Origin of the sequence: uncultured Reyranella sp. (assembly GCF_945957355.1) — a bacterium.
Lineage (GTDB): Bacteria > Pseudomonadota > Alphaproteobacteria > Reyranellales > Reyranellaceae > Reyranella.
The window spans coordinates 444,396-499,409 of record NZ_CAMFKM010000002.1 but is presented as its reverse complement, the minus strand read 5'-3'; the positions used below and the strand labels follow the sequence as shown (position 1 = coordinate 499,409).

Genomic DNA, 55,014 nt, shown 5'->3' with positions numbered 1-55,014 from the left:
GGAGCGGCGCGATCAACAGGAAGACCGCGATCGCGAGGCAGGCGACGGAGATCGGCCGCACGACGAAGATCTCGAACGATCCCTGGCTCAGGATCAGCGACTTGCGCAGGTTGTTCTCGAGCATCGGCCCGAGCACGAAGGCCAGCACCAGCGGCGCCGCCTCGTAGCCGAACTTGCGCATGAGATAGCCCAGCAGGCCGGTGCCGATCATGACGAACACGTCGAACACGGCGTTGCCCGAGGCGAAGACGCCGACGATGCAGAACATTAGGATCAGCGGGAACAGGATCCTGTAAGGCGCCTTCAGGACCTGAACCCACATGCCGATCAACGGCATGTTCAGCACCAGCAGCATGATGTTGCCGACATACATGCTGGCGACGATGCCCCAGAAGACCTTGGGGTTCTGGCTCATCATCAGTGGTCCGGGCTGCAGCCCGTGGATGACGAAGGCCCCCAGCAGCAGCGCCATGATGACGTTGGGCGGGATGCCGAGCGTCATCAGCGGGATGAAGGCGCCGCCCGCCGCCGCATTGTTGGCGGCCTCGGGTCCCGCGACGCCCTCGATCGCGCCCTTGCCGAAGCGCTCGGGCGTGCGCGACAGCTTCTTCTCCATGGCATAGGACGCGAAGGAGGCGATCACCGCGCCGCCGCCCGGCAGCACGCCCAGCAGGAAGCCGAGCAGCGTGCCGCGGCCGACCGGGCCGGCGCTCGCCTTCAGGTCCTCGCGCGAGGGCCACAGGCTGCCGATCCGCGATTGCACGATGTCGCGGCGGATCTGCTGCTCGATGTTCGCCAGGATCTCGGCCACGCCGAACAGGCCCATCACGACCGGCACCAGGCCGATTCCGTCGACCAGTTCGAGACGGTCGAAGGTGAGGCGCGGCATGGCGGTGATCTGATCGAGGCCGATCAGGCCGACCACGACGCCGACCGCCGCCATCAACAGCGCCTTGGCCATCGAGCCCTGCGTGAGGAACGACAGGATGGTGAGGCCAAGGACCATCAGGCTGAAATATTCCGGCGGGCCGAAGGCCACGGCGACCTGGGCCAGCATCGGCGCCACCAGCATCAGGGCGACGATCGCGAAGGTGCCGGCGACGAACGATCCCAGCGCGGAGATGCCGAGCGCCGGGCCGGCCCGGCCGCGCTTGGCCATCTCGTGCCCGTCGATGCAGGTGACGACCGAAGCGGCCTCGCCCGGGATGTTCACCAGCACCGCGGTGGTCGAGCCGCCATACATCGAGCCGTAGTAGATGCCGGCCATCATGATGATGCCCGACTCGGGCGAGCCGGAGAGCGTGACCGGCAGCAGGAGCGACATGGCCGAGATCGGTCCGATGCCCGGCAGCACGCCGACCAGCGTGCCGATGAACACGCCGATGAAGCAGTAGAGGAGATTGACCGGGTCGAAGGCGACCGCGAATCCCTGGTAGAGACCGGAAAGCACGTCCATCGCGTCAGCCTGCCAGCCAGGAGAGATAGGGAACGTCTTCGAGCCAGCTTCCCTTGGGGAGCTGCACCAGCAGGACCTTTTCCAGCACGTACCAGACGCCGACCGATGCGGCCAAGGAGATCGGAATCGAGAGCTTGGGCTCGACCGGATCGACGAAGGTCATCAGGAAGAGCAGCAGCGCCAGGCTGCAGAGCACGAAGCCCAGCTTCTGGAACAGGATGCCAAAGACGATCAGCGCGACGATCACCATCACGACGTTGCGCCACCGCGCCCCGCGCCAGAGATCCGCCAGCAGCGGCCCCTCGCCCCGCGCGCCGGCGACGGTGATCGACAGCGACAGGGCCGACATGAAGAGACCGAGCCAGAAGAAGACGAAGCCCGAGCCCGGCTCATGCAGGGTGCCCAGTTCGAGCAGCCAGCCCTGCCAGGTGACGAACACGCCGACACCCAGCCAGAAAAGGCCTCCCCAGAATTCAGCGCGACGCAGCATGCTCAGCTCTTCTTGGCGAGCCCGAGCTGGTCCACGACCTCGCGCTGCTCGTCATATTGCTGCTTGGCGAACCGGGCGTAGTCCGCCGTGTTCATGTAGCGCTTGGGATAGTCGTACTTGGCCATCAGTTCGACCACCTTGGGATCGTCGAGCGCGGCCTTGAAGGCGTCGTGCAGCTTCTGCACCACGGCCGGATCCATGCCCTTCGGACCGGCGAGCCCGAACGGCGAGTCGAGCGTGAGATTGTAGCCCAGCTCCTTCAAGGTCGGCGCGTCGGGCCAGCGCGGGCTGCGCTCCTGCGTCCAGATGCAGAGCAGGCGGAACTTGCCGGCATCGACCAGTGGCGCCCAGCCGGTTGCGTCGGCGTCGGCCATGACATGGCCGCCTTCCAGCGCCGCCCAGCCCTCGGGCCCGCCCTTGAAGGGCACATGGGTGAACTTCACGCCGGCCTTGTGGGCGATCTGCTCCATGCCGACGTGCAGCGAGCTGCCGGCGCCCGGTGTCGCATAGGTGAACTTGCCCGGGTTGGCCTTGGCGAAGGCGATGACGTCCTGGAAGGTCTTGAATTGCGAGTCCGCCCGCACGACCACGCCGAACGTGTAGGCCGAGGTGTGGAGGATCCAGGTGAAATCCTTCATCGGATCGTACGGCGTCTTCTGCATGTGCGGCAGACGGAAGATCGTCACCGGCATCTGCGCGATCGTGTAGCCATCCGGCTTGGCGGTCGCGGCCATGCTGGCGGGGCCGCTGGTTCCCGAGCCGCCGGTGCGGTTGTCGATCACCACCGGCTGGCCGAGGATCTTGGCCGCGGCGTCGCCCAGGGCGCGATGCCAGACGTCGACGCCGCTGCCGGCCGGCCACGGCATGATCAGCGTGATCGGCTTGTTGGGAAAATCCTTGGCCCCCTGGGCATACCCGATCGCGGGCGCAAGAGCGGCGGACGCAACCGCCCCCGACGCCGCGATGAACGAACGACGACGCATGAACTCCTCCCTCTTCAGTCCGGCCACGGTTGTCCCGGGCGTATTAGCTCTTGGCGGCGAGGCCGAGCTTCTCCAGCGCCGCCTTCTCCTCGGCGTAGAGCTGGCGGGCGAACTTGTCGTAGGCGGCGGCCGGCATGTAGCGCGGCGACATGTCGTACTTCTCCAGGGTCGCGATGACGTCCTTGTCCTCGAGCGCGACCTTGAACGCCTCATCGAGCTTCTTCACCACCGCCGGGTCCATGCCCTTCGGTCCGCCCATGCCGAACGGCGAGTCGAACACCATGTCGAAGCCCAGATCCTTCAGCGTCGGCACGTCGGGCCAGTTCTTGGTGCGCTTCTCGGTCCACACGCAGAGCAGGCGGAGCTGGCCTGCGTCGACCAGCGGCTTCCAGCCCGTGGAGTCGGCCTGCAGGGTCGTGTGCTTGCCGAGTACGGCGGCGTTGGTTTCCGCACCGCCCTTGAACGGCACCTGCGTCCACTTGATTCCGGCCTGGGCGGCGATGCGCTCCATGCCGATGTGCAGCGAGGTGCCGGCGCCCGGCGTGCCATAGGTCACCTTGCCGGGATTGGCCTTGGCGTATTCGATCACGTCCTTGAAGGTCTTGTAGGGCTGGTCGGCCGCCGTCGTGACGCCGAACGTGTAGCCGCTGAGATGCGAGACGTAGGTAAAGTCCTTCAACGGATCGAACGCCGTCTTCTGCATCACCGGCAGACGGAACACGGAGATCGGCAGCTGGGACAGCGTGTAGCCGTCGGGCCGCGCGGTGGCGGCCATCGTGGCCGGCCCCAGCGTGCCGGAGGCGCCGCCCTTGTTGTCGATCTGGAAGGGCTGGCCCAGCACCTTGCCGGCCCGCTCGCACATGGCGCGCAGCGTGATGTCGCTCGATCCGCCGGCGGGCCACGGGACGATGAAGGTGATCGGCTTGCTGGGATAGGTCTGGGCGCGGGCCGCCGGCAGGTACAGCGGCATGCCGACGCCGGCAGCGATCACGGTTCCCAGACCACGCTTCACGAGACCACGACGACGGATCGTCATCTTGTTTCCTCCCTTTGATTGGCGAGGAAATTGGCCGATGGTTCAGTCGATGTAAAGCAATTGCATCGGCTGCGTCATCACAGCATGCGCCTCATCCATCGTGCCGTCGACTGCGCGTCCTGGTTGTCGCTTTCTTCGAGTTTTTCGATCACGCGCTGCCGGTCCTCGACGTCGCGGTTTTGGCTCAGCTTGATCTTGGTCTGCAGGCGCGCGATCGGCATGCGCAAGGCGACGATGCCTCGGGTCTGGGCCTCGGCATTACCCGGCGGCAGGCGATCCAGTCCCCAGGACGACGCATCCGTCCCTTCATAGGCGGCCGCGAGCTTCGCGAGCACGTCGAGCGCGCCCTCAGTGTCCTCGACGATCTGCGGGCGGCCGTAGGCATGCACGGTGACGTAGTTCCAGGTCGGCACCTTGGGGCCCGGCGTGTACCAGGTCGGCGAGACATAGGCATGCGGTCCCCAGAACAGGGCCAGCGACTCCGCCGGCCGCTCGAACAGCTTCCAGTGCGGATTGGCGCGCGCGATATGGCCGATCAGCGAACCGTGTTCGCTGCCGTCGTCCTGCCAGAGCAGCGACAGGTGGGTGGCGAAGGGCGCGCCGGCCTCGTCGGTCGTCATGAGCAACGCCCAGCTATGGGCCTGCATGACCTCGCGGCCGACGGTTTCATCGCCTGCGAAATGCTTCGGAAGATACATGGTGCAGATTCCTTGAACGGCGCGGGCTTACCATGGTCCAATACCGTTCACACAGGGAGGATTATTCATGGGCGAAGATATCCGTCTTAAGTCTGCCGCCGGCGAGATCGGCGCTTACCTCGCCACCCCGGCCGGCACGCCGAAGGGCGGCATCGTGGTCATCCAGGAGATTTTCGGCGTCAACCACCACATCCGCGGCGTGACCGACAAGTTCGCAGCCGAGGGCTACCTCGCCCTGGCGCCGTGCTTCTTCGACCACATCAAGCCCGGCATCGAGCTCGGCTATACGCCGGACACGATCGCCGAGGGCCGCGGCTACGTCATGACGCCGGGCTTCACCGACAAGGCCGTGCAGGACGTCCAGGCGGCGATGGACGAGCTGAAGAAGCGCGGCGTGAAGAAGGTCGGCGTGACCGGCTATTGCTGGGGCGGCACGATCAGCTGGCTGGCCGCGACCCGGCTCAAGCCGGATGCGGTGTCCGCCTACTACGGCGGCGGCATCCATGGCGCCAGGAACGAGAAGCCGACCGTGCCGACCCAGATGCATTTCGGCGACAAGGACATGCATATCCCGATGGCGCATGTGAACGAGCTGCGCGCGCTGCATCCCACCGTCGAGATCTTCGACTATCCGGCCGATCACGGGTTCCATTGCGACGAGCGTGGCAGCTGGGACGCCGCCGCCTCGAAGAAGGCGATGGAGCGCACGCTCGAATTCATGGCCAAGCACGTCGGCTGACGCACGAGGCCGTTCCCGCCACCATTGTCATCCCGAGCGCCAGCGAGGGACCTTTCAGGGCATCGCCAAGGGTCCCTCGCTGCGCTCGGGATGACAGGATTTTCGTTACCGAGAAATGCCCGCCAAACGTCCCTCCAAGAAATCATTCACCCCCGACGCGCGCGGCCCCCTGAACGGGGTCCGCGTCGTCGACCTGTCGCGACTGGTGGCCGGCAACGTGCTGACCCTGCAGCTTGCGGACTTCGGGGCCGAGGTCATCAAGATCGAGCCGCCCGAGGGCGACACGTTGCGTTCGTGGCGCGTCAAGGGCGTCGAGACCGCCTGGAAGGTTTACAGCCGCAACAAGAAGAGCGTGGCGCTCGACCTGCGCTCCGATGCCGGCCGCACCATCGTGCGCGAGCTGGCGAAGACCGCCGCCATCCTGGTCGAGAGCTTCCGGCCGGGCGTCATGGAAGACATGGGCCTGTCGCCCGCCGAGCTGCACGCGATCAATCCGAAGCTGGTGATCGTGCGCATTTCCGGCTGGGGCCAGGACGGACGCTATCGCCACAAGCCGGGCTTCGGCACGCTGATCGAGGGCTATAGCGGCTTCGCCTCGATGAACGGTTTCGCCGACCGCGAGCCGGTGCTGCCGCCCATGTACCTCGCCGACTGCATGGCCGCCCTGAACGGCTACGGTGCCGTGATGGTGGCGTTGCGCGAGGTCGAGATGAACGGCGGCAACGGCCAGGTGCTCGACCTGCCGCTGTTCGATCCGCTGTTCTCGATGCTGGGTCCGCAGGCGGCCAACCACAGGCTGACCGGCGAGGTGAAGGTGCGCACCGGCAGCCGCTCGACCAATGCGGCGCCCCGCAACGTCTACCAGACGAAGGACGGAAGCTGGGTCTGCCTCTCGGCCTCGACGCAGGGCATGGCGATGCGCGTGCTCGCCAAGATCGGCCGGCCGGAGCTGATGGAGGATCCGCGCTTCTCGACCAACATCGAGCGCGTACGCAACGGGGTCGAGCTCGACCGCATCATCGGCGAGTTCATCGGCGCGCGCGATCTCGACGAGAACCTGCGCTATTTCGACGAGGCCGGCGTCACCATCGGCCCGGTCTACGACATCTCGCAGATCGTACAGGACGACTATGTGCTGGAACGCGAATCGCTGATCGAGATCGACGACGCGGACATGGGCGAAATCCCGACCCATCCGGTCGTGCCGCGCATGTCCGGCACACCGGGCGCGCTGAAGAGCGCGGCGCCCCGGGTCGGCGAGCACAACGAGGCCCTGCTGAAGCCGATGCTGGGCGCGGCGGAGTACGACAAGCTGTGCGCGTCGGGCGCGATCTCCGACGGCACGAACCCGGGAAAGAAGAAGAAGTGAACCGACCTGTTCCGCCCGTCTGGCGCTCGATCCTCTACGTTCCCGGCAACGTCCCGAAGTTCATCGACAAGGCCCACGAGCGGGGCGCCGACTGCGTTCTGGTCGACCTGGAGGACAGCGTGCAGCCGGCGCAGAAGCCGGACGCCCGCGCGATGCTGCCGGAGACCATGAAGAAGGTGGCGCGCGGCGGCGCCGACGTCGCCGTGCGCATCAACCGGCCACTGCGCCTGGCGATCCCCGACATCGAGGCGGCGGTGCGGCCTGGCCTCTCTGCGCTGTTCGTCACCAAGACCGAGGGCGTGCAGCATCTGCGCCTGCTCGACGAGGTGGTGACGGAGTTCGAGCGGGAGCGCGGCATGCCGGTGGGAAGCGTGGGCTTCGCCGCCATGATCGAGCATCCCCGCGCCCTCACCGAACTGAACGACATCGCCGAGCGCGGCCCCCGCGTCATCGCCATGATGCTCGGCGGTGAGGATTTCGCGCTGGAGACCGGCTCGGTGCCCGGGGACGAGACGCTGGAACTGCCCAAGCGCATGGTGGCCTTCGCGGCCCAGGCGCATGGGGTGTCGGCGTTCGGCATCCTGGGAACCGTCGCCGACTATTCCGACCCCGCTGCCTACAGGAAGAGCGCCGAGCGGGCGCGGCGCTTCGGCTTCTCCGGCGGCACCTGCATCCATCCCGGCCTGGTCGCCGCGCTCAACGAGCGCCTTCACGCCGACGGCGGACGACGTCGCCTATGCGCGGAAGCTGATCGCGGCCGACGAAAAAGCCGCGGCTGAGGGCCGCGGCTCGTTCTCGGTGGATGGCAAGATGATCGACATCCCGGTGATCGATCGCGCCCGCCGTCTGATCCAGCGATACGACGCGATCGAACGGCGTCTCAAGCGATAGAGTCTTTCCGTCTCGGCTTGACCCATTCCCCCTCATCCTGAGGAGCGCCGCGAAGCGGCGCGTCTCGAAGGATGGGCAACAGACGCGGTGCTCGTGCCCATGCTTCGAGACGCGCTCCTGCGGAGCGCTCCTCAGCATGAGGTTGGTGTTTGGATGGGCGACTGATCTAGCGCCGGAAGGCAGGGGGTCTTTCCGACCTAGATCGGGCCGGTCGCCCCCCATTGCTTCCCCATTCATATGGGGAAGTGCCCCGTCATACGGGGCGATGGGGTCATGGGCTTCGCAACGCCATGACCCCTCCGTCGGCGATTACGTCACCGCCTCCCCATTTGAATGGGGAGGAAGTGGCTCTAACGCTTTTGCGTCAGTGCTTGTCGGCCCAGACCGTGCGCTTCACGGCGTACATCAGGCCGGCCAGCGCCAGGAGGAACAGGATGACCCGCACGCCGGTGCGCTTGCGGTCTTCCATGTGCGGCTCGGACGCCCAGGCCAGAAACTCGACGACGTCGGAGGCTTCCTGGTCGAGCGTGGCCTTGGTGCCGTCGGCGAAGGTCACCTTGTCGTCGCTGAGCGGCGGCGCCATGGCGATCTTGTGGCCCGGGAAGTACTTGTTGAAGTTGTCGTCCTTCTTGACGTCGAACTCCTTGATCTGCTCCGGCGTCAGCTTGTCGTACGGCACGTAGCCCGTGAGGATGCCGTAGATGTAGTCGGGACCGAACTCGCGGGCCTTGACGATGACGCTGAGGTCGGGCGGCGCCTTGCCGTTGTTGGCGGCGGCCGCGGCGGCCTCGTTCGGGAACGGCTTCTTGAAGCGGTCGGACGGGCGGGCGGGCCGGTCGACCGGCGCGCCGTCGTCGTTGAGATCGGAGACGGAGATGTCCTTGATCAGGCCCTTCACCTGGTTCTCGGTCAGGCCGAGTTCGGTCAGGTTGCGATAGGACATCAGCGACAGCGAATGGCAGGCGGCGCAGACTTCCTGATAAACTTGGAAGCCACGCTGGGCGGCGGCGCGATCGAACGTGCCGAACGGTCCCTGGAAGTGCCAGTGCTTGTGCGGCGGATGCTCGCCGCCGGCCGCGATGGCGACGGTGCCGGTGGCGAGGGCCGCGAGCGCGATGGCGCCGGAGACCAGGAGATTGCGGGCGAAAGGCTTGCGCATGGCTCTTAGACCGCCTTCTTCTTGAGCACCGAGTCGGCGATGCTGGCAGGCAATGGCAACGGCCGTTCGATCTTGCCCAGGATCGGCAGCAGGACGAGGAAGTGGGCGAAGTAGTACAGCGTCGCGAGCTGCGACAGCGGCACCCAGAAGCCTTCCGGCGGCTTGGAACCGCAGATGCCCAGGACGATCACGTCGACCACCAGGAACATCATGAACCACTTGTAGATCGGCCGGAACGTGCAGGACCGGACACGCGAGGTGTCGAGCCACGGCAGGATGAACAGCACCGCGATGGCGCCGAACATCGCCAGCACGCCGCCGAGCTTGTCGGGGATGGCGCGCAGGATCGCGTAGAACGGCAGGAAGTACCATTCCGGCACGATGTGGGCCGGCGTGACCAGCGGGTTGGCCGGGATGTAGTTGTCCGGATGACCCATGTAGTCGGGCGCGAAGAAGACGAACACGGCGTAGACGATCAGGAAGCAGATGACGCCGAAACCGTCCTTCATCGTGTAGTACGGATGGAAGGGAACGGTGTCCTGCGGGCCCTTCGGATCGATGCCGGTCGGGTTGTTCGAGCCGTGGATGTGCAGCGCGACGACGTGCAGCGCCACGACCGCCACGATGACGAACGGCAGCAGGTAGTGCAGGGCGAAGAAGCGGTTGAGCGTCGGGTTGTCGACGGCGAAGCCGCCCCACAGCCAGGTGACGATCGATTCGCCGACCACCGGAAGCGCCGAGAACAGGTTGGTGATGACGGTGGCGCCCCAGAAGCTCATCTGGCCCCACGGCAGCACGTAGCCCATGAACGCCGTCGCCATCATCAGCAGGAAGATGACCACGCCCAGGATCCACAGCAGTTCGCGCGGCGCCTTGTAGGAGCCGTAGTACATGCCGCGGAAGATGTGGATGTAGACGGCGATGAAGAAGAACGAGGCGCCGTTCATGTGCAGGTCGCGGATCAGCCAGCCCTGCGGCACGTCGCGGTCGATGCGCTCGACCGAGTCGAAGGCCATCAGCACGTGCGGCGTGTAGTTGGTCGCGAGCACGATGCCGGTGGCGATCATGAGGACCAGCATCACCGTGGCGATCGCGCCGAAGTTCCAGAAGTAGTTGAAATTCCGAGGCGTCGGGAACGTGTGATATTCCTTCTCGATGTACGAGAAGATCGGCAGGCGGTAATCGATCCAGGCGATCACCTTGTTATTGAAGACCGGCGGCGTGCCGTGTGACGAGGCCATTCTGGAACTCCAGCGAGATCTGAGGCGGACGACCTGGGTCGATCAGCCGATGCGAACGAGCGAGTCGGAAGTGAACAGGTAGTCCGGGATCACGAGATTCTTCGGCGCCGGTCCTTTGCGGATGCGGCCCGACGTATCGTAGCTCGAGCCGTGGCAGGGGCAGAACCAGCCGCCGAACTCGCCCTTCGGGTCGCCCGGCTTGTTGCCGAGCGGCACGCAACCCAGATGGGTGCAGACGCCGATCATGATCAGCCATTCCGGCCGTACCTTCTTGGCGGTGTCGGTGACACGCGCATTGTCGGTCTGCGGATCGGGCAGCTGTGACATCGGCACAGCCTCGGCTTCCTTGATCTCGGCCTCGGTGCGGTGGCGGATGAACACCGGCTTGCCGCGCCACTTCACGGTGACCGCCTGGCCGACCGCGATCGGCGTGACGTTCACCTCGATGGTCGACAGGGCCAGCGTATCCGCGGCGGGATTGAGATTGTTGATGAAGGGCCACGCGACGGCCGCCGCGCCGACGGCGCCAAGAGCCCCCGTCGCGACCATCAGGAAGTCGCGCCGAGTCGGTTCGCCGTGCCCGTGTACCGGTGTGCTTGAAGCAGCCATGATTACTCTCTTCCGTCCCCCCGAGGAGAAGGGCGGTATATAGCCGGGAAAGCCCCTTTTGTTTCAAGGCTCTGTTGGTCGCAGGGCCGATGCGCGGCATTGTGTGACCGCGTGCCGCAGAAGGAGCGTTCCGCGTCGCGGACGGGAGAGGTCAAGTTCATGCGTCTGGCCCTTTTTGAGCCTGATATCCCTCAAAATCTAGGGGCTTTCATCCGCCTTTCCGCCGGTTTGGGCATTCCGCTGGACGTCATCGAGCCCTGTGGCTTCCCGGTGGACGACAAGCGGATCCGCCGGGCGGCCATGGATTATTACGACCTGGCCACCCTCGTCCGGCACGCCTCATGGGCGGCGTTCTGCCGGGATCGGCCGCCGGGACGCCTGGTTCTGCTGACCACGACCGGGGCCGAACGGCTGCCGGACGCGACGTTCCAGCCCGACGACATCCTCCTGCTAGGCCGGGAAAGCGCGGGGGTGCCGGAGGAGATCCACGCGGCGGCCGGCCTCCGGGTCCGGATTCCGCTGCAGGCTGGGGCAAGGTCACTCAATGTCGCCCTGGCGGCCGCGATGGTATTGAGCGAGGCCCTTCGCCAGACCTCGGGATTCGAAAAGCTCGCATGAACGCCAAGCCCACCCGCACCGCCACCGGTCCCAACGGCCCCTCGCCCCTGCCCGACGAGGCGAGCCTTGCCCGCCGCAAGGAAGAGGCCGCTTCCTGGTTCGCCGGCCTGCGCGACCGGATCTGCGCCGAGTTCGAGCGGATCGAGGACGAACTGGCGGGCACCCACCGCGACCGCGCACCGGGCCGCTTCGAGCGCAAGGACTGGGAGCGCGAGAAAGGCCCGAACGGCGAGGATCGCGGCGGCGGGACCATGTCGCTGATGCGCGGCCGGGTGTTCGAGAAGGTCGGCGTCAACATCTCGACCGTGTTCGGCGAGTTCAGCCCCGAGTTCCGCAGCCAGATTCCCGGCGCCGCGCAGGACCCGCGCTTCTTCGCCTCCGGCATCTCGCTGGTGGCGCACATGCAGTCGCCCAAGGTGCCGGCGGTGCACATGAACACGCGCTACATCGTGACCACGCGCAGCTGGTTCGGCGGCGGCGCCGACCTGACGCCGATGGTACGGCACGAGCCCGACACGCGCGACTTCCATGCCGCCTTCCGCACCACCTGCGACGCCCACGATCCGGCCTACCACCCGAACTTCAAGGAATGGTGCGACGAGTACTTCTTCCTGCCCCATCGCGGCGAGCCGCGCGGCATCGGCGGCATCTTCTACGACTATCTCGACAGCGGCGACCATGGGCGCGACTTCGCCTTCACGCGGGCCGTCGGCGAGACCTTCCTCGACATCTATCCGAAGCTGGTGCGGCGCCACATGAACGAGCCCTGGACCGAAGCCGAGCGTGCCCACCAGCTCACGCGCCGCGGCCGCTACGTCGAATTCAACCTGCTGCACGACCGCGGCACCCGGTTCGGGCTGATGACCGGCGGCAACGTCGAGGCTATACTGATGTCGTTGCCGCCCGAGGTGCGCTGGCCCTGACGGACTGCACGGAGCGCGCATCTAGGCAAGCAAACGAAACATTCGAAACGAGAGTCGCACCCCCTGACGAATCAGGCCCGCCAGTCCTTTTGGAAAACCCATCCAACAGGCTGGCAAAGTAATTCCGTCGTCTCTCCACTCCGCACCTTCGATGCTCCGGTCGAGACGACGGGAATTATCGATTTGGCCAGTTCCAGATCGGCCGATCTTCGTCCTGGGCGATCGTCTCGCCCAGTTGCTTCGCCAGGGTGATCCGTCGCCCGCCGGCCTTGGTGAGCGCGGCGACGAGGCGTTCGGCGTGGGAGACCACGATGATCTGCGATCGCGTGGCCGCATCGGCGATCAGCCTGGCAAGCGGCGCCAGCAGGTCGGGGTGGAGGCTGGTTTCGGGCTCATTGAGGATCATGAGCGACGGCGGCCGCGGTGACAGCAGTGCGGCCACCAGCAACAGGTATCGCAACGTCCCGTCCGACAGTTCCGTAGCCTTCAACGGCCGCAGCAGCCCGTGCTGCAGCATCTCGACTTCGAAGTAACCGTCGCTCACCGCGACGTCGACCGAGCCGCCGGGGAAGGCGTCGGCGACGGCGGCCTCGAGCTGACCCTCGATGCCGATCTCCTGGATGGTGGCGATGGCGGCGGCGAGATCGGCACCGTCGCCCGCCAGCACGGGGGTGCGCGTGCCGACCTGGCGGCGGCGGGCGGGCGCCTCGCTGTCGGTGCGGAAGTGATCGTAGAAGCGCCAGTCGCGCAGCTGCTCGCGCAACGACAGGAGTTCCGCACCATCCTCGGGATTGGCGCAGTGCGTCAGCATGCTGTCGAACGGCTGAAGATGCGTATGGGCCTGCCTCCGCTGGCCGCTGCGGTCGCGCAGCGTCACCGAAGGACCGAGCCTTTCGGCGAAGGCGTTGGCACGCTGCAGGACCAGCCCGGTCCACAGCGACTCGGTCTTGATCACCGGATCGCGGCCGAACAGCCCGCCGGGGATCGGCAGGCCGAGATCGATCGCGTAGCCGTAGGAGTCCGAGGAGAACCCGAGCTTCAGGCTGACCGGCGCCTTGCGCACCGTGCCCTGCACCGCCTGCTCGCCGCGCTTCATGCCGCGCGAGAACTGCTCGGGGCCGGCCCACAACACCGACGAGATGCCGCCTTCCATTGCCAGTGACTGGATGATCCGCCCCTGCGCGACATCGGCCAGCAGCCGCAGGGCGCGGTAGAGGCTCGACTTGCCGCTGCCATTGGCCCCCGTGACGACGGTGAGCGGCTCGACCTCGAGCCTGACGTCGCGCAGGGAGCGATAGCCCGAGATGCAGAGCCGGGAAACGATGCTCACCGTGGGCTCACGACCGCCGCTTCGCCAGCGCCCAGCCCGCCAGCAGCGGCGCCGCGAACAGCACGAGCACCAGCAGCGGATAGGGTGCGCCCCACCAGAAGCCGAGACGATCGAAGAAGGCTTCGGCGCCTTCCTCGTAGGTCACGCGGGCATAGGTGAAGCCCGCCAGCATCGTCGAGGTCGGCCACAGCAGCGCCGCCAGCAGGGCCGCCTCGAACCACTGGCTGCCCGTGGTGCGCCGTGCGTGGATGATCGCCACCATCACGACGTAGGGAATCGGCACCAGCGTCTTGTACCATTCGACCGCGCGCACCGAGAGGGTGGCGGCGATCCAGGTGTCGCCCACCAGGTCGTTCATCACGACGACGGCGGCAATCGCGCACCACAGCGCGAAGACGAGTCCCGGCCGGATCACGCGGCGCGGACCCGCTTTTCCAGTTCGGCGAGACAGGCCGCACGATCCGCCGCGAAGTCGCCGTCGATCCACCAGCGCTCCACCGCCTCGATCAAGGCGCCGACCGCGGGACCGGGCTTCAGCCCGAGCTTCAGCGCATCGCCGCCGCCCACCGGCAGTTCCGGCGGCGTCCAGTCACGCGCCATGGCGAGCGCGGCCCGCCAGTCGCCCGGCGCTTCGGTCGCGAGCAGCAGGCGATCGGCGTAGAGGTTGCCACCCAGCGCATAGATCTGTTCACGCCACGCCTTCGGACCGCCGGCCACGTCGATGACCGGTTCGGCCGCCAGCATGACCTCGAGCCGCAGGGCTTCCTGCGTCGACAGCCTCAGCCGCTTGCCGATCACCGTGGCGTCCGCATCGGCCGGCAGGATCGATGCCAGGCGACGGACCGGATCGGGCCTGTCCTCGCGCGCGATCAGCGCCCGCAGCCGCGCCGTGCCGTCGCATTCGGGCAGCCAGTGATCGAGGATGGCGGCTTCGCGCATCGCGGCGATCGTATCGGCGGGAGCCGGCGCCTGGAGCAGACGCAGCAGTTCCTTGCGCACCCTCTCGCCTGAGAGGCCGCGCAGGCTGCCGGCATTGCGGCGGCAGGCCTCGAAGCCCGCCGGATCGAAGGGCGGCCGCCCGTACCAGGCATGGAAGCGGAAGAAGCGCAGGATGCGCAGCCGGTCCTCGGCGATGCGCTGGTCGGGATCGCCAATGAAGCGCACGCGCGCCTCGGCGAGATCGGCGCGGCCGTCGAACGGATCGTAGAGCGTGCCGTCGAGGTCGGCATAGAGCGCATTGAAGGTGAAATCGCGCCGGCTCGCATCCTCCAGCCAGTCGTCGGTGAAGGCCACGACCGCGTGCCGGCCGTCGGTCTCGACGTCGCGGCGCAGGGTCGTGAGCTCCAGGGGCCGACCGTCGATGACCGCCGTGACCGTGCCGTGCTTCAGGCCCGTCGGCACCGCTTTGATCCGGGCCGACTTGAGCGCCAGCATCACGGTCTCGGGCGACTTGTCGACGGCGAGGTCCGCATCCTTGCTTTGCAAGCGCAGGCCAAGCACCGTATCGCGCACCCAGCCGCCAACGAAGCGCGCCGAGATGCCCGCACGACCGAGCGCATCGAACAACGTCCCGATCGCCGCATCGTCCGACCAGGGCGGCACCTCCAGGCGACCGACGGGCTTCATGGCGCGAACAGGCCGCCGTAGCCCTGATCCTGGGTGAAGAACATGACGATGAAGCCCACGATGGCGCAGGCGAAGCCCGCAATGCCGAGCCAGGTCATCGGCATGTCCTGCCACGATGGCAACGTGCCGGCGACCTTGCGCTCCTCCTTGATCTTCACCGCCCAGGCCCAGAGGAAGAAGGCGCAGAACGGCACCATCACGAAGACCAGGATCAGGAGGACGGCGCGCATGAAAACTCCCGGCCAGCGTCAGGCGCTGGTGGTCAGGATGAAGTGGAGGTTCTTCAGCATACCCGCCGTTGCGCCCCAGATGTAGCGCTCGCCATAGGGCATGGCGTAGTAGCGCCGCTCACGTCCCTGCCAGACCCTGCTGTCGATGCGGTGATTGCGTTCGTCGAGAAAATGGTCGAGCGGCACTTCGAAGACGTCGGCGACCTCGCGCGGATCTGCACGCGTCGTGAAGCCGGGTGTGACGATGCCCAGGATCGGGGTGATCTGGTAGCCCGTGCCCGTCCGGTAGAGGTCGAGCGACCCCACGACGTCGATGAAGTCGCGTGTCAGGCCGACCTCTTCCTCGGTCTCGCGCAGCGCCGTCGCCGTCGCGTCGATGTCCTCGGCCTGCCGGCGACCGCCGGGAAAGGCGATCTGACCGGCGTGACTGGGCATATCCTCGGTCCGCTGGGTCAGCAGGACCGTGATTCCCGTCTCGCGTTTGATCAATGGCATGAGCACGGACGCGGGACGCCACACTTCGGGCATCGCCCCGACACCGTTCAGTGAGAAGTCGCTGCCGATCGGCGGCGACGCCACGGGCAATCCGGATGCCAAACGCCTGCTGCGCTCGGCCACCCTCCGCACAATTTCGTCAACCGTCATGCCCTTGTTCCGGCCTCATTTCTGGGCTTCCCTCAATCATATTCCCTCGACGACAGGAGCGCCCTGGTGGCCCCCGATACATCGACTGCAACCGACGCCGACGCCCAGGCTGCCCTCGCCGACATCGAGAGGCTGGGCGGACAGCTTCGTGCCGCCCGTGCCTCCATCGGCAAGGTCATTTATGGCCAGCAGGACGTGATCGATCAAACACTGGTTGCCCTCCTGTCGGGCGGCCATCTTCTCCTGATCGGCGTTCCGGGCCTCGCCAAGACCAAGCTGGTCGATACGCTGGGCGTCGTGCTCGGCATGGAAGCCAAGCGTATCCAGTTCACGCCCGACCTGATGCCGGCCGACATCCTGGGCTCGGAGGTGCTCGAGGAGAGCGACAGCGGCCGCCGCACCTTCCGCTTCCTGCAGGGTCCGGTCTTCGCCCAGCTGTTGATGGCCGACGAAATCAACCGCGCCAGTCCGCGCACCCAGTCCGCGCTGCTGCAGTCGATGCAGGAACGGCACGTGACCGTGGCCGGCAAGCGCTATGACCTGCCGACGCCCTTCCACGTGCTGGCGACGCAGAACCCGCTGGAACAGGAAGGCACCTATCCGCTGCCAGAAGCGCAGCTCGACCGTTTCCTGCTGCAGGTCGATGTCGGCTATCCCGATGAAGCGGCCGAGCGCCAGATCATGATCGGCACCACCGGCGCCGAGCAGGCCGTCGCCACGCAGGCCCTTTCCCCGGGCGACCTGATCGCCGCCCAGGCCCTGGTGCGCCGCCTGCCGATCGGCGAGAGCGTGGTCGATGCCATCCTGAAGCTGGTGCGCGCCGGGCGCCCCGAGCACACCGATCTCGACGTCGTGCGCCAGAGGGTCGCCTGGGGTCCCGGCCCGCGCGCCAGCCAGGCCTTCATGCTGGCCTGCCGCGCCCGCGCCATCATCCAGGGCCGCCTCGCCCCATCGGTCGACGATGTCGTGGCGCTCGCGGGTCCGATCCTGCGCCATCGCATGGCCGTCAATTTCTCCGCCCGCGCCGAAGGCGTAACCGTCGAGTCCGTCATCGCCCAGATGTGTGCCCGCCTCGGGTAATCTTCTGGCCTGGGCATTGCACTGCGGGAATTAATGGCTTCGCCTTCAACCCTTCATAGGTCCCTGGAACTTGCCGGCACGCTGCCTGCCCTGATGGTGGCGGCCGATCGCGTGGCCGCGACCGTCATCCAGGGCGTGCACGGCCGCCGCCGCGTCGGCCAGGGCGATGCCTTCTGGCAGTACCGGCCGTTTCGCGATGGCGACAGCGCGACCCAGATCGACTGGCGCCAGAGCGCGCGCAGCCGTCACCTGTTCGTGCGCGAGACCGAATGGGAAGCCGCCGCCAGCATCTGGCTGTGGCGCGACGCCTCCCCCTCGATGCATTACGCCTCGCTCAAGAACATCGACACCAAGGCCGTGCGCGCCGAGCTGATCACGCTGGCCGTTGCGAGCCTGCTGGCCGATGCCGGCGAGCGCGTCTCCGTCCTCGGCGGCGGCATGCGCCCGACATCCGGCCGCGTCGCCGTGCGTCGCGTCGCCGAGACCCTGCTCGACGAGAGCCGCGACACGTCGCGGACACCCGCCAGCCTGCCGCCGATGGTGCCACTGCCGGCTCATGGCACGGTCGTTCTCGTGTCCGACTGGCTCGATCCGCTGGAAAAGATCGAGGAGATCATCCGCTACTACGCCAGCGTCGGCGTACGCGGCCATCTCGTGCAGATCCTCGATCCCGCCGAGGAAGAGCTGCCGTTCGACGGCCATGTGAAGTTCGAAGGCCTCGAAGCCGAGGGCCAGCACACGATCCGCCGGGTCGAAGCCGTGCGCTCGGCCTATGGCGCGCGCCTTGCCGCCCAGAAGGAAGGGCTGCAGCGCCTCGCGCGCCCGGCCAACTGGACCGTCCATCTGCACCGCACCGACCGGTCGCCGCAGACCGTGCTGATGTCGCTTTATCTCGCCATGGCCGACATGGGTCGGCTGAACCTGGCCTGACGGCATGCTCAGTCTCGGCGCATTCGCCTTCGCTGCCCCCGGCATGCTGGCCCTGCTGGTGGCCCTGCCGGCGATCTATTTCCTGCTGCGGCTGATCCCGCCGCTGCCCAAGCTCGTGCGCTTCCCGGCGATCCGGCTGCTGGTCGGGCTGGAGCCCGCCGAGCAGACACCGATGAAGATGCCGTGGTGGCTGCTGCTGCTGCGCCTGCTGCTGGCGACGGCGCTGATCCTGGCCGTCGCGCGCCCGCTGCTGAACCCGCAGGCCGAGCTGCCGGGCCGCGGTCCACTGCTGCTGGTGATGGACGATGGCTGGTCGAGCGCACCGGGCTGGGCGACACGCACCGCCCATGCCGAGCGGCTGATCCAGCGTGCCGAGCGCGCCAACCGCCCGGTGGTCCTCGTCGGCACCGCTCCCGCCCCGCTCGATGCGCCCGCCGTCCGGCGCGGCGCCATGCGGCCCGACGAGGCGCGCACGTTGCTGCGCGCCTTCCGCCCCAAGCCCTGGCCGACCGATCGCGCGGCGGTAGCGACCGCCATCGACCAGATGCAGATCGATCCCGGCGCCTATGCGGTGTGGCTGAGCGACGGCCTCGAGGATGAAGGCGCGACACGCCTCGCCGAGCGTCTGCGCCGCTTCGACGGGTTGCAGGTCCTGTTGCCCGACCAGGCGACGACGCCGTTGCTCCTGCTGCCGCCGGCCGCCGAAGGCCGCGACCTCAAGGTGCGGGCCCTGCGGGCCGTCGCCGACGGTCCGCGCAAAGCGGCGGTTCAGGCCTCCGACGAACAGGGCCGCGTCGTGGCCCGCATGGACGTCGACTTCGCCGCGACCGCGACGCAGGGCGAAGGCGTGCTTTCGGTGCCGCCCGAGCTGCGCAACCGCATGGCCCGCCTCGACATCGAGGCGCAGGGCGGCGCCGGCAGCGCGATCCTGCTCGACGAGCGTCATCGCCGCCGTCCCGTGGCGATCCTCGGCGAGCGCGCCACGGCAGGCAACCAGCCGCTGCTGCAGGAGATCTACTTCCTCGAACGCGCCCTCGATCCCTATGTCAGCCTGAGCATCGGCGACCGCGAATCGGTGCTGACGCGCAACACCGCCGTGCTGCTGATCCCCGACGGCTCCACCCCGTCGGCCAACGACCGCGAGGAGATCGCCAAATGGATCGAGCGCGGCGGCATCGCCGTGCGCTTCGCCGGCCCCAACCTCGCCGCGGGGGCCGACACTCTCGTGCCGACGCCGCTGCGCCTGGGCGATCGGGCGCTGGGCGGCATCATGAGCTGGGGCGAGCCCAGTGCGCTCGCCGAGTTCCCGGCCAACAGCCCGTTCCTCGGCATTCCGATCCCGAAGGACGTCCGCATCTCGCAGCAGGTCCTGGCCGAGCCAACACCCGACCTCGCCGACAAGACCTGGGCGCGTCTCGCCGACGGCACGCCGCTGGTCACCGCCGAGAAGCGCGGTCAGGGCTATCTCGTGCTGATCCACACCACCGCCAACACCGGCTGGAGCAACCTGTCCCTGTCGGGCCTGTTCGTGAACATGCTGCAGCGGCTGGTCACGCTCTCGCGCGGCGTCGCCGGCGACGGCGTCAACAAGACGCTGAAGCCGTGGCGCACCCTCGACGGCTTCGGCCGGCTCGGCGCGCCGCCTGCCGGCATCCAGATGCTGCCGGCCGAGGCCGCGGAAACCTTCCAGCCAAAGCCTTCCTCGCCGCCGGGCCTCTATGGCGACGAGAACGCCCAGGTGGCCTTCAATATCGGCGGTCGCATCGCGGCGCCCAAGCCGCTGGTGCTGCCGAGCGGCATCTCGACCGACAAGCTCTCCGAAGGCGGCGAGACGGATCTCTCGAAGTGGTTCCTGCTGGCGGCCCTCGTGCTTCTGCTCGTCGATTTGCTGATCTCGCTGTGGCTGCGCGGCCTGCTGCCGAAGGCGGTCCGGTTGGGACGCGCTGCGCCCGCCGCCGTGCTGCTCGCGGCGCTGGTGTTCACGGGATCGCCCGACGCCGGGGCGCAGCAGCCTGCGCCGGCCCAGCGTCCCGGCGCTGCGTCGACACAGCCGGCGGCCAGGCCCGGCCCACCGCCGCTCACCGACGAGCAGGCGCTCAAGGGCTCGCTCGACATCCGGCTCGCCTACATCATCACTGGCGACAAGGAAGTCGACGACCTCAGCAAGGCGGGCCTCGAGGGCCTCAGCGAAATCCTGCGCAACCGTACCTCGGTCGAGCCGGCCGATCCGGTCGGCCTCGATCTCGAGCGCGACGAGCCGCGCCTCTATCCGCTGATCTACTGGCCCGTGACCTCGACGCAGCCGGCCCTGTCGCCGCGCGCGCAGGCCGCGCTCGATCGCTACCTGCGGACCGGCGGCATCATCTTCATCGACACGCGCGACCAGCAGATGAGCTTCGACCGGCCGGCCGGGGGCAATCCCGACCTCAAGCGCCTGCTGGCGGGTGTCGAGACGCCGCCGCTGGTCGCCATGCCGCCGAACCATGTGCTCAGCAAGGCCTTCTATCTCCTGTCCGACATGCCCGGCCGCTGGCAGGGCGGAAAGCTCTGGATCGAGTCGGGGACCGGCCGCGTCAATGACGGCGTGACGACCGTCCTGATCGGCTCGAACGACTATGCCGGCGCCTGGGCCACCGACCAGCGCGGCCGCGGCCTGCTGCCCGTGACTCCGGGCGGCGAGACGCAACGCGAGATGTCGTATCGTTTCGGCGTCAACCTCGTGATGTATGCGCTGACCGGCAACTACAAGGACGACCAGGTTCACCTGCAGGACATCATGCAGAGGTTGAGGCGATGAACATGACATCGGCCGTCTCGGTCGCCTTCGATCCGCTGCTGCCGTGGACGGTGCTGGCCGTGCTGGGCACGATCGGCCTCGTGCTGGTGCTGCTCGGCCTGCGCGCCGGCGCGCGCGGAACGATCTGGCGGCTGGGCTCCCTCGTCGTCGTGCTGGCGGCGCTGGCCAATCCATCGCTGATCGAGGAACAGCGCAAGCCGATCGCCGACGTGGCGCTGGTCGTCGTCGACGACAGCGATTCCATGGCGATCGGCGAGCGGCGCCAGCAGGTCCAGGCGGCGCGCGAGACCCTGAAGCGCAAGCTCGGCCAGCAGGAAGGGCTCGAAGTGCGCGAGGTGGTGCTGCCGCCGTCGCAGATCCAGCTGGGCAGCGAACGGCCGGGCGGTACGCGCCTGATCGAGACGATGCGGTCGGCGCTGATCGAGATCCCGCAGGAGCGGCTGGCCGGCGTGGTGCTGCTGAGCGACGGCCAGGTCCATGACGTGCCGGCCGGCGTGCCGCCGGAGCTGGGCGGCGCGCCCGTGCATGCGCTGATCGCCGGCAGGAAGAACGAGCGCGACCGGCTGATCGTGCTCGAACAGTCGCCGCGCTTCGGCGTGGTCGGCCGCGAGGTCACGGCCAAGTTCCGGATCGAGGATCCCGCCGGCGGCACCGCGCCGGTCACCCTGTCGGTCGGCGGCGAGGTCGTGAAGCGCATCGACGTGCCGGTTGGCCGCTCCGTCGAATTGCCGATCACCGTCGGCAATCCCGGCGCCAACGTCGTCGAGCTGGAAGTCGGCCCCGGCCAGAGCGAACTGACCCTCGACAACAACCGCGCGCTCTTCACCATCAACGGCGTGCGCGACCGTCTGCGCGTGCTGCTGGTCTCGGGCGAGCCCTACCAGGGCGAACGGGCCTGGCGGAACCTGCTGAAGAGCGACCCCGCGGTCGACCTCGTGCACTTCACCATCCTGCGCACGCCGCAGAAGGACGATTTCACACCGGTCCGCGAACTGTCGCTGATCGTCTTCCCGATGCGCGAGCTGTTCGAGCAGAAGCTGAAGGAATTCGACCTGATCATCTTCGACCGCTACGAGTCGGGGAACCTGATCACACGCGACTATTTCCGCAACATCGCCGAATACGTGAAGGGCGGCGGCGCCCTGCTCGTCTCGGTCGGCCCGGTGTTCGCGACGCAGCGCTCGCTCTATCGCACGCCGCTCGGCGCCATCCTGCCCGGCGCCCCGACGGGCGACGTGGTCGAGACCGGCTTCAAGCCCAAGGTCACCGAGATCGGCCAACGCCATCCGGTGACCGCGAACCTGCCGCAGGCCGGCGATCCCAACAAGGAACCGGAGTGGGGCCGCTGGTTCCGCCTGGTCACCTCGCGCACCGAGCGGGGCAATGCGGTGCTGTCCGGCGCCGAAGACAAGCCACTGGTCATCCTCGACCGCGTCGGCGAGGGCCGCGTGGCACAGCTCCTGTCCGATCACCTGTGGCTGTGGAACCGCGGCATCGACGGCGGCGGCCCGCAGCCCGAGCTGGTGCGCAGGGTTGCCCATTGGCTGATGAAGGAGCCCGATCTCGAGGAAGAGGCGCTGCGCGCCACCGCCGTCGGCGGCCGCATCGAGATCACACGCCGCACACTGGCCGCCACCTTCCCGCAGGTCACGATGACCTCACCGGGGACCTCGCCCGGCGGTGCCACCCGCACGCTCGACCTGCGCCAGACCGCGCCGGGTCTTGGCATGGCGGTGGTCGATGTCGACAAGCCCGGCCTCTACCGGTTCGACGATGGCACCCTGCGCGCCGTCGCCGCCGTCGGCAGCCCGGATCCTCTGGAGTTCTCCGACGTGCGTGCCACAGACGCGAAGCTGAAGCCGCTGGTCGACGGTACGGGTGGCGCGCTGATGTGGCTCGCCGACCAGTCGGATCCCGACATCCGCACCGTCCGCCCCGGCCGCGCCGCCGGCGGCTCCGACTGGATCGGCCTGCGCCGCAACGAAGGCTATACGGTCGCTGGCATCAACCAGCTGCCGCTGCTGCCTGGCATCCTGGTGGCACTCGCCTTCCTGATGGCCATCGCCAGCGCCTGGTGGCGAGAAGGAAGATAGAAACTTCCTCCCCCGTCTTACGGGGGAGGTGAAGGAAGTTAGTAAGTCGCCCGGCCGCCGGAGATGTCGAACGTCGCGCCCGTCGAGAAGGAACAGGCCGGCGACGACAGCCAGTAGGCGAGTTCCGCGACCTCCTCGGGTCGGACCATCCGCGCCATCGGCACGTTCGCCAGAAGCTTCGAGCGCCGTTCGTCCGTCAGCTCGCCGAAGATCGCGGTCTCGGAGGCCGAGGGCGTGATCGCGTTGACCAGCACGCCCGAGGTCGCGAGTTCCTTGCCCATCGACTTGGTGAGCGCGATGACGGCGGCCTTGGACGCGACATAGGCCGCGACGTTGGGATTGCCGTCCTTGCCTGCGATCGAGGCGATGTTGACGATGCGCCCGTAGCCGCACGCCACCATGTCGGGCACCGCCGCCTGGCAGCAGCGGAACGTGCCGTTCAGGTTGATGTCGAGCACGCGGTGCCACTGTTCCTCGGGATAGGACGCGATACCGGCCGAGGGGCCGAGGATGCCGGCGCTGTTCACCAGGATCGAGGGTGCGCCGAGTGCTTCCTTCGTCGCCGACCACGCGGCGCGAACGGACCTCGTGTCAGTAACGTCGACGGCGAAAGCATGCGTGCCTCCGCCGACCTCCCCGCCGACGCGCTTCGCACCGGCAAGGTCGACGTCCCACAACGCGACCTTGAGGCCTTCCTTTGCAAAGCGATGCGCGATGGCGCGGCCGAGGCCGCTGGCCGCGCCGGTGACGACGGCAGCGGCCTGCGTGATGGGGCTCATGGCTTGACGTTCGCCTGTTGCGCGATCTTGCGCAGGGTGGCGATGTCCTTGGCCGTCTGCGCCTTGAGATCGTCCGGGCTGATGGTCGAGGCGGTCATGCCGAACTCGGCCCAGCGCTCCTTGATGTCGGGCATCGCCAGGATCTTCATCAGCTCGGCGTGCAGGCGCTGCACGATCGGCTTGGGCGTGTTGAGCGGGGCCATCAGGTCGTAGCGCCACACGAAGTCGAAATCGACGCCCTGCTCGACGAAGCCCGGCACGTCGGGGAAGTTGATCGAGCGTCGCGTGCACGACACGACGACCTTGACCTTGCCCGACTTGACCATCGGCACGGCCGACTGCACGTCGGAGAAGCCGAGCTTGATGTGGCCCGCCGCCACGTCGTTCAGTACCGGCGCGGCGCCCTTGTAGGGCACATGGGTCATGTTGATGCCGGTGCCGGCCCGGATGATCTCGGCGCAGAGATGGCCGGTGGAGCCATTACCCCAGGTTCCGTAGTTCACCTCGCCGGGCTTGGCCTTGGCCAGCGCGATCACGTCGCGCAGGTCCTTCACCGGATAGTCCGGGGTGGCGACCATCACGACCGTGGCCGAACCGATGTCGGCCAGATGCTCGAAGTCCTTCACCGGATCGTACGGGAGGTCGGGCATGACCGCCGGATTGACGACGACGGTGCTGGCCGATCCGAGGACCAGCGTATAGCCGTCCGGCGGGGCCTTCTGGGCCGCTTCCATGGCGATGATGCCCGAAGCGCCCGGTTTGTTGTCGACGATCACCGTCTGTCCGAGTGCCGTGCCGAGCTTCTCCGCCAGTGCACGCGCCACCAGATCGGTGCCGCCGCCCGCCGCGAACGGCACGATCAGGCGGATCGGCTTGCTCGGCCATTTGACGTCGCTCGTCTGGGCCAGCGCGGGCACGGTCACCCCGAACGCCAAAGCCAGGGCAAATGCCCTCCGGAACATCTTCATTCTTTCCTCCACACAGGTTCTTGATTACGTCGCCGTCGGCGCCCCACAGGATTCGCGCAGCACGAGATCGACCGGCAGCAGCGCGCACGACTGGCCCTCCCCCGTGCCCCGCAAGCGTTGCAGCAACAGTTCGGCTGCCGCCCGGCCGACATCCTCCAGGCTCCAGCGCAAGGCCGTGATCGCCGGCGAATGCACGGCGGCGAGATCGGTGTCGCCGACGGCGATCACCGACAGGTCGCGCGGCACGGAAAGTCCGAGGTCGCGCGCGGCGCGCAGGGCACCGGCCAGGATGCGGGTGCCGAGCGCGATGATCGCCGTCGGACGCCGGTCCCGGCGCAGCAGTTCGAGCGCATCGCCTTGCGCGAAATCCATCGACGATGCCTGAAGGCAGATCAGCGCGCCCTCGGGATCGATGTCGGCTTCGGCGAAGGCCGCCTTGAATCCCGCGATGCGTTCACGGCCCGGCCGCATGCGCGCGCCCGGCGTCAGCAGGGCGATGCGGCGATGGCCGAGGCCGATCAAATAGCGCGTCGCGGTCCGGGCGCCTTCGCGATGGTCGACCAGCACCGCGGGCCAGGGCGTATCGCCCTCCCCGGGTACATCGCGGTCAAGGATGACGACCGGCGCGCCGCCGGCGGCGAGCTCGCGCCAGGCGCGGTCGTTCTCGTCGCTGCCGGGCGCCACCAGCATGCCGTCGAGACGCCGGCTGCGGAACGCCGCGACCATCGCCCGCTCGCGCGCCGGATCGTTCGCCGTGTTGGCCACGACCATCAGCAGGCCGGCCTCGCGCAGCCGGGCCTCCGCCGCCTGCACGATGCTGGCGTAGAGCGGATTGGCGACGTCGGACACCAGGCAGCCGACCATCCCGGTCGTGCGCGTCCGCAGGCTGCGCGCCTGGAAATCCGGCTGATAGCCGAGTTTCTCCGCCGCGGCAGCGACGTCGCGCGCCACCCGCGCGCTGACATTCTTGCCGCCGTTCAGCGCCCGCGACACCGACCCGACCGAGACGCCGGCCGCCCGGGCCACGTCTCGAATGGTCGCTCTGGAAACGATTTCTGCCATACGAAGCGTCATAATTGACATGCGGTGCCCAGCTTGCAAGGCTGAATTGGAAACGTTTCCATAGTGCGGAGTTTGGCGATCATGGGTGCTTCCGTTCCGGAACGCGCGAGTGCGAACGAGGCCGAGATCGACTGCGATGTCGTCGTGGTGGGCGCCGGCTTCGGTGGCCTCTACGCGCTGCACAAGATGCGCGAGATCGGAATGACGGTGCGCGGGATCGAGGCGGCGCCGGATGTCGGCGGCACCTGGTACTGGAACCGCTATCCCGGTGCGCGCTGCGACGTGCCGAGCCTGTTCTATTCCTACAGCTGGTCGCCCGAGCTGCGCCGCGAATGGCGCTGGACCAACCGCTATGCCGGCCAGGAAGAGATCCTGAGCTATGCCCGGTTCGCCGCCGACCGCCTCGATCTGCGCAGGCTGATCCAGTTCGACACCAGGGTCGCGGGCGCCACATTCGACGAAAAGAGCGATCGCTGGATCGTCGAGACCGATCGCGGCGAACGCCTGCGGGCCCGCTTCGTCATCATGGCGACCGGCGGCCTGTCGGTGCCCAACACGCCCGACATTCCCGGCGTCGCCGACTTCCAAGGGGCCATCTACCATACCGCCCGCTGGCCGCAGGAGCCGGTCGACTTCGACGGCAAGCGGGTCGGAATCATCGGCACCGGATCCTCCGGCGTGCAGGCGATCCCGATGATCGCGAAGGACGCCGAACGACTCGTCGTGTTCCAGCGCACGCCCAATTTCTCGGTCCCCGCACGCAATCGGCCGCTGACCGACGAGGACCACAGGAGCTTCGACGAGGGTCTGGAAACCTATCTCGCCAGCCTCGAGCAATCCGACTTCGGCCGCGTGCCGCCGACCGCCTTCACCGCCGAGGTCCCGCCGCGCGACGTCCAGTGGGCGCGCTACGAGCAGCTCTGGCACGAGGGCGGCAGCGGCGGATTCCTGAAGGCCTTCCCCAACATCCTGGTTCATCCCGAGGTCAACGAGGTCTGCGCCGACTTCGTGCGCCAGAAGATCCGCGAGACCGTGAAGGACGCGAAGACCGCCGCGGCGCTCACACCCACGGGCTATCCGTTCGGCGTGAAGCGCCTGTGCGTCGATACCGACTATTTCGACACCTACAACCGGTCGAACGTCGAGCTGGTGAACCTGCGCGAGGAGCCGATCGACAGGATCACCGCATCCGGCGTCGACACGGCGTCGCGGCATTTCGAGCTCGATGCACTGGTCTTCGCCACCGGCTTCGACGCGGTGACCGGCGCCCTGCTCGCGGTCGACATCCACGGTCGCGACGGAACCACGCTGAAGGACGCGTGGTCGGAAGGACCTCAGACTTATCTCGGCCTGACCGTGAAAGGATTCCCCAACCTGTTCACGATCACCGGCCCGGGCAGCCCCTCCGTCATCGGCAACGTGATCACCAACTGCGAGTATCACGTCGACTGGATCGCCGAGTGCCTCATGCACATGCGCCGACACGATCTCGCGACGATCGAACCCGATGGCGAGGCCCAGGTCGCCTGGGGCAGGCATGTCGCCGAAGTCGCCGACCGCACGCTCTTCCCCAAGGCCAATTCCTGGTACCTGGGCGTCAACATTCCCGGCAAGCCGCGCGTCTTCATGCCGTATATCGGCGAAGGCTACCGCACGACCTGCAAGGCGATCGTCGAGGACGGCTATCGCGGCTTCTGCTTCGGCGGCACGACACGCGCGCTGGGGGAGGCCGGCAAATGAGCCGCCTGTTCGGACCGGTCCGCCAGAACGGCTATGTCGTGCGCGACATCGAAGCGGCGATGAAGCACTGGATCGAGGTGCTGCAGGTCGGGCCGTGGTTCTACATCGACCGCGTGCAGACCGACTGGTTCTGCCATCGCGGCCAGGACTCGGCCGTCGAGCTGAGCATCGCGCTGGCGAATTCCGGCGACCTGCAGATCGAGCTGATCCAGCAGCGCAACGACGCGCCGTCGATGTACAAGGAATTCCTCGACTCCGGCCGCGAGGGCCTGCAGCACGTGGCCTTCTGGTCGACCGACTACCAGTCGCTGTACGACCGGGCGCTGGGGCTTGGGTACAGGCTCGGCCACGAAGGACAGATCGGCGGCGAGCAGGGTCGCTTCGCCTATTTCGATACCGGCGCGCCTGCCAATGCCCACGCCGGCACGGTCGTCGAGATCTCCGACATCAGCGGCAACAAGGGCCGCTTCTTCGAGTACGTCCGCAAGCGCGCCCAGGACTGGGACGGCACCGATCCGATTCGTCCTGTGCAGGGCCGATCGTAGCTTGGCCCCGTTACCAGGCAGAAACTTGATCCCCCTCCTTGTTGGGCCATTTTGGGAACAGCAAGGAGAACACCATGATCGAGCTCAGACCCTTCGATAAATTGGGCAAGTCGGACCACGGCTGGCTCAAGGCGAACTTCCACTTCAGCTTCGCCGACTACCGCAACCAGGACCGCGTCCACTGGGGAGCGCTGCGCGTCTGGAACAACGACCGCATCGCGCCGCAGTCGGGCTTCCCGCCGCATCCTCACCGCGACATGGAAATCGTGACCTACGTCATCAAGGGCGCGATCACGCACAAGGACCATCTCGGCAACGAGGGCAGGACCGAAGCGGGCCAGATCCAGGTGATGAGCGCAGGCAAGGGCATCCAGCACGCCGAATACAACATGGAGCAGGCCGAGACCGAGCTGTTCCAGATCTGGATCATTCCCAACAAGCAGGGCGTGCCGGCGCGCTGGGAGACGGTGCAGTTCCCCGCCGAGGCGCGCGACGGCAAGCTGGTGCCGCTGGCTTCGGGACGTGGCGACGACGGGGCGATCCCGCTCTATGCCGACGGTTCGCTGCTTGCCGGCACGGTGAAGGCCGGGCAGTCGACCCGCCAGAAGCTGAACGGCAAGCCGACCTATCTCGTGCCGGCCAAGGGCAAGATCGAGGTCCGCGGCAGCGACGGCAAGGTCGTGACGGCGAATGCCCGCGACGGGGTGGCGATCGTCGACCAGGACGAGGTCGAGATCGTGGCTCTCGAGGATGCCGAGATTGTGCTGGTCGAAACGGACCGGTTGAACTGACCTCCCGTCAGATTGACGCTATGGACCGGGCGGGGTTTGATCCCGCCCGGTTTTCGTTTGGGAGAGATGCATGGCCTACAAGGGCTTCGATCTGACGGGCAAGGTGGCGCTGGTGACCGGCGGCAACGGCGGCATCGGCCTCGGCATGGCCGATGCGATGGCGCAGGCAGGTGCGGGCGTCTGCATCTGGGGCACGCGCAAGGAGAAGAACGACGCGGCCGTCGAGCAGCTCAGGAAGCATGGCGGCAAGGTCCACGCCCAGATCGTCGATGTCGGCGACGAGAAGCAGGTGGCGGATGCCTTCGCCGAGACGGTGACGGTGATGGGCCATGTCGACAACTGCGTCGCCAATGCCGGCGTCTCGGGTCGCGGCAAAGGCTCGATCCTCGAGATGGACTACGCCGAATGGCGCCGCGTCCTGCAGATCAACCTCGACGGCGTTTTCTTCACGTTCCGTGCAGCCGCCAAGCACATGGTCGAACGCGGCCAGGGCGGTTCGCTGGTGGCGATGGCCAGCACGGCGGCGATCGAAGGCGCGGCCCGCTCCAGCCACTACGGCGCCAGCAAGGGCGGCGTCACGGCGATGGTGCGGGCGCTGGCCGTCGAGCTGGCGCGCTACAAGATCACCGTGAACTCGATCCTGCCTGGCTGGATCGAGACCGAGATGACCGCCAATGCCGTCGCCAATCCGAAGTTCGCGGGCAACGTCCTGCCGCGCATCCCGGCCCGGCGCTGGGGCACCGGCGCCGACTTCGGCCCGATCGCCGTCTATCTCGCGAGCGGCGCCACCGGCTATACGACGGGACGCGACTTCGTTATCGATGGCGGCTATACGTTGTTTTAGCCCGTCGCCACTGCAGCATCAGACTTTGGGGAAACACTCATGATCAATCGGTTCGCAGCCAGCCTGGCCGTCCTCGTCGCTTTCGGCGCCCTGCCGGCGCTCGCGCAACAGCAGCCCAAGCCGACGGCCGCCGCGGCGACCACCAAGGCCGATGACGACAAGTATGTCGGCTACTACTACCCGAAGCCGACCGCGATCGAGAACTACGCCTCGCCGATGCAGACGATCGCCGGCGCCGAGCGCGCCCAGCGCGTGCAGTTCGCCACGGTCGTCTCGCAGGGCACGATCCAGTCGGCCTATCGCGTTCCCTACTCGGTCTTCGTGAAGGGCGAGAAGGCGGACAAGATGATCATCGTCGGCCTGCAGCCCGGCGAGATGAGCACGATCTATCGCGCCCGCGCGATCCTCGCGAACATGACGACCATGTCGCGCCTGTCGCCGTTCTTCCAGGAGCGCACGATCGCCGAGGACGCGAACTTCTTCGACCTGCTGAAGCTGCTCGGCTTCCAGCAGATCACGATCAGCGACGGCGACAAGTTCACCCACCAGGTGAACATTAAGTAGGCGCCTTCACAGGCGCCGGCGGGCGGCAGCGCTTGTAACCAAGCGCGAGAGCCCGCACGGCAGGTTTGGCGCACCTCTATATTTTCTGCACCGTGCGGCGCCCGCGCTTCGGTCACTGCGCTCCCTGCAGCGCTACACGCCGCCAGTCGCTCCGCAAGCGGAGCGACTAAATTGAATTCATCCCGCCGTCGATCACCAGCTCGGCGCCGGTCATGAAGCGGGATTCATCGGAAATCAGGTAGAGCACGCCGTAGGCAATGTCCTCCGGCGTGCCGAAGTGGCCGATCGGCACGCGCTGGCGCGTGCGTTCGCGCGCCTTCTCGCTGGGCAGGATGTGTTCGCCCATCGGCGTCATGATGATACCGGGATGCACTGAGTTGCAGCGCACCTTGTAGCCCTTGCGCGCACAATCCATCGCCACCGTCTTGGTGAACTGGCGGACCGCGCCCTTGCTGGCGCCATAGGCCGAGAGATCGGGCGTGCCGAGGAAGGCCGCCAGCGACGACATGTTCACGATCGAGCCGCCACCCGAGGCGCGCAGCGCCGGCACGCCGTACTTGCAGCCGAGGAACACGCCCTCGACGTTGATCGACAGGATGCGGCGCCACTGGTCGAGGCTCTCGCCCTCGAAGGACGAGGGAAACGGTCCGGCAATGCCGGCATTGTTCACGAGTCCGTTCAGTCGGCCCTCGCGCGCCATGATATCGTCGATGATGCGCTTCCAGTCGGCTTCCTTCGCCGTGTCCTGTTCCTCGAAGCGTGCGTTGCCGCCTATTTGTTGAACAGTCTCCAGCCCGCCGGCACGGTTGACGTCAGTGACGATCACCGTCGCGCCTTCGGACGCCAGAAGCTTCGCCGAAGCGCGGCCGATGCCCGATCCGGCGCCCGTCACCAGCACGACCTTGTCTGCAACGCGACTCATGCGATCCCTCCCCGAACTTTCTTGTCGCAACGCTAGAAGCGGCGCAGGCTCGCGACAAGCAAGGAGGAATACATGGCCCGCACGCTGGAATTCTACTTCGACTATGGCAGCCCCTATAGCTACCTAGCCGACACGCAGGTCGAGGCGATCGCGCAACGCGCGGGGGCCACGCTGGTGCGCAAGCCGATGCTGCTGGGCGGCGTGTTCAAGGCCACCGGCAACCATTCACCGGCCGAGCTCCCGCAGAAATCGGCCTGGAGCGGCTTCGACATGCCGATGTGGGGGCGACACTACGGCGTACCGTTCCAGCGCAATCCCTTCTTTCCGGTCAACACGCTGGCACTGATGCGCGGCGCGGCGGCGGCGCAGATCGACGGCACCTTCGAGCGCTACCACCCGGCGGTCTTCAAGGCGATGTGGGTCGAGGGCCGCAACCTCAACGACATGAATGAGGTGGCTGCCGTGCTGACCGCTGCCGGCCTCGATGCCGCGAAATTCGGCGCCCGCATTCAGGATCAGGACGTGAAGGACCGGCTCAAGGCCACCACCGACGAGGCGGTCGCGCGCGGCGTGTTCGGCGCACCGACCTGCTTCGTGGACAAGATGATGTTCTTCGGCAACGATCGCCTCCCCTTCGTCGAATTGGCTCTCAAGGAAGAACTCAAATGAAGAAGTTCGGTGTCCTCATCGCCGCCGGTATGTTGTTCGCCGCGGCGCCGTCTTTCGCGCAGACGGTCGGCACCTGCCCGCGCGGCGGCGGCGGCAACCAGCCGCAGCCGGTGCGCGTCCTGTTCGCCCTCAACAGCTCGGTGGTACCGCCGGCCGAGAAGCCTGGGATCGCCCAGGCGGTGAAGACCGCAAAGGATCGCCAGGTCTCGGCCATCTGCCTGATCGGCCACACCGACAAGCTGGGCGACAAGGCCTACAATGAAAGGCTGGCGCGGGCGCGCGCCCAGGCGGTCGCCGCCGAGATGATCCGCGACGGCTATCCGGCGAAGAACATCACCATCGTCGCCGATCCCGAAGCCTTCGGTAACATGAGCTTGGGCAAGGAAAACGCCTCGGAGATCGACCGCAAGGTGACGATCTTCTACGCGCGTTAACGCATCATCTCGATCGCGACCTTGCCGACGACCTTGCGGTCCATGAGGACACGGAAGGCGGCGGCGGCCTGCTCCATCGGGAAGCGGTGCGAGACGTGCGGGCGCATCACGCCAAGCGCAGCAAGCCGAGGCAGTTCCTCGACATAGTCGCGGCCGAGTTCGGGCGACAGGCGAAGGGGTGTCTCGCCGGCGCGCACGCCCAGCACCGACAGGCCCTTGATCAGAATGTGGTTGGACATGAGCTTGCTCGGCCCGCCCGAGGTGAAGCCCACGACCAGCAGGCGCGCCCCATAGGCCGCCGCGCGCACCGACTTCTCCAGCACCTCGCCGCCCACCGGGTCGTAGATCACGTCGCAGCCCTTGCCGTTCGTCATCTCCTTCACGGCGGCGACGAAGTCGCCGGTGCGATAATTCACGACCTCGTCGGCACCGTTCTCACGCACAATGGCCAGACGGCCATCGTCGCTGCCGGTCGCGATGACCCGTGCGCCGAGATGCCTGCCCAATTGAACGGCCGCCAGGCCGACGCCGCCCGACGCGCCGTGAACCAGCAGGACTTCGCCCTTCTTCAGCGCGGCGCGATGGACCAGCGAGTGATAGGCGGTCTGCGCGGCGACGCGGAAGCCCGCGCCTTCGGCGAACGACCAGTCCTCCGGCAGACGCATCAGGTGGCCGCTGGCCTTCAGCTTCACGTATTCGGCGAAGGCGCCGGGACGCACGCCGAAGATCACCCGATCGCCCGGCTTCCAGTTCGTGACGCCGTCGCCGAGCGCATGGATCGTCCCCGCGCCCTCCATGCCGGGCACGAAGGGCAGCTCCGGCTTGTGTTGGTAGCCGCCGGCCACCATCAGCACGTCGGGAAAATTGACCGACGCGGCGCCGACCCGGACGACGATCTCGCCCGGCCCCGCTTCGGGGATCGGGCGTTCCTCGATATGGAGGACGGAAGGATCGCCCAGGCGATCGCAAACAATGGCTCGCATGAGGGGCGCGCGCATCGAAGGCGCGCTAGTCGAGCTCGAAAGCGTTCTTGTAGTCAAGCTTGAGCGACGGATCCTGGTCTTCCTTGCGCAACAGGCAGTTGCCGACCACTAGCACCTCGATCTCGCTGCCCATGAAGCAGCGCCACGCATCCTCAGGCGTGCAGACGATCGGCTCGCCGCGCACGTTGAACGAGGTGTTCACGATCACCGAGCTGCCGGTCTTCGCCTTGAAGGCCGAGATCAGGTCGTAGAACGGCTTGTTGGTCTCTTCGTGGACGGTCTGGATGCGGCCCGAATAATCGACGTGCGTCACGGCCGGGATATCGGAGCGCGGCACGTTCAGCTTGTCGATGCCGAACAGCTTCTCTTCATCGGCCGTCATCTTGCGGCGGCGCCCCTCGACGACCGGCGCGACCATCAGCATGTAGGGGCTGTCGGTGTGGAAATCGAAATACTTGTCGACGTCCTCGCGCAGCACCGCCGGCGCGAAGGGCCGGAACGACTCGCGGTACTTCACCTTGAGGTTCAGCGTCTTCTGCATCGAGGGCGAACGCGCGTCGCCCAGGATCGAGCGGGCGCCGAGCGAGCGCGGACCGAACTCCATGCGGCCCTGCATCCAGCCGACCGCCTTATCGTCGGCCAGCGCCTGCGCCGTCTGGTCGATCATCTCCTCGCGTGTGAGGCGCGAGAACTTGGCACCGACGGCGGTGAGGCGCTCGGCGATCTCGTCGTCGGTGAAGTCCGGGCCGAGATAGGAGCCGGCCATGCCGTCCATGTGGCCGTTCAGCTTGCGCGGCTGGCCGAGGAAGCCGTGATAGGCAGCATAGGCCGCGCCGACCGCGCCGCCGGCATCGCCGGCCGCCGGCTGCACCCAGATGCCGTCGAAGATGTTCTCGCGCAGCAGCTTGCCGTTCGCGACGCAGTTCAGGGCGACGCCGCCCGCGAGGCAGATGTTCTTGACGCCGGTTTCCTTCTTCACCGACCGGCCGAGGCGGATCACGATCTCCTCGGTGACGGCCTGGATGGACGCCGCGAGGTCCATGTGATGCTGCGTCAGCATCTCCTCGGGATTGCGCCGTGCACCGCCGAACAGCGCGCCGAACTTGTCGTTCGTCATGCGCAGGCCGGTGCAATAGTCGAAGTAGCTCTGGTCGAGGCGGAAGGTGCCGTCTTCCTTGAGGTCGACGATCTTGTCGAGGATCAGGCTCTTGAACTTGGGCTCGCCGTAGGGCGCGAGGCCCATGACCTTGTATTCGCCCGAGTTGACCTTGAAGCCGGTATAGTAGGTGAACGCCGAATAGAGCAGGCCGATCGAGTGCGGGAAGTGGATCTCGCGCAGCATCTCGAGCTTGTTGCCGCTTCCCATGGCAAGCGACGTGGTCGCCCATTCGCCGACGCCATCCATGCAGAGCACGGCGGCCTCTTCATAGGGCGACGGGAAGAAGGCCGAGGCCGCGTGGCTCTGGTGATGTTCGCCGAACAGCAGGCGCTTCTGCCAGTCGAAGTCGGGCTGCCACTTCTTCATCTCGTCGCGCAGCAGCGTCTTCTGGAAGAGCTTCTCCTTCAGCCACAGCGGCATGGCCATGCGGAAGGAATTGAAGCCGCGCGGTGCATAGGCGAGGTAGGTCTCGAGCAGGCGCTCGAACTTCAGGAACGGCTTGTCGTAAAAGGCGACGTAGTCGACGTCCTGGAGCTTGATGCCGGCACGGTCCAGGCAGAACTGGACCGCGTTCTGCGGGAAGCCCGCATCGTGCTTCTTGCGGGTGAAGCGCTCTTCCTGCGCCGCACTGACGAGATGACCATCCTCGATGAGCGCGGCTGCGCTGTCGTGATAGAAGGCCGAGACGCCAAGCACCCGCATGGAAGTGTCCTTACCCGCCTAGAACAGCGTGTAGATGAAGGGCGCGATCGCCGAACCCTTGGTGAGAACGATCAGGCCACCGAAGATCACCATCATGACCAGGATCGGCAGCAGCCAGAACTTCTTGCGCTCGCGCATGAAGGCCCAGAGTTCGACGAGGATGGAGCCCATGGATCGGTCCTTTCGGAATCAGAACTGGTTTTTCATGGATTGCGGCGGCGGGCCCGGCGGGGAACGGTCGATCCAGTAGCTCTTGGCATTCCGGTCGAGCTTCAGCCGCAGGAAATCCTTGCCGAACGCGCGCATGACGAGACCAATCGGCATGATCGTGACGAAGAACAACAAGCCGAGGATCAGCGGGTTCATCACCTTGTAGAGGAGCAGGCCGAACTTCAGCCACAACCGGTTCAGCGGCCCGAGCGCCCTCGGATAGACGAGCGCCACGACGAGGAATGCCGCCGCGACCGGCAGCATCCATTTCCACGCCGCGCCCTGTTCGGTGCCGTGATGCCACAGGTTGATCGCACTCAGGATTCCGAAGAACCCTGCGAACACGAACCCGAAACCGCGGTCGGAGCCCGCCTTGACGTGCTCCTCGCGCGAATAGTCTTCATGAAGCTGGCTGGTCGCCATTTACCGAGCGTTCTTCAGTTGATTGGGGCTCTTAACTCTCTGATCCCAAACGCCAAGTCAATCGGCGACCGCCAGTTTGTTATTCCGCCGCAACGGAGGCGAAACGATGGGTCAGCAGCGCCTCAAGCGTCATGCGCCAGACCGCGGCCGCCCGTTCGAAGCTGAGCCCGTCCCGGCGACGCAGTACGATCCAAGCGTCAAGGGACAGGGCGGCGCCGATCGCGTCCGCCAGTTCCTCCCGGGCCTGCTCATCAAGGGTCGCGAATTCCGGGGCGAAAGCCTCGAAAGTGGACTTCCGCAACTCCAGCTTGAACGCATTGCCGCGCTCGATCAGGGCCGGATGGTCGACGAACTGGCCGGCGGCGACCCGCAGCGGGACGATCTTGTCGAACACTTCGGCCAGACCTTGGACCACCGACGCGACCCGCTGCCCCAACGGACGGGAATCCGAAGCCTGCTGCGGCACCACGATGTCCTGTCCGATGGCATCCAGGACAGTTACAAAAAGTGACTCAACATCGCCGAAATGCTGGAAAACCGAGCGAACGGAAACGTCGGCCCGGCGGGCGACGGCCACCACGGTCGGCGCCGTGCTGGTCTCGGCGATCATGACCTTGGCGGCTTCGATGATCTTGCGACGGGTCTCGGCGGCGCGACGATTGCGGCCATCGGGACGAGCCGTCCCCGTCGAGTCCGTTCCTGCTGCCACTACCGCCACTGCGTTGCCGCGCGGCATTACCGCTGCTTCGCTCATGTGCATATTCCTAATCCGGAGTTCAGGCTGGGATGGTCAACGTACGACCGGTCGCCTATGGAGGGCGTGAGATAAGGGCCGACTGAGGCAGCAACAAGGTAAAGACCGTCGCACCACCATGAATACGAGCCATGCAAAAACCCCGCTCGCGGTCCTGTGGGACTTCGGCGGCGTGATCCTCTCCAGCCCCTTCGACGCCTTCAATCGCTACGAAGCCGAGGCCGGGCTTCCCAAAGATTTCCTGCGCGGGCTCAATTCGCGCAATCCGGATACCAATGCTTGGGCAAAAATGGAACGAAGCGAGGTCTCGCTTCAGGGGTTCGTGGACCTGTTCGAGGAGGAGGCCCGCGCCAGCGGCTACCGGGTCGAGGGCTGGAAGATTCTGCAGGCTCTAAGCGGCGACATTCGGCCGCAGATGGTGGAAGCCCTGCGCCGCTGCAAGTCGGCGTTCAGGGTGGCCTGCATCACCAACAACATGAAGGCCGGTGAGGGACCGGGCATGGCGCGCAGCCCGGAGAAGGCCAAGGCGGTGGCCGAAATCATGTCTCTTTTCGAGCATGTCGTGGAATCGAGCAAAGTCGGTCTGCGCAAGCCGGATCCGCGCATCTACCAGCACGCCTGCGAGCTGTTGAGCGTGCCGCCCGACCGCTGCATCTACCTCGACGATCTCGGCATCAACCTGAAGCCGGCGCGGGCCCTGGGGATGCGCACCATCAAGGTCGGCGACCCCGACGTGGCGATCGACGAGCTGCAAGCGATGGTGGGGATTCCGCTGCGAGGCTGATGCCGTGAAGCGCACCGCCTCCCCGATCACGGCGAAATATCTCCAGAATGCCGCCGTGTTCTATCTCGAGCGGTACGCCAGTTCCGCCGAGGGGCTGAGACGCGTGCTGCGGCGGCGGGTGTCCAAGGCCCGGATGCTCGAAGCGCCCGTGATGGACAATGTCGACGAGGCCATCGAGGCGGTCGTTCAAAAATTCGTGACGGCCGGCCTGCTCGACGACAAGGCCTTTGCGCAGACCAAGGCGCGCGCCCTGCACCGCCGCGGGGTCTCCGGCCAGCTGACGCGTCAACGCCTGCAGGTGGCAGGCGTAGGGCGCGAGGATGTCGACAAGGCCATGGCCGCGCTCGACGACGAGCTCGGCACCGATCCCGCCAAGCGCGAAGTCCAGGCGGCCGTGGCCTTCGCCCGCCGGCGCCGGCTCGGTCCCTTCCGCACGAAGGATCGCGAGGAGAAGAAAGCACGCGACCTCGCCTCGATGGCACGCGCGGGCTTCGCCTACGAACTCGCCCGCAAGGTCATCGAGTCGACAGACCCCGATGCTCTGGACGAAACCTGAACCGCTCGCCATGGTTCGGCCCACGAGGAATTCATGACCGTCACGATCTGGCACAATCCGCGCTGCAGCAAGTCGCGGCAGACTCTCGACCTGTTGAGGAGCAAGGGCGTCGAGCCCACGATCCGCGAGTATCTCAGGGAGCCGCCGAGCAAGTCGGAGGTGGAGAAGCTCGTGACGCTGGTCGGCGGCGATCCGCGCGAGCTGATCCGCGACGGCGAGGCCGAGTTCAAGACGCTCAAGCTCAGGAAGGCGGACCTCACCAGGGCCCAGATCGTCGATGCGATCACCGGGCATCCCGTGCTGCTGCAACGCCCCATCGTCGTGAAGGGTGCGCATGCCGCGATCGGCCGCCCGCCCGAGGCCGTCCTCCCTCTCCTGAAATGACGTCATGACCGGACGGCTGCGCCTCTGGTCGGGCTACGTCCTCTTCTTCTACGTCGTCACCCATCTCCTCAATCACGCGCTCGGCCTCGTCTCGTTGCGCGTCCTCGAGGAAGGACGCCACTGGTTCACGCTCGCCTGGAGCAATCCCGCGGGACAGATCCTGCTCTACGGATCGCTGCTGGCTCACTTCCTGCTCGCCTTGTGGTCGCTGTACCGGCGGCGCGCGCTGAAACTGTCGCGCTGGGAATGGACGCAGTGGATCCTGGGCGCCGCCATCATTCCGCTGGGGGCGATCCATGTCGCCGGCACGCGCCTCGCGGCGGATCTCTACGACGTCCAGTCTGGATACCCCTGGGTGCTCGGCACGCTCGTCGCCGGCAGCTGGACCGGCGTCCTGAGACAGTTCTCCCTGCCGCTCGTCGTCTGGATGCATGGCTGCATCGGCCTGCACTTCGCGCTGCGCCTCAAGCCCTGGTATCGCGACTGGCTGCCGCTCTTCTACGGCCTCGCACTCCTGATCCCTGCTGCGAGCCTCGCCGGAGCCGGGGTCGCGCTGCGCGACGTCACCGAGCTGGCGCAACGCCCCGGCTTCCTCGAAGGCCTGTTCGAGCGCGCGCACATTCCAGCCCCCGAGCAGATCAACCATCTCTATTCGATCGCCGCCGGCCTTGAGTACACGGCGCTGGCCCTGCTCGCGGTGGCGATCGCCGCCCGGCCCTTGCGCGATCTCTGGGAACGGCGCGCCGGCGTGGTTCGGCTCGACTATGGCGACCGCCGCAGCGTGACCCAGCCCGCCGGCCTCTCGATCCTCGAGATGAGCCGCGTCGCCGGCATTCCCCACGCCTCTGTCTGCGGCGGTCGCGGCCGTTGCTCGACCTGCCGCGTGCGCATCGCCGGCGACGACCGACACCGGCTGCCGCCCGCCTCGCCCGAGGAGGCGAAGGTGCTGGCGCGCATCGGCGCCCCGGCAAACGTGCGCCTCGCCTGCCAGCTGCGGCCCCCGCCCGGGCGCTACCGGGTGGCGCTGCTGCTGCCGGCCGCCGCCGGCCCGGTCGAAGCCTATCGCCGCCAGCCGCAGGCGCATGGCGGCGAGCGCTACATCGCCGTGCTGTTCGCCGACATCCGCGGCTTTACGACGATCTCCGAGGGCAAGCTTCCCTATGACGTCGTGTTCCTGCTCAATCGCTACTTCCGCGCCACGGGGCAAGCCGTCGAGGCGGCCGGGGGGCGTCTCGACAAGTTCATCGGCGATGGGGTGATGGCGATCTTCGGCCTCAACAAGGACCCCGAGATCGCCTGTCGCCAGGCACTCGATGCAGCGCGCCGCATGGCACTGGCCCTCGCCGACCTCAACGAAGCGATGTCCGGCGATCTCGACCTGCCGCTGCGCATCGGCATCGGCATTCATGCCGGGCCCGCAATCGTAGGCGAGATGGGCTATGCGCGGGCCGCCCAGATCACCGCGATCGGCGACACGGTCAACACCGCGAGCCGGCTTGAATCGCTCACCAAGGAGTTTGGCGTCGAACTCGTCGTGTCGCAGGAGCTGCTCGATCGCGCCGGCATCGATCTCGGCGAGGCACCACGCCACGAGGTCGAGATCCGTGGCCGCCAGGGAAGGCTCGCCGTGCGGGCCGTCGCAAAGGCCGGCGAACTCACGGCAATGTCATGAGAATTTCGTTGTCCCACGGGCGAGTGAGACGACAATCCCGTGATCTTCAGGAGGAAACACAATGCGTTCCCTTTTCCTTGCTGCCGCACTGGCCGTGATGACCGTTGGCCCGTCCCTGCCCGCGCGGGCGGCGGGCGGAACCGCGGAGCCGGCCAAGCCGGTCGACGCCAACTACGCGCGTGCCAAGGCAATGATCGAGGCACGGGACTACAAGGGCGCCCTGCCGCTCCTGCAGCAGGTCGTGGCGAAGGATCCCAAGAATGCCGACGCCTACAATCTGATGGGGTTCGCCACACGCAAGTCGGGCGATCCCAACGGCTCGCTGCAATACTACCAGCAGGCGCTTTCCATCGATTCCCGCCACATCGGCGCCTACGAATATCTCGGCGAGGCCTACCTGATGCTGGGCCGCCTGCCGGAGGCCGAACAGCAGCTCGCCCGCCTCGACTCGCTCTGCACCTTCGGCTGCGCCGAGTACCGCCAGCTCAAGGCCGCCATCGCCGACTACAAGGCGGGCAAGCGTCCGACGACGAACTAGCGAAGATCCGCGACCCGGCGAAATTCAAGCCGCCGCCTCGCCGCGATGGGCTTTTGCGCCGGCCACTTGGCCCGCTATGCTGCGGCGAATAAACGCCCGTTCACGCCGCCGCATCGGAGGGCTCCCGCGATGAGCACCATCACCCCCGTTCCTCTCGTCTTCGGCGACTACGCCCTCGAGGACCGCTACCGGCTCGGCAAGGGCCGCGTCTACATGACCGGCATCCAGGCGCTGGTCCGACTTCCCATGATGCAGCGCCAGCGCGACCTCGCGGCCGGTCTGAACACCGGCGGATTCATCTCCGGCTATCGCGGCTCGCCGCTCGGCATGTACGACAACGCGCTGTGGGGCGCGAAGCGGTACCTGAAAGAGAACAACATCCACTTCCAGCCCGGCCTCAACGAGGATCTCGCGGCGACGGCGGTGTGGGGCACCCAGCAGACCAACCTGTTCCCGGGCGCCAAGGTCGATGGCGTCTTCTCGATTTGGTACGGCAAGGGCCCCGGCGTCGACCGCTCGATGGACGTGCTGAAGCACGGCAATGCGGCCGGCACCTCACCGCATGGCGGCGTGATCGCGCTGGCCGGCGACGATCATGGCTGCCAGTCCTCGACGCTGCCGCACCAGAGCGAGCAGGTCTTTGCCGCGGCGATGATCCCGGTCGTCAATCCGGCAACCGTCCAGGAGTATCTCGACTACGGCATCCTGGGCTTCGCCCTGTCGCGCTACTCGGGCTGCTGGGTCGGCTTCAAGGCGATCTCCGAGACGGTCGAGAGCGGCGCCTCGGTCTGGATCGATCCCGAGCGCATCCAGATCGCGATGCCGACCGACTTCCAGCTGCCGCCGGGCGGGCTCGGCATCCGCAATCCCGATCCGCCGCTGGAGGCCGAAAAGCGCCTGCACGGACCGAAGATGGCGGCGGTCGCCGCCTTCGTGCGCGCCAATGGCTTCGACCGCACCGTGATCGAGCCGACCGAGACCGGCACCAAGGCCCGCATCGGAATCATGACGACGGGCAAGGCCTATCTCGACACGCGCCAGGCGCTGGAGGATCTCGGCATCGACGATGCCCGCGCCCGGGCGCTTGGCATCCGCCTCTACAAGGTCGGCGTGACCTGGCCGCTCGAAGCGGAAGGTGCGCGCCGCTTCGCCGAGGGCCTGCAGGAAGTGATCGTCGTCGAGGAGAAGCGCTCGAACCTCGAGGACCAGCTCCTGCGCATCCTCTATCACCTGCCGGCCGACCGCCGGCCGGTGGTGATCGGCAAGGCCGACGAGAGCGGCCGCATCATCCTGCCGAGCGAAGGCGAGCTGACCCCGACCGGCGTCGCCATGGTGATCGCCGGCCGCCTGATGAAGCACGAGGGCGAATCGCCCGAGCTGCGCCAGCGTCTCGCGCGCCTCGAAGCCAAGGAGAAGCTCTTGTCGGCGCCGCCGCCCAAGGTGGCGCGCACGCCGTTCTTCTGCTCGGGCTGCCCGCACAACACCTCGACCAAGGTGCCCGAGGGCAGCCGCGCCATGGCCGGCATCGGCTGCCACGGCATGGCGATCTGGATGCCCGAGCGCCGCACCTCGCTGATCTCCCACATGGGCGGCGAAGGCGTGGGCTGGATCGGCCAGGCGCCGTTCCACTCCGACAATCACATCTTCCAGAACCTGGGTGACGGCACCTATTACCATTCCGGCCTGATGGCGATCCGCCAGTCGGCCGCCGCTGGCGTCAACATCACCTACAAGATCCTGTTCAACGACGCGGTCGCGATGACCGGCGGCCAGCCGCACGACGGGCCGCTCACCGTTCCGGAGATCACGCGGCAGGTCGAGGCCGAGGGCGCCAAGAAGGTCGTCGTCGTCACCGACGAGCCGGACAAGTATCCGATGAACGCCGGCTTCGCGCACGGCGTCACCATCCGCCATCGCGACGAGCTCGACGCCGTGCAGCGCGAGCTGCGCGAGGTCCCCGGCCTCACCGTGCTCGTCTACGACCAGACCTGCGCCGCCGAGAAGCGCCGCCGCCGCAAGCGCGGCACCTTCCCCGACCCGGACCGCCGCGTGTTCATCAACGACGCTGTCTGCGAAGGCTGCGGCGATTGCTCGGAGAAGAGCAACTGCGTGTCGGTGAAGCCGCTCGAGACCGAGCTCGGCCGCAAGCGCCAGATCGACCAGAGCAATTGCAACAAGGACTTCTCCTGCGTGAACGGCTTCTGCCCGAGCTTCGTGTCGGTGCATGGCGGCGTTCCCGCCAAGGCTCGCCCGCGCAAGCTCGAGATGGTGAAGGAAGACCCGTTCGCGTCGCTGCCGATGCCGACCCTGCGGCCGCTGAGCGAGGCCTACGGCATCCTGGTGACCGGCATCGGCGGCACCGGCGTGATCACCGTCGGCGCGCTGATCGGCATGGCCGCCCACCTCGAAGGCAAGGGCTGCACGGTGCTCGACTTCACAGGCCTTGCGCAGAAGAACGGCGCGGTGATGAGCCATGTGCGCCTCGCGCCCAGGCCGGAAGACCTCCACGCCGTGCGCATCGCCGCCGGCGGCGCCAACCTGGTGCTGGGCTGCGACATGGTCGTAGCCGCCTCTCCGGCCGCGCTGTCGCGCATCGAGCAGGGCGTGACCAAGGCCGTGATCAATGGCTACGTCCAGCCGGTCGCGGCCTTCGTGATGAACGGCGACATGGATCTCGGCGCCGAGTCGATGATGAAGGCGATCCGCGATGCCGCGGGCGACGAGGCGACCTCGTTCGTCGACGGCACCGGCCTCGCCACCGCGATCCTGGGCGATTCGATCGCCACCAACCTCTTCATGCTGGGCCATGCCTGGCAGAAGGGCCTGGTGCCGCTGTCGTTCGAGGCGCTCATGCGCGCCATCGAGCTGAACGGCGTCGCGGTCGAGAGCAGCAAGCGCACCTTCAACTGGGGCCGCCTCGCCGCGCACAATCTCGCCGCCGTGCAGGCGGCCGCCAAGCCTGCGCTGCGCATCGAGAAGCCGGTGGCGCGCACGCTGGCCGAGATCGTGTCGAAGCGTGTCGAGTTGCTGACCACCTACCAGGACAGGGCCTATGCCGAGCGCTACCGCGCGCTGGTCGACAAGGTGGCCAGGGTCGAGAAGGAAAAGGCGCCCGGGCGCCGCGGCCTCGCCGAGGCGGTGGCCAAGTCGCTCTACAAGCTGATGGCTTACAAGGACGAGTACGAAGTCGCCCGTCTCTACAGCGACGGCGAATTCCACAGGAAGCTGCGCCAGCAGTTCGAGGGCAATTACAAGGTCACCTTCCACCTCGCCCCGCCCCTGTTCGCCGATCGCGATCCGGTGACTGGCGAACTGAAGAAGAGCGAGTTCGGCGGCTGGATGATGCCGGCCTTCCGTTTCCTCGCCTCGCTGAAGCGGCTGCGCGGCGGCCGGTTCGACATCTTCGGCTACAGCGAAGAGCGGCGCGTGGAGCGCCGCCTGATCGGCGAGTACGAAACCACGGTCGAGACGCTGCTGGCCACACTCGGCCAGGACAATCACGCCCTCGCGGTCCAGATCGCGTCCGTGCCGGAAACGATGCGCGGCTTCGGTCACGTGAAGGAGAAGAACGTGAAGATCGCGAAGGAGCGCGAAGCCTCGCTGCTCGCTACCTACAGCAGCCCTGCCACCCAGTCGATCGCTGCGGAGTAACGCGACGCCGAGCAAGAAGCCGACGACGCGAAGACGGGACGCCCGCATTCCCTGTTTGGGGTTGGGGAAGGAACGCGGACGTCCCGGTACGCACCGTCGTCCGCGAAGGGAGGCAGGCGGTCGACGTACCTGCCGCTATAAGCCCGTTCGCCTGGGGAAGGTAAGCACAATCCAGACGCGAGAACGCACACCTCATGCACCGTAATGCATGTAGAGGACGACGAAGACGTCAGGCGCGACCGGCCTGGGAAGAGAAGGAGGCGAGGTCGAACTTGCCGCCCGGCAGGCCGCGGCCCAGCCGGTCGAGGGCGCGCTGCCACTTGGCGGCGAAATCGGCGTCGAACACCAGCTCGGCATCGCCGTCGACAACCAGCCAGGCATTGTCCTGCATCTCGCGGTCGAGCTGGCCCGGCGCCCATCCGGAATGGCCCAGGGCCAACCAGGCATTCTTGGGTCCCGTGCCCACGGCCATATCCCTCAGGATCTCGAGCGAAGCCGTGAGCGCCATGCCGCCGTCGATCAACAGGGTCTCGTCGCGCTTGTAGTCGGCCGAATGCAGCACGAGCCCGCGCGAGGTCTCGACCGGGCCGCCGAACAACACCGGCAGGTCGGCGGCCGTCTTGGGCACCTCGATGCCGAGCTGCTTGTAGACCTGGCCGAGCGGCAGGTCGTCGACCTTGTTGTTCACGATGATTCCAAGCGCACCGTCGTCATCGTGCTTGCAGATGAAGACGACGCTCTTCTGGAAGCGCTCGTCCGGCATGGACGGCGCGGCGACCAGGAAGCGGCCGACCAACGTGTCGGAAGGAGAGCTGGGCCCGGGCATGGCGTAATGATCTCCTATATCCATGGGGATTGTCCGGCCAAAGATCAAGGACCGGGGCCCGCCGCTTGGCGAATGACGGGCCTTCCATGGACAAAAAGCCCACCCCGGCCTAGGGTCCGGCAGTTCGTAAAGGCCGCGATTGGCGGCGTATTGGAGGAGCTAATAATGGCGAAAGTCGGAGACAAAGTCCCCAGCGCCACGCTGCGCATGCTGGGCCCGGAGGGCCCCAAGGCCGTGACCACCGAGGAACTTTTCGCGCCGGGCAAGAAGGTCGTCGCCTTCGCGCTGCCGGGTGCCTTCACCCCGACCTGCTCGGCCAAGCACGTTCCGGGTTTCGTCACCGAGTTCGACAAGCTGAAGGCCAAGGGCGTCGACACGATCGCCTGCATCTCCGTCAACGATGCCTTCGTCATGGGCGCCTGGGGCAAGGACCAGAAGGCGGGCGACAAGGTCATGATGCTGGGCGACGGCAACGCTGAATTCACGCAGGCGATGGGCCTGACGATGGACGGCTCGAAGTTCGGTCTCGGCACGCGCAGCCAGCGCTATGCCATGGTTGTCGAGGACGGCACCATCAAGCAACTGTTCGTCGAGAAGCCGGGTGCGTTCGAGGTTTCCTCGGCCGAGCACGTGCTGAAGAATCTCTAGCCCTGCGCGCCGCGCACGGCCAAGATCGGACGGCGGAGCGCAGGCTCCGCCGTTTTCCTTTGGGGTGCCATGAACCCGACAGATCCGCAGCTCTTCAACGGCTTGTTCCAGGTCAACGGCGCCACGCGCCTCTATGGCACGATCGGCGATCCCATCCGCCAGCTGCGCCTGACCGGCGTGATGCCGCAGGTCTTCGCCGCCACTGGCGTCAATGCCGTCTGGCTGCCCTTCGAAGGCGGCCCCGAACTCCTGCCGCTGATGCTCGACGCGCTGGCCAAGATGCGCAACCTCGGTGGCTTCACCGTCACCATCCCGCACAAGACCACCATGCTCGACCTGCTGGGTCGCGCCACGCCTCGCGCGACGGCGGCCGGCAGCGTCAACCTGGTGCGCCGCGACCCCGACGGGGTGCTGGCGGGCGACAATGTCGATGGCCTGGGCTTCGTGCACGGACTGGAGGCGCAGGGCCATCGCGTGAAGGGCGCCAGCGTCTGGCTGGTTGGCCTGGGTGGCGCCGGCGGCGCCATTGCCGCCGCGCTGTGCGAGGCCGGTGTCGGCCGCCTCCTGGTCACCGAGATACAGGAAGCGCGCGCCGCCAAGGCGATCGACCGGCTGCTGAGCCATTATCCCGACGTGCCTGTCGCGGAGGTCCGGTCGCCGCCCAAGGGAATCCATATCGCGATCAACGCGACGCCCCTGGGTTTGCGCGCCGACGATCCGCAAGCCTTCGACCCCATGACGCTCGATCCCGACGTCGTGGTGGCCGACGTGATCATGAGCCCCGCCGAAACCCCGCTGCTGAAGCGGGCCCGCACCCACGGACGGCGCATTCATCATGGCCGGCACACGCTCGACCACCAGGTGCCACTCTATCTCGACTGGTTCGGCATCGATGCCAAGGGCATCGACATCACCCGCCTGGTGCGTTCGATCGGGTAAGTCTTAGGCCGAGCTCCACTCGGTCTACAACGTGACGCCGCCGTTCACGTGCAGCGTCTGGCCGGTGATGTAGCCGGCGGCCGGCGAACAGAGGAAGGCGATCAGGGCCGCCACTTCCGCGGGCTTGCCGTAGCGACCCATCGGGATCGACTGCGTCACCTTCTCCATGCCGGCGCGCGGCACGGCGGCATGGGCGTCCGGATCCTTCTCGATGAAGCCCGGGGCAACGCAGTTCACCGTGGCCCCAGAAGCGGCGATATCGACGGCAAAGGCCTTGGCGAAAGCCTCGACGCCGGCCTTGGCCGCGGCCGAGGCCGGAAAGGTCATGAGGCCGCGCGCGAAAGCATGGGCGACGAAGGACGAGACGCCGACCAGGCGGCCCGCCGTCCCGGCCTTGACCAGCCATGGCTTGGCCGCTGTCGCCAGTTCGAAGAAGGCCCCGGTCATGGCGTTCTGGCTGGCGTCCCAGGCCGCACGATCGAGTTCGCCGACCGGCGTGCGGTTCGCGAATCCGGCATTGCTCACGATCACATCGAGATGGCCGAACGCCTTCACGGTCTCGTCGACGAGACGCGCCGCCGTGCCGGAGACGGCAAGGTCACCTTCGAGGATCAAGGTCTGCGCACCGGCACCGGCGGCAAAGCCCGCGACCCGCTCGAGTCCCGCACGGTTGCGTCGCGCATGCAGGGCCAGCGCTGTGTCGGGCGCGGCCAGTGCGCGGGCGGTTGCGGCGCCGATGCCCGAGGAGGCACCGGTGATGAGGATCACGCGGGACGGGGAAGTCATGCCGACAGCAGTAGAATCCTGCACGACTAGCGGCAAGCCTCGCGCACGACCGGCGCCAGCAGCGCCGCGAAGCGGCGCGCACCCGCGGCGGAGAAGTGTCCCTCGTCGACGAAGTCGGCCGGACCGAACGCATCGGGCGGCAAGGCGACATAGGTATCGCCCAACGCCCGCGCCGTCCGCTCCAGCAACGCGTTCGACTGCTGCAGCAACACTGGGAGATCGCGATCGCGGACGCGCGGCAGCCAGCCGTAGAGGCCATCGCCTTTCAGGCGGTCGCGGTTGACGACCTGCCCGACCCAGACCGTCGGCGTACCGCGCGCCCGGTTGATGGCGGAGATCGTGCGGACGTTGCGCTCGAAGATCGACGCGGCCGCCGGATCGGGCCCGCCGGCGGGCGGCAGCGCGTACGGGTCCTTGGCATAGCGCACCGTGTCGATCTCGGCGGCCACGAGACGGGCGAGCACCGTGAGCAGCGGCGAGATCGTGACGTTGGAGCCGCCGATGCGCCGCACCTTCAGGGAGTCGACCTGGCTCGGCATGTGGAAGTCGGCATAGCCCGCGTCCAGGTCGGGGATGTGCGCATTGCGCAGGTCGTTCCAGCCCACGAAGTAGACGGCGCAGCGCGGCGCCTTGCCGAACTTCTCGGGATAGAACGCCGTTTGCAGCACGTGCTCGGCCGTCGTGTAGCCCGGCACGCCGTGATTGACGACGACCAGCCCGTCGTCGCGCAACGCCTCGTCCAGCCGGTCGGGCCAGGTGTCGCCCTCGCCGTTGCCGATGTCGTAGGTCGCCGATCCGCCGAAGGTCGCCACCACGCCGCTGTCGGCCAGCCGGGCCGGATCGGGATCGCGACCGCGCGTGCCCTCGGAAGAATGGCGGATGGCGAGTCCCGTCGAACTGGTGAAGGCGAGACCTGGCGCCGGTACGGCCTGGAGCAGCGGATGCCACTGGAAGCGCGCCGGCTCGGCGGCGACCGGCGGCAGCAGCGATGGCGAGCCCGGCGGCGCCAGGGCCCACGAGCCCAGCCCCCAGGCGAGTTCGATGCAGGCCAGCACCAGCAGCGTCCCCGAGACGCGCGGCCAGCGCGCCAGCCCGATCACGAGGACGAGCAGCGCCGCGAGATAGAGGAAATAATCCGTCCGCGGTCCCGCGACCTTCAGCTCATCTATTCGAAAAAACCAAATCGTTGCGCCGGCAACGACGAGGAGGCCCAGGAGGCCGGCGACGCGAAGGAGACTGGACACGCGCCGCAAGTCTAAGCCGGCGCCCGCCATTTGGACAGGCTGGAGCTTTATGCCAATACGGCGCCATGGCTCTCTTCCAATGGTTGCTGGACGCAACGCGATCCGGCCGCCGCCGGCGCGTGGTTTTCGACTACGGTTACCTTCCCCGTCAGCGGGACTGGAGCAAGGCGCCCGGCGTCCAGGCGCTGGCGCGGAAGGCCCATGAATCCGCCGATGACTACGAGGCGCTGCTCGCGCATTTCGCAAGCCTCCGCCCGTGGTTCGAGAAGATCCCGGCACGCGCCCCCAACGAAGATCGGACTCCTCGCTGGATAAACGGGTCCTTTCCCGGCCTCGATGCCGTGTCGCTCTACGGCCTGCTCGCCCGGCACAATCCTTCGATCTATATCGAGATCGGCTCGGGTAATTCGACCAAGTTCGCCCGACGTGCGATCGAGGATCATGGCTTGCGCACCCGGATCGTTTCGATCGATCCGCAGCCTCGACGCGATATCGATGCGATCTGCGATGAGGTGATCCGCCGTCCGTGCGAAGAGATCGCCACGAACTTCTTCGCCGATCTGCCGGGCGATGCAGCACTGTTCGTCGACAACTCGCACCGGTCCTTCCAGAATTCCGACGTCACGGTCTTCTTCATGGAGATCCTGCCGGTGCTCGCGCCCGGCATCATCTGGGGCCTGCACGACATCTTCTTTCCCTATGACTATCCCGACGCCTGGAGCGCCCGTTTCTTCAACGAGCAGTACCTGCTGATGAGCTACCTGATGGGCGGTGGCGGCGCCGACGAGATCCTCCTCCCAAACAGCCTCGTCTTTGGCAGTCCGGCCTTCCGGCCGTCAGTGGCAGCGATCTTCGAGGGTCGACATTTCGAAGACGTCGAACAGCATGGCGGCTGCTTTTGGTTGCGCCGCGATGGCGGCCAGAAGAATTGAGCCGAGATCAAGCGCGAACTATTTTTCGCCCTTTTGCCACGGCCAGCGTCCGCTGACCTCGAGCTCGAGCGCGAAGCTGAGCAGGGTGCGGATCGCGACGATCGCCGCGAGGACGGCAAGATTGTGCAAGGTCGGCTCCACGGCCACTGTGCCGATGATGTCGGCGATGACGAGGAATTCCAGGCCGAGCAACATGGATCGCCCGAGATCGGCCCTCAGCCCGTGATAGGCATCGTGCAGGGTCGCCCCGCGTCGGAGGCGGACCAGGCACGCGATGATTGCGATGAGGGCGCCGGCCAACAGAATGAGGACGCCAATCAGTTCCACGATGTGGCCCGCCGTGGAGGCCAGCACGTCGATGGCCATCGGCATCATGCCACCCCGCGTGTCGTCCTCGGCGAACGAGCGGCGAGCCGCCGGACCGCCTGGCGCCGCTCGAGCGTGCGCCGCGCTTCGTCGAACAGTTCCGCCACCACATCCTCCCCATGGCGCAGGGCGTCGCGGGCGAGCGGTATGCCCACGGATCCTATGCGCTCGATCGTTCTGCCGCCCTGAATCAACCAGACCTCCAGGCGGTCCGTCCTGTGAATGAGCCTGGGGTAGGCTCGCGCCGCAGCCTGGGGCGATCTGGGCTTGCCTCGTTTCATGGCGCGATCCCGAGTAGCGGAGTTGGGACCGTAGCGGCGGGAGGCCGACATGCCTTGACTTATGTCAAGTTGCGGCGCCGGGCCGGCCTAGCTGTCCGACCGCCCCGACGATCCGCCGAGCCCTTGCAGATCGCCCTTGTTCGCGCGCCGGCGATCCTCGGGCTCGGGGAAGGCGCGGGCAACGGTCTCCTCGAGCAACGCCAGCTCACTCTGCAACGCCGGCACACGCGCCGCCGGCAGCCGGTGGACGAGATGTTCGAGCATCGCCCGCAGACGGCGAACGACCTGGGTGCTGGTGGCGCCGTACTGGCGCACCTCGGTCACGGCCAGGTCGACGATGTCGTCCCAGTCAGGCGTGGGGAAAACCAGCCGCAGTGTCCCGCGTGAATCGTACACCCGCGCGTTGGCGAGGTTCTTCTGGCCTGCGTAGCGCAGCAGCCGGTGGATCTGGTCGAGCGCCAGCACGGCCGTGGTTGGATCGTTGACGGCCGGCGAAAGAGCGCGCGACGCCACGTCCACCATGATGCGGAAGGCGGACATCGGGTCCTGGCGCATCGTGCGCTCCGGCCGGATGGCGGTCTCCGCGATTCCCAGAATACCTCCCATGCTGCATCGTTAGCCTGCAGGGCCGGCACGCGACTTGATCGTTGTCAAAGGAGCGGTACTCCTCGCAGGCCCGCGAGGGACCAATTCGCCGCCCGATCGTTGATCCAGATCAACGTGGTGAATGGCGCAAAGATGTCCTAATCGCGCCTCCATAAACCGAGCCTCCGAACCCGCATGACCGTGTCGCAAGCCTGGCTGTCGAGGATCGTCCTCGTCGTGCTCGTCGCGGGCGCAGCATATGCGGCTTGGCAATGGCTTCGTGCGCCGTCGCTGCCGCCCGGCTTCGCCAGTGGCAACGGCAGGATCGAGGCCGTCGACATCGACGTCTCGACCAAGCTGCCGGGGCGGGTCGAGGACATCCTGGTCAACGAGGGCGATTTCGTGCGGGTTGGCCAGGTGCTCGCGAACATGGACACGCGGGTGCTGCGGTCCCAGCTCCGCGAGGTAAAGGCGATTCTCGAACAGGCGCGGATTGAAATCGACACGGCACGCTCGCGGGTGACGCAGCGCCAGGCCGAGAAACGCGCGGCGCTCGCCCTGGTGACGCAGCGCCGCACCGAGGTCGACGCGGCGCGCCGGCGCGTGGCGCGCTCGGAGGAGCTGGCGCCGAAGGGCGCCACCGCACAGCAGGTTCTCGATGACGATCGCGCGCGTCATGACGGCGCCAAGGCCGCGCTCGCCGCCGCCGAAGCGCAGGTCGCTGCGGCCGACGCCGCCATCGGAACCGCCGACTCCCAGGTCGTGGGCGCCCAGGCGGCCTACGAGGCGGCGCTTGCCACGATCGACAGGATCCAGGCCGACATCGACGACAGCGCGCTCAAGGCACCGCGCGACGGGCGCGTGCAATATCGCGTCGCCCAGCCCGGCGAGGTCCTCGCGGCGGGCGGCAGGGTCCTGAACATGGTCGACCTTTCAGACGTCTACATGACGTTCTTCCTGCCGACGGAGGCGGCCGGCCGCATCGCCATCGGCAGCGAGGTGCGGCTGATCCTCGACACCGCCCCGCAATTCGTCCTGCCGGCCCGCGTCACCTTCGTGGCGGACGTGGCGCAGTTCACGCCAAAGAGTGTCGAAACGACCGTCGAGCGCTTGAAGCTGATGTTCCGCATCAAGGCCAATATCGATCCGGCCCTGCTCAGCAAGAACCTCGACCAGGTGAAGACCGGATTGCCGGGCGTCGCCTACGTCCGGACCGATCCCAGGGTCGATTGGCCGGCCAACCTGGCGGTGAAGCTTCCACCATGACCGACCCCGTCGCCCGGCTGCGCGGCATCGGCCTTCGCTACGGCAGGGTGACGGCCCTGGAGGCCATCGACCTCGAGCTGCCGGCCGGAAGCATCGTCGGCCTGATCGGTCCGGACGGCGTCGGCAAGTCGAGCCTGCTCGCGCTGGTGGCCGGCGCGCGCCACCTGCAGGCCGGGAGCATCGAGGTACTGGGCGGCAACATGGCGAGCGGCCGGCATCGCCGCCGCGCCTGCGCGCGAATCGCCTACATGCCTCAGGGGCTGGGGCGAAACCTCTACGCCACCCTCACGGTGGCAGAGAACATCGACTTCTTCGGTCGCCTGTTCGGCCATGGCCGGCGCGAGCGCAAGCGACGCATCGACGAGCTGACGCGGGCCACCGGCCTGGCGCCGTTCGTCGATCGTCCCGCCGGCAAGCTGTCGGGCGGCATGAAGCAGAAGCTCGGCCTGTGCTGCGCCCTCATTCACGATCCCGACCTCCTCATCCTCGACGAACCGACGACTGGCATCGATCCGCTGTCGCGCCGCCAGTTCTGGGACCTGATTGCCCGTATCCGCGCGGCGCGGCCCGGCATGAGCGTCATCGTGGCGACCGCCTACATGGAGGAGGCGGCCCGTTTCGATTGGCTGGTGGCAATGGATTCGGGGCGCGTGATCGCGACCGGCAGCCCGCTCGATCTGCTCGCGCGCACCGGCACCACATCGCTCGAGGCGGCCTTCATCGCCCTGCTGCCCGGCGAGCGCGGCCGCGACCATCAGCCGGTCGAGACGTCGCCTCCCGACAACGGGCACGATGCCGAGGTGGCCATCGAGGTGCACGGCCTGACCAGGCGCTTCGGCGATTTCGTCGCCGTCGACCATGTCGACCTGCGCATCGCGCGGGGCGAGATCTTCGGATTTCTGGGGTCCAACGGCTGCGGCAAGACCACGACCATGAAGATGCTGACCGGCCTGCTTCCGGCCAGCGAGGGCGAGGCCCGGCTGTTCGGCCAACCGGTCGACGCCCAGGACTTCGAGACCCGCCGTCGCGTCGGCTACATGTCGCAGTCCTTCTCCCTCTACAGCGAGCTGACCGTACGGGAGAACCTCGAACTCCATGCCCGCCTGTTCCACCTGCCCAAGGAGACGATCGCGGGTCGCGTCCAGGAGGTCGCCGAACGTTTCGAACTGCTCGACGTGCTGGACGCCCTGCCCCCGACCTTGCCGTTCGGCCAGAGGCAGCGTTTGTCGCTCGCCGTGGCGGTGATCCACAAACCCACCCTGCTGATCCTCGACGAACCCACGTCCGGCGTCGATCCGCTCGCCCGCGACGCCATCTGGCGGATGTTGATCGACCTGGCGCGCCGCGAGCGGGTCACCATCTTCATCTCGACCCATCTGATGAACGAGGCCGAACGCTGCGATCGCGTGTCGCTGATGCATGCCGGGCGCGTGCTGGTCAGCGACAGCCCGGCCGCTCTCGTCGCCCGGCGCGGCGTCGCCACGCTGGAGGAAGCCTTCGTCGGCTGGCTGCAGGATGCCGCGGGCGACGCCACGGCGACGGACGTCGCGCCGCCGGTACGTCCGGAAGCATCGACGCCCCCGCCCGGTCGCTCGTTTGAACTGCGGCGCCTGCTGGCCTACTCGCGTCGCGAAGCGATCGAGCTCATGCGCGATCCGATCCGCGCCACGCTTGCCCTGCTCGGCAGCGTCATCCTGATGTTCGTCATCGGCTACGGCATCAACATGGACGTCGAGGATCTGACCTTCGCCGTGCTCGACCGCGACGGCACGACGACGAGCCGCGACTATGCCCTCAACATTGCGGGTTCGCGCTATTTCATCCAGCGCCCGCCGCTCCAGGACTACGACGATCTCGATCGCCGCATGCGCTCCGGCGAGCTCAGCCTCGCCATCGAGATTCCCCCCAACTTCGCGCGCGACATTGCCCGCGGACGCACGGTCGAAATCGGCGCCTGGCTGGACGGCGCCATGCCGTCGCGCGCCGAGACCGCCCGGAGCTACGTCCAGGGCATGCATGCGAAATGGCTGGCCGGCACGTCGCTGGCCTTGCCGCTGGCCAATCTCGAAGTCCGGTTCCGCTACAATCCCGACATCCGCAGCCTGGTGGCCATGGTTCCGGCCGTCATCCCGATGCTGCTGCTCCTGATCCCCGCCATGCTGACGACGCTCAGCATCGTGCGCGAGAAGGAGCTGGGCTCGCTCGTCAACTTCTACGTCACCCCGGTCACCCGGCTCGAGTTCCTGATCGGCAAGCAGTTTCCCTACGTCGTCCTCGGCATGGTGAACTTCCTGCTGCTGACCCTGCTCGCCGTGACCGCCTTCGGCGTGCCCTTCAAGGGCAGCTTCGCGGCCCTGGCCGGCGGCGCGTTTCTCTACATCCTCGCCGCCACCTCCATCGGCCTGCTGTTCTCGACCTTCATGCGCAGCCAATCGGCGGCGATCTTCGGCACGACCATCGGCACGATGATTCCGGCGATGGAATTCTCCGGCATGATCGACCCGGTATCGTCGCTGCAGGGCATCGGTGCAGCGATCGGACAGGCCTATCCGATGACGCATTTCCTGACGATCGCGCGCGGGACCTTCTCCAAGGCGCTGGGGTTCGGTGATCTGCAGGCATCGTTCGTGCCGCTGCTGATCGCCGCACCGCTGCTGGTTGGCCTGAGCGCCGCCCTGCTGCGCAAGCAGGAAGCCTGACCGATGCGCGCCGCCAACATCCTGCTTCTCGGACTCAAGGAATTGCGCGGGCTTGCCCGCGATCCTGCGATGCTGGCGCTGATCGTCTTCGCCTTCACCTTCTCGATCTACAGCGCATCGACGGCCATGCCCGAGCAGCTCAACAAGGCGGCGATCGCCATCGTCGACGAGGACCGATCGCCGCTCTCCGCCCGCATCGCCGACGCCTTCTTCCCGCCCTTCTTCATGCCGCCCTCGATGATCGCGCAGCCCGAGATGGACCACCGCATGGATGCCGGGATCGACACCTTCGCCCTCGACATCCCGCCCGAATTCCAAAGGGACCTGCTGGCCGGTCGCCGGCCGACCATCCAGCTCAATGTCGA

At 67.2% G+C, this 55,014-nt stretch carries 56 protein-coding genes (2 of these 56 running past the window's edge); 28 read left to right on the top strand and 28 right to left on the bottom strand.

Annotated elements, in window-relative coordinates:
* From Q0Q48_RS05475 to Q0Q48_RS05455, 5 genes are all read right to left on the bottom strand, one after another.
* Positions 1-1,456, bottom strand: partial view of a tripartite tricarboxylate transporter permease gene (locus Q0Q48_RS05475; protein WP_295135166.1) — the 5' portion only. It extends 53 nt beyond the left edge of the window; 1,456 of the gene's 1,509 nt are visible here — the first part of the coding sequence; its start codon is at positions 1,454-1,456; its stop codon lies beyond the left edge, outside the window.
* Positions 1,457-1,460: 4 nt separating this feature from the next.
* On the bottom strand, positions 1,461-1,946 hold the full coding sequence (locus Q0Q48_RS05470; protein WP_295135164.1) for a tripartite tricarboxylate transporter TctB family protein: 486 nt from the start codon (positions 1,944-1,946) through the stop codon (positions 1,461-1,463).
* Between the two features lie 2 nt (positions 1,947-1,948).
* Positions 1,949-2,929 (bottom strand): tripartite tricarboxylate transporter substrate binding protein, encoded by a 981-nt coding sequence (locus tag Q0Q48_RS05465; protein ID WP_295135161.1) that lies wholly within the window; start codon positions 2,927-2,929, stop codon positions 1,949-1,951.
* 43 nt (positions 2,930-2,972) lie between these two features.
* Positions 2,973-3,899 (bottom strand): tripartite tricarboxylate transporter substrate binding protein, encoded by a 927-nt coding sequence (locus Q0Q48_RS05460; protein ID WP_295135223.1) that lies wholly within the window; start codon positions 3,897-3,899, stop codon positions 2,973-2,975.
* 143 nt (positions 3,900-4,042) lie between these two features.
* Positions 4,043-4,663, bottom strand: a complete 621-nt coding sequence (locus Q0Q48_RS05455) for an FMN-binding negative transcriptional regulator (protein WP_295135158.1) — start codon at positions 4,661-4,663, stop codon at positions 4,043-4,045.
* Between the two features lie 67 nt (positions 4,664-4,730).
* On the opposite strand from Q0Q48_RS05455, the gene Q0Q48_RS05450 reads away from it, so the two are divergent.
* The 3 genes from Q0Q48_RS05450 (at position 4,731) to Q0Q48_RS05440 (ending at position 7,550) form a co-directional block, all read left to right on the top strand.
* Positions 4,731-5,402, top strand: coding sequence for a dienelactone hydrolase family protein (locus tag Q0Q48_RS05450; RefSeq protein WP_295135155.1), 672 nt, complete (start codon positions 4,731-4,733; stop codon positions 5,400-5,402).
* 115 nt (positions 5,403-5,517) lie between these two features.
* Positions 5,518-6,771, top strand: coding sequence for a CoA transferase (locus tag Q0Q48_RS05445; protein WP_295135152.1), 1,254 nt, complete (start codon positions 5,518-5,520; stop codon positions 6,769-6,771).
* Positions 6,768-7,550, top strand: a complete 783-nt coding sequence (locus tag Q0Q48_RS05440; RefSeq protein WP_295135149.1) for an aldolase/citrate lyase family protein — start codon at positions 6,768-6,770, stop codon at positions 7,548-7,550. The genes Q0Q48_RS05445 and Q0Q48_RS05440 overlap by 4 nt, the downstream gene beginning before the upstream one ends.
* A 476-nt stretch (positions 7,551-8,026) precedes the next feature.
* On the opposite strand, the gene Q0Q48_RS05435 is transcribed toward Q0Q48_RS05440, so the two are convergent.
* Genes Q0Q48_RS05435 through petA form a run of 3 tightly spaced genes read right to left on the bottom strand, consistent with a single transcriptional unit; the run spans position 8,027 to position 10,671 of the window.
* Entirely contained in the window at positions 8,027-8,821 is a 795-nt protein-coding gene (locus Q0Q48_RS05435; protein ID WP_295135146.1) for a cytochrome c1, read from the bottom strand.
* A gap of 5 nt (positions 8,822-8,826) precedes the next feature.
* The gene (locus Q0Q48_RS05430) at positions 8,827-10,062 is read right to left on the bottom strand and encodes a cytochrome b N-terminal domain-containing protein (RefSeq protein WP_295135143.1); all 1,236 of its coding nucleotides are present in this window, start codon (positions 10,060-10,062) and stop codon (positions 8,827-8,829) included.
* Between the two features lie 42 nt (positions 10,063-10,104).
* Entirely contained in the window at positions 10,105-10,671 is a 567-nt protein-coding gene (gene petA / locus Q0Q48_RS05425; protein WP_295135140.1) for a ubiquinol-cytochrome c reductase iron-sulfur subunit, read from the bottom strand.
* Between the two features lie 159 nt (positions 10,672-10,830).
* On the opposite strand from petA, the gene Q0Q48_RS05420 reads away from it, so the two are divergent.
* Together Q0Q48_RS05420 and hemF are read left to right on the top strand one after the other, a co-directional pair.
* Entirely contained in the window at positions 10,831-11,289 is a 459-nt protein-coding gene (locus tag Q0Q48_RS05420) for a tRNA (cytidine(34)-2'-O)-methyltransferase (RefSeq protein WP_295135137.1), read from the top strand.
* Positions 11,286-12,212, top strand: a complete 927-nt coding sequence (hemF, locus tag Q0Q48_RS05415; RefSeq protein WP_295135134.1) for an oxygen-dependent coproporphyrinogen oxidase — start codon at positions 11,286-11,288, stop codon at positions 12,210-12,212. Before Q0Q48_RS05420 ends, hemF begins: the two co-directional genes overlap by 4 nt.
* 175 nt (positions 12,213-12,387) lie before the next feature.
* Here the strand turns inward: hemF and Q0Q48_RS05410 are convergent, their stop codons facing one another.
* The 5 genes from Q0Q48_RS05410 to Q0Q48_RS05390 are packed head-to-tail and all read right to left on the bottom strand — an operon-like array spanning position 12,388 to position 15,977.
* The gene (locus tag Q0Q48_RS05410) at positions 12,388-13,536 is read right to left on the bottom strand and encodes an AAA family ATPase (RefSeq protein ID WP_295135220.1); all 1,149 of its coding nucleotides are present in this window, start codon (positions 13,534-13,536) and stop codon (positions 12,388-12,390) included.
* A 13-nt stretch (positions 13,537-13,549) separates the two neighbouring features.
* Positions 13,550-13,957: a hypothetical protein gene (locus Q0Q48_RS05405; RefSeq protein ID WP_295135131.1), complete on the bottom strand. Its 408-nt coding sequence runs from the start codon at positions 13,955-13,957 to the stop codon at positions 13,550-13,552.
* Positions 13,954-15,168 (bottom strand): CCA tRNA nucleotidyltransferase, encoded by a 1,215-nt coding sequence (locus tag Q0Q48_RS05400; RefSeq protein ID WP_295135129.1) that lies wholly within the window; start codon positions 15,166-15,168, stop codon positions 13,954-13,956. The genes Q0Q48_RS05405 and Q0Q48_RS05400 overlap by 4 nt, the downstream gene beginning before the upstream one ends.
* Positions 15,165-15,398 (bottom strand): hypothetical protein, encoded by a 234-nt coding sequence (locus Q0Q48_RS05395; protein WP_295135126.1) that lies wholly within the window; start codon positions 15,396-15,398, stop codon positions 15,165-15,167. Before Q0Q48_RS05395 ends, Q0Q48_RS05400 begins: the two co-directional genes overlap by 4 nt.
* Positions 15,399-15,416: 18 nt before the next feature.
* A complete protein-coding gene (locus Q0Q48_RS05390) occupies positions 15,417-15,977 on the bottom strand; it encodes a CoA pyrophosphatase (protein WP_295135123.1) in 561 nt (186 codons plus the stop codon).
* A gap of 132 nt (positions 15,978-16,109) precedes the next feature.
* Here Q0Q48_RS05390 and Q0Q48_RS05385 point away from each other — a divergent pair, with 132 nt between their 5' ends.
* Genes Q0Q48_RS05385 through Q0Q48_RS05370 form a run of 4 tightly spaced genes read left to right on the top strand, consistent with a single transcriptional unit; the run spans position 16,110 to position 22,943 of the window.
* Positions 16,110-17,123: a MoxR family ATPase gene (locus Q0Q48_RS05385; protein WP_295135120.1), complete on the top strand. Its 1,014-nt coding sequence runs from the start codon at positions 16,110-16,112 to the stop codon at positions 17,121-17,123.
* 33 nt (positions 17,124-17,156) lie between these two features.
* Positions 17,157-18,053: a DUF58 domain-containing protein gene (locus Q0Q48_RS05380; protein ID WP_295135117.1), complete on the top strand. Its 897-nt coding sequence runs from the start codon at positions 17,157-17,159 to the stop codon at positions 18,051-18,053.
* 4 nt (positions 18,054-18,057) lie between these two features.
* Positions 18,058-20,850 (top strand): DUF4159 domain-containing protein, encoded by a 2,793-nt coding sequence (locus Q0Q48_RS05375; RefSeq protein ID WP_295135114.1) that lies wholly within the window; start codon positions 18,058-18,060, stop codon positions 20,848-20,850.
* A 2-nt stretch (positions 20,851-20,852) separates the two neighbouring features.
* Positions 20,853-22,943: a hypothetical protein gene (locus Q0Q48_RS05370; RefSeq protein WP_295135111.1), complete on the top strand. Its 2,091-nt coding sequence runs from the start codon at positions 20,853-20,855 to the stop codon at positions 22,941-22,943.
* A 38-nt stretch (positions 22,944-22,981) separates the two neighbouring features.
* On the opposite strand, the gene Q0Q48_RS05365 is transcribed toward Q0Q48_RS05370, so the two are convergent.
* Genes Q0Q48_RS05365 through Q0Q48_RS05355 form a run of 3 tightly spaced genes read right to left on the bottom strand, consistent with a single transcriptional unit; the run spans position 22,982 to position 25,716 of the window.
* The gene (locus Q0Q48_RS05365; RefSeq protein ID WP_295135108.1) at positions 22,982-23,722 is read right to left on the bottom strand and encodes an SDR family NAD(P)-dependent oxidoreductase; all 741 of its coding nucleotides are present in this window, start codon (positions 23,720-23,722) and stop codon (positions 22,982-22,984) included.
* The gene (locus Q0Q48_RS05360; protein WP_295135105.1) at positions 23,719-24,690 is read right to left on the bottom strand and encodes a tripartite tricarboxylate transporter substrate-binding protein; all 972 of its coding nucleotides are present in this window, start codon (positions 24,688-24,690) and stop codon (positions 23,719-23,721) included. The genes Q0Q48_RS05365 and Q0Q48_RS05360 overlap by 4 nt, the downstream gene beginning before the upstream one ends.
* A gap of 24 nt (positions 24,691-24,714) precedes the next feature.
* Positions 24,715-25,716 carry a LacI family DNA-binding transcriptional regulator gene (locus Q0Q48_RS05355; protein ID WP_295135102.1) on the bottom strand — a complete coding sequence of 334 codons (1,002 nt, stop codon included), beginning with the start codon at positions 25,714-25,716 and terminating at the stop codon, positions 24,715-24,717.
* Positions 25,717-25,833: 117 nt separating this feature from the next.
* Between Q0Q48_RS05355 and Q0Q48_RS05350 the strand changes: the two genes are divergently transcribed.
* The 5 genes from Q0Q48_RS05350 to Q0Q48_RS05330 all read left to right on the top strand — a co-directional run bounded on the left by Q0Q48_RS05350 (position 25,834) and on the right by Q0Q48_RS05330 (position 30,236).
* Positions 25,834-27,492, top strand: coding sequence for an NAD(P)/FAD-dependent oxidoreductase (locus Q0Q48_RS05350; RefSeq protein ID WP_295135098.1), 1,659 nt, complete (start codon positions 25,834-25,836; stop codon positions 27,490-27,492).
* Positions 27,489-28,037 (top strand): VOC family protein, encoded by a 549-nt coding sequence (locus Q0Q48_RS05345; protein ID WP_295135096.1) that lies wholly within the window; start codon positions 27,489-27,491, stop codon positions 28,035-28,037. The genes Q0Q48_RS05350 and Q0Q48_RS05345 overlap by 4 nt, the downstream gene beginning before the upstream one ends.
* Before the next feature lie 74 nt (positions 28,038-28,111).
* Positions 28,112-28,828 carry a pirin family protein gene (locus tag Q0Q48_RS05340; RefSeq protein WP_295135093.1) on the top strand — a complete coding sequence of 239 codons (717 nt, stop codon included), beginning with the start codon at positions 28,112-28,114 and terminating at the stop codon, positions 28,826-28,828.
* Positions 28,829-28,898: 70 nt separating this feature from the next.
* Positions 28,899-29,672, top strand: coding sequence for an SDR family NAD(P)-dependent oxidoreductase (locus tag Q0Q48_RS05335; RefSeq protein WP_295135090.1), 774 nt, complete (start codon positions 28,899-28,901; stop codon positions 29,670-29,672).
* 39 nt (positions 29,673-29,711) lie between these two features.
* Positions 29,712-30,236, top strand: coding sequence for a hypothetical protein (locus tag Q0Q48_RS05330; RefSeq protein ID WP_295135087.1), 525 nt, complete (start codon positions 29,712-29,714; stop codon positions 30,234-30,236).
* Positions 30,237-30,402: 166 nt separating this feature from the next.
* On the opposite strand, the gene Q0Q48_RS05325 is transcribed toward Q0Q48_RS05330, so the two are convergent.
* Positions 30,403-31,158, bottom strand: coding sequence for a glucose 1-dehydrogenase (locus Q0Q48_RS05325; RefSeq protein WP_295135084.1), 756 nt, complete (start codon positions 31,156-31,158; stop codon positions 30,403-30,405).
* A 72-nt stretch (positions 31,159-31,230) separates the two neighbouring features.
* On the opposite strand from Q0Q48_RS05325, the gene Q0Q48_RS05320 reads away from it, so the two are divergent.
* Positions 31,231-31,827: a 2-hydroxychromene-2-carboxylate isomerase gene (locus Q0Q48_RS05320; protein ID WP_295135081.1), complete on the top strand. Its 597-nt coding sequence runs from the start codon at positions 31,231-31,233 to the stop codon at positions 31,825-31,827.
* Complete coding sequence (locus tag Q0Q48_RS05315) at positions 31,824-32,261, top strand: OmpA family protein (protein ID WP_295135078.1); 438 nt, start codon at positions 31,824-31,826, stop codon at positions 32,259-32,261. The genes Q0Q48_RS05320 and Q0Q48_RS05315 overlap by 4 nt, the downstream gene beginning before the upstream one ends.
* Here the strand turns inward: Q0Q48_RS05315 and Q0Q48_RS05310 are convergent.
* The 5 genes from Q0Q48_RS05310 to Q0Q48_RS05290 all read right to left on the bottom strand — a co-directional run bounded on the left by Q0Q48_RS05310 (position 32,258) and on the right by Q0Q48_RS05290 (position 36,492).
* The gene (locus tag Q0Q48_RS05310; protein WP_295135075.1) at positions 32,258-33,259 is read right to left on the bottom strand and encodes an NADPH:quinone oxidoreductase family protein; all 1,002 of its coding nucleotides are present in this window, start codon (positions 33,257-33,259) and stop codon (positions 32,258-32,260) included. The two genes, Q0Q48_RS05315 and Q0Q48_RS05310, sit on opposite strands and share 4 nt — an antisense overlap.
* Positions 33,260-33,269: 10 nt before the next feature.
* Positions 33,270-35,105 carry a carbamoyltransferase gene (locus Q0Q48_RS05305; RefSeq protein WP_295135073.1) on the bottom strand — a complete coding sequence of 612 codons (1,836 nt, stop codon included), beginning with the start codon at positions 35,103-35,105 and terminating at the stop codon, positions 33,270-33,272.
* A gap of 18 nt (positions 35,106-35,123) precedes the next feature.
* Positions 35,124-35,276, bottom strand: a complete 153-nt coding sequence (locus tag Q0Q48_RS05300; RefSeq protein ID WP_216957152.1) for a DUF5989 family protein — start codon at positions 35,274-35,276, stop codon at positions 35,124-35,126.
* 18 nt (positions 35,277-35,294) lie between these two features.
* The gene (locus Q0Q48_RS05295) at positions 35,295-35,738 is read right to left on the bottom strand and encodes an SxtJ family membrane protein (RefSeq protein ID WP_295135067.1); all 444 of its coding nucleotides are present in this window, start codon (positions 35,736-35,738) and stop codon (positions 35,295-35,297) included.
* Between the two features lie 79 nt (positions 35,739-35,817).
* The gene (locus Q0Q48_RS05290) at positions 35,818-36,492 is read right to left on the bottom strand and encodes a TetR/AcrR family transcriptional regulator (protein ID WP_295135064.1); all 675 of its coding nucleotides are present in this window, start codon (positions 36,490-36,492) and stop codon (positions 35,818-35,820) included.
* Positions 36,493-36,610: 118 nt separating this feature from the next.
* On the opposite strand from Q0Q48_RS05290, the gene Q0Q48_RS05285 reads away from it, so the two are divergent.
* From Q0Q48_RS05285 to Q0Q48_RS05260, 6 genes are all read left to right on the top strand, one after another.
* On the top strand, positions 36,611-37,276 hold the full coding sequence (locus tag Q0Q48_RS05285) for an HAD-IA family hydrolase (protein WP_295135061.1): 666 nt from the start codon (positions 36,611-36,613) through the stop codon (positions 37,274-37,276).
* 4 nt (positions 37,277-37,280) lie between these two features.
* Positions 37,281-37,832 carry a RecX family transcriptional regulator gene (locus Q0Q48_RS05280; RefSeq protein WP_295135058.1) on the top strand — a complete coding sequence of 184 codons (552 nt, stop codon included), beginning with the start codon at positions 37,281-37,283 and terminating at the stop codon, positions 37,830-37,832.
* Between the two features lie 33 nt (positions 37,833-37,865).
* Entirely contained in the window at positions 37,866-38,216 is a 351-nt protein-coding gene (gene arsC / locus Q0Q48_RS05275; RefSeq protein WP_295135055.1) for an arsenate reductase (glutaredoxin), read from the top strand.
* A gap of 4 nt (positions 38,217-38,220) precedes the next feature.
* Positions 38,221-39,888, top strand: a complete 1,668-nt coding sequence (locus tag Q0Q48_RS05270; protein WP_295135052.1) for an adenylate/guanylate cyclase domain-containing protein — start codon at positions 38,221-38,223, stop codon at positions 39,886-39,888.
* Between the two features lie 61 nt (positions 39,889-39,949).
* Positions 39,950-40,426 carry a tetratricopeptide repeat protein gene (locus Q0Q48_RS05265; RefSeq protein ID WP_295135049.1) on the top strand — a complete coding sequence of 159 codons (477 nt, stop codon included), beginning with the start codon at positions 39,950-39,952 and terminating at the stop codon, positions 40,424-40,426.
* Between the two features lie 129 nt (positions 40,427-40,555).
* Complete coding sequence (locus Q0Q48_RS05260; protein WP_295135046.1) at positions 40,556-44,077, top strand: indolepyruvate ferredoxin oxidoreductase family protein; 3,522 nt, start codon at positions 40,556-40,558, stop codon at positions 44,075-44,077.
* Between the two features lie 229 nt (positions 44,078-44,306).
* On the opposite strand, the gene Q0Q48_RS05255 is transcribed toward Q0Q48_RS05260, so the two are convergent.
* Complete coding sequence (locus tag Q0Q48_RS05255) at positions 44,307-44,903, bottom strand: YqgE/AlgH family protein (RefSeq protein WP_295135043.1); 597 nt, start codon at positions 44,901-44,903, stop codon at positions 44,307-44,309.
* A gap of 165 nt (positions 44,904-45,068) precedes the next feature.
* Here Q0Q48_RS05255 and Q0Q48_RS05250 point away from each other — a divergent pair, with 165 nt between their 5' ends.
* Positions 45,069-45,551 (top strand): peroxiredoxin, encoded by a 483-nt coding sequence (locus Q0Q48_RS05250; RefSeq protein ID WP_366915268.1) that lies wholly within the window; start codon positions 45,069-45,071, stop codon positions 45,549-45,551.
* A gap of 69 nt (positions 45,552-45,620) precedes the next feature.
* On the top strand, positions 45,621-46,490 hold the full coding sequence (locus Q0Q48_RS05245; RefSeq protein WP_295135040.1) for a shikimate dehydrogenase: 870 nt from the start codon (positions 45,621-45,623) through the stop codon (positions 46,488-46,490).
* A gap of 24 nt (positions 46,491-46,514) precedes the next feature.
* On the opposite strand, the gene Q0Q48_RS05240 is transcribed toward Q0Q48_RS05245, so the two are convergent.
* Positions 46,515-47,276: an SDR family oxidoreductase gene (locus Q0Q48_RS05240; RefSeq protein ID WP_295135037.1), complete on the bottom strand. Its 762-nt coding sequence runs from the start codon at positions 47,274-47,276 to the stop codon at positions 46,515-46,517.
* Positions 47,277-47,302: 26 nt separating this feature from the next.
* Positions 47,303-48,520 carry a GDSL-type esterase/lipase family protein gene (locus tag Q0Q48_RS05235; protein WP_295135034.1) on the bottom strand — a complete coding sequence of 406 codons (1,218 nt, stop codon included), beginning with the start codon at positions 48,518-48,520 and terminating at the stop codon, positions 47,303-47,305.
* A 65-nt stretch (positions 48,521-48,585) separates the two neighbouring features.
* Here Q0Q48_RS05235 and Q0Q48_RS05230 point away from each other — a divergent pair, with 65 nt between their 5' ends.
* Positions 48,586-49,452 carry a class I SAM-dependent methyltransferase gene (locus Q0Q48_RS05230; protein ID WP_295135031.1) on the top strand — a complete coding sequence of 289 codons (867 nt, stop codon included), beginning with the start codon at positions 48,586-48,588 and terminating at the stop codon, positions 49,450-49,452.
* An 18-nt stretch (positions 49,453-49,470) separates the two neighbouring features.
* Here the strand turns inward: Q0Q48_RS05230 and Q0Q48_RS05225 are convergent, their stop codons facing one another.
* The 3 genes from Q0Q48_RS05225 to Q0Q48_RS05215 form a co-directional block, all read right to left on the bottom strand.
* Positions 49,471-49,818: a DUF1622 domain-containing protein gene (locus Q0Q48_RS05225; protein WP_295135028.1), complete on the bottom strand. Its 348-nt coding sequence runs from the start codon at positions 49,816-49,818 to the stop codon at positions 49,471-49,473.
* Between the two features lie 5 nt (positions 49,819-49,823).
* On the bottom strand, positions 49,824-50,012 hold the full coding sequence (locus tag Q0Q48_RS05220; protein ID WP_295135025.1) for a hypothetical protein: 189 nt from the start codon (positions 50,010-50,012) through the stop codon (positions 49,824-49,826).
* Between the two features lie 174 nt (positions 50,013-50,186).
* Entirely contained in the window at positions 50,187-50,705 is a 519-nt protein-coding gene (locus tag Q0Q48_RS05215; protein WP_295135022.1) for a DUF2254 family protein, read from the bottom strand.
* A 174-nt stretch (positions 50,706-50,879) separates the two neighbouring features.
* On the opposite strand from Q0Q48_RS05215, the gene Q0Q48_RS05210 reads away from it, so the two are divergent.
* The 3 genes in view from Q0Q48_RS05210 to Q0Q48_RS05200 are tightly spaced (at most 3 nt apart) and all read left to right on the top strand, a layout consistent with a single transcriptional unit that may run on beyond the window.
* Positions 50,880-51,950 (top strand): HlyD family efflux transporter periplasmic adaptor subunit, encoded by a 1,071-nt coding sequence (locus tag Q0Q48_RS05210; RefSeq protein WP_295135019.1) that lies wholly within the window; start codon positions 50,880-50,882, stop codon positions 51,948-51,950.
* Positions 51,947-54,649 carry a ribosome-associated ATPase/putative transporter RbbA gene (gene rbbA / locus Q0Q48_RS05205; RefSeq protein WP_295135016.1) on the top strand — a complete coding sequence of 901 codons (2,703 nt, stop codon included), beginning with the start codon at positions 51,947-51,949 and terminating at the stop codon, positions 54,647-54,649. Before Q0Q48_RS05210 ends, rbbA begins: the two co-directional genes overlap by 4 nt.
* A gap of 3 nt (positions 54,650-54,652) precedes the next feature.
* On the top strand, positions 54,653-55,014 hold the beginning of the coding sequence (locus Q0Q48_RS05200) for an ABC transporter permease (RefSeq protein WP_295135012.1). It continues 760 nt past the right edge of the window; 362 of the gene's 1,122 nt are visible here — the first part of the coding sequence; the start codon lies at positions 54,653-54,655; its stop codon lies beyond the right edge, outside the window.

Coding starts and splice junctions, on each gene's coding strand:
- Q0Q48_RS05360 (WP_295135105.1), bottom strand. CDS start 24,690: ATGAAGATGTTCCGGAGGGCATTTGCCCTGGCTTTGGCGTTCGGGGTG.
- Q0Q48_RS05305 (WP_295135073.1), bottom strand. CDS start 35,105: ATGCGGGTGCTTGGCGTCTCGGCCTTCTATCACGACAGCGCAGCCGCG.
- Q0Q48_RS05320 (WP_295135081.1), top strand. CDS start 31,231: ATGGCCCGCACGCTGGAATTCTACTTCGACTATGGCAGCCCCTATAGC.
- Q0Q48_RS05380 (WP_295135117.1), top strand. CDS start 17,157: ATGGCTTCGCCTTCAACCCTTCATAGGTCCCTGGAACTTGCCGGCACG.
- Q0Q48_RS05215 (WP_295135022.1), bottom strand. CDS start 50,705: ATGGGAGGTATTCTGGGAATCGCGGAGACCGCCATCCGGCCGGAGCGC.
- Q0Q48_RS05365 (WP_295135108.1), bottom strand. CDS start 23,722: ATGAGCCCCATCACGCAGGCCGCTGCCGTCGTCACCGGCGCGGCCAGC.
- Q0Q48_RS05465 (WP_295135161.1), bottom strand. CDS start 2,929: ATGCGTCGTCGTTCGTTCATCGCGGCGTCGGGGGCGGTTGCGTCCGCC.
- Q0Q48_RS05295 (WP_295135067.1), bottom strand. CDS start 35,738: ATGGCGACCAGCCAGCTTCATGAAGACTATTCGCGCGAGGAGCACGTC.
- hemF (WP_295135134.1), top strand. CDS start 11,286: ATGAACGCCAAGCCCACCCGCACCGCCACCGGTCCCAACGGCCCCTCG.
- petA (WP_295135140.1), bottom strand. CDS start 10,671: ATGGCTGCTTCAAGCACACCGGTACACGGGCACGGCGAACCGACTCGG.
- Q0Q48_RS05450 (WP_295135155.1), top strand. CDS start 4,731: ATGGGCGAAGATATCCGTCTTAAGTCTGCCGCCGGCGAGATCGGCGCT.
- Q0Q48_RS05255 (WP_295135043.1), bottom strand. CDS start 44,903: ATGCCCGGGCCCAGCTCTCCTTCCGACACGTTGGTCGGCCGCTTCCTG.
- Q0Q48_RS05260 (WP_295135046.1), top strand. CDS start 40,556: ATGAGCACCATCACCCCCGTTCCTCTCGTCTTCGGCGACTACGCCCTC.
- Q0Q48_RS05400 (WP_295135129.1), bottom strand. CDS start 15,168: ATGAAGCCCGTCGGTCGCCTGGAGGTGCCGCCCTGGTCGGACGATGCG.
- Q0Q48_RS05300 (WP_216957152.1), bottom strand. CDS start 35,276: ATGGGCTCCATCCTCGTCGAACTCTGGGCCTTCATGCGCGAGCGCAAG.
- Q0Q48_RS05460 (WP_295135223.1), bottom strand. CDS start 3,899: ATGCCGCTGTACCTGCCGGCGGCCCGCGCCCAGACCTATCCCAGCAAG.
- Q0Q48_RS05370 (WP_295135111.1), top strand. CDS start 20,853: ATGACATCGGCCGTCTCGGTCGCCTTCGATCCGCTGCTGCCGTGGACG.
- Q0Q48_RS05245 (WP_295135040.1), top strand. CDS start 45,621: ATGAACCCGACAGATCCGCAGCTCTTCAACGGCTTGTTCCAGGTCAAC.
- Q0Q48_RS05330 (WP_295135087.1), top strand. CDS start 29,712: ATGATCAATCGGTTCGCAGCCAGCCTGGCCGTCCTCGTCGCTTTCGGC.
- Q0Q48_RS05420 (WP_295135137.1), top strand. CDS start 10,831: ATGCGTCTGGCCCTTTTTGAGCCTGATATCCCTCAAAATCTAGGGGCT.
- Q0Q48_RS05430 (WP_295135143.1), bottom strand. CDS start 10,062: ATGGCCTCGTCACACGGCACGCCGCCGGTCTTCAATAACAAGGTGATC.
- Q0Q48_RS05230 (WP_295135031.1), top strand. CDS start 48,586: ATGGCTCTCTTCCAATGGTTGCTGGACGCAACGCGATCCGGCCGCCGC.
- Q0Q48_RS05375 (WP_295135114.1), top strand. CDS start 18,058: ATGCTCAGTCTCGGCGCATTCGCCTTCGCTGCCCCCGGCATGCTGGCC.
- Q0Q48_RS05270 (WP_295135052.1), top strand. CDS start 38,221: ATGACCGGACGGCTGCGCCTCTGGTCGGGCTACGTCCTCTTCTTCTAC.
- Q0Q48_RS05325 (WP_295135084.1), bottom strand. CDS start 31,158: ATGAGTCGCGTTGCAGACAAGGTCGTGCTGGTGACGGGCGCCGGATCG.
- Q0Q48_RS05445 (WP_295135152.1), top strand. CDS start 5,518: ATGCCCGCCAAACGTCCCTCCAAGAAATCATTCACCCCCGACGCGCGC.
- arsC (WP_295135055.1), top strand. CDS start 37,866: ATGACCGTCACGATCTGGCACAATCCGCGCTGCAGCAAGTCGCGGCAG.
- rbbA (WP_295135016.1), top strand. CDS start 51,947: ATGACCGACCCCGTCGCCCGGCTGCGCGGCATCGGCCTTCGCTACGGC.
- Q0Q48_RS05395 (WP_295135126.1), bottom strand. CDS start 15,398: ATGCGCGCCGTCCTCCTGATCCTGGTCTTCGTGATGGTGCCGTTCTGC.
- Q0Q48_RS05210 (WP_295135019.1), top strand. CDS start 50,880: ATGACCGTGTCGCAAGCCTGGCTGTCGAGGATCGTCCTCGTCGTGCTC.
- Q0Q48_RS05315 (WP_295135078.1), top strand. CDS start 31,824: ATGAAGAAGTTCGGTGTCCTCATCGCCGCCGGTATGTTGTTCGCCGCG.
- Q0Q48_RS05345 (WP_295135096.1), top strand. CDS start 27,489: ATGAGCCGCCTGTTCGGACCGGTCCGCCAGAACGGCTATGTCGTGCGC.
- Q0Q48_RS05470 (WP_295135164.1), bottom strand. CDS start 1,946: ATGCTGCGTCGCGCTGAATTCTGGGGAGGCCTTTTCTGGCTGGGTGTC.
- Q0Q48_RS05350 (WP_295135098.1), top strand. CDS start 25,834: ATGGGTGCTTCCGTTCCGGAACGCGCGAGTGCGAACGAGGCCGAGATC.
- Q0Q48_RS05240 (WP_295135037.1), bottom strand. CDS start 47,276: ATGACTTCCCCGTCCCGCGTGATCCTCATCACCGGTGCCTCCTCGGGC.
- Q0Q48_RS05225 (WP_295135028.1), bottom strand. CDS start 49,818: ATGGCCATCGACGTGCTGGCCTCCACGGCGGGCCACATCGTGGAACTG.
- Q0Q48_RS05290 (WP_295135064.1), bottom strand. CDS start 36,492: ATGAGCGAAGCAGCGGTAATGCCGCGCGGCAACGCAGTGGCGGTAGTG.
- Q0Q48_RS05435 (WP_295135146.1), bottom strand. CDS start 8,821: ATGCGCAAGCCTTTCGCCCGCAATCTCCTGGTCTCCGGCGCCATCGCG.
- Q0Q48_RS05250 (WP_366915268.1), top strand. CDS start 45,069: ATGGCGAAAGTCGGAGACAAAGTCCCCAGCGCCACGCTGCGCATGCTG.
- Q0Q48_RS05340 (WP_295135093.1), top strand. CDS start 28,112: ATGATCGAGCTCAGACCCTTCGATAAATTGGGCAAGTCGGACCACGGC.
- Q0Q48_RS05455 (WP_295135158.1), bottom strand. CDS start 4,663: ATGTATCTTCCGAAGCATTTCGCAGGCGATGAAACCGTCGGCCGCGAG.
- Q0Q48_RS05335 (WP_295135090.1), top strand. CDS start 28,899: ATGGCCTACAAGGGCTTCGATCTGACGGGCAAGGTGGCGCTGGTGACC.
- Q0Q48_RS05310 (WP_295135075.1), bottom strand. CDS start 33,259: ATGCGCGCGCCCCTCATGCGAGCCATTGTTTGCGATCGCCTGGGCGAT.
- Q0Q48_RS05265 (WP_295135049.1), top strand. CDS start 39,950: ATGCGTTCCCTTTTCCTTGCTGCCGCACTGGCCGTGATGACCGTTGGC.
- Q0Q48_RS05285 (WP_295135061.1), top strand. CDS start 36,611: ATGAATACGAGCCATGCAAAAACCCCGCTCGCGGTCCTGTGGGACTTC.